The 56,274-nt window shown below is 64.5% G+C and carries 53 protein-coding genes and 2 pseudogenes (2 of these 55 only partly in view); 26 read left to right on the top strand and 29 right to left on the bottom strand.

Annotated elements, in window-relative coordinates; genetic code table 11:
* From rsmI to K289_RS0125040, 7 genes are all read left to right on the top strand, one after another.
* On the top strand, positions 1-571 hold the 3' portion of the coding sequence (gene rsmI, locus K289_RS0125070) for a 16S rRNA (cytidine(1402)-2'-O)-methyltransferase (RefSeq protein WP_027554070.1). It extends 383 nt beyond the left edge of the window; the window shows 571 of its 954 coding nt (coding positions 384-954); its start codon lies off the left edge, out of view; the stop codon is at positions 569-571.
* Positions 558-980: a YraN family protein gene (locus K289_RS0125065; protein WP_027554069.1), complete on the top strand. Its 423-nt coding sequence runs from the start codon at positions 558-560 to the stop codon at positions 978-980. Before rsmI ends, K289_RS0125065 begins: the two co-directional genes overlap by 14 nt.
* A gap of 10 nt (positions 981-990) precedes the next feature.
* A complete protein-coding gene (gene gshB / locus K289_RS0125060) occupies positions 991-1,935 on the top strand; it encodes a glutathione synthase (RefSeq protein WP_027554068.1) in 945 nt (314 codons plus the stop codon).
* Positions 1,936-2,335: 400 nt separating this feature from the next.
* On the top strand, positions 2,336-3,169 hold the full coding sequence (gene cpaB, locus K289_RS0125055; RefSeq protein ID WP_027554067.1) for a Flp pilus assembly protein CpaB: 834 nt from the start codon (positions 2,336-2,338) through the stop codon (positions 3,167-3,169).
* 14 nt (positions 3,170-3,183) lie between these two features.
* On the top strand, positions 3,184-4,701 hold the full coding sequence (locus K289_RS0125050; RefSeq protein ID WP_027554066.1) for a type II and III secretion system protein family protein: 1,518 nt from the start codon (positions 3,184-3,186) through the stop codon (positions 4,699-4,701).
* Between the two features lie 58 nt (positions 4,702-4,759).
* On the top strand, positions 4,760-5,494 hold the full coding sequence (locus K289_RS0125045) for a CpaD family pilus assembly protein (protein ID WP_027554065.1): 735 nt from the start codon (positions 4,760-4,762) through the stop codon (positions 5,492-5,494).
* Entirely contained in the window at positions 5,491-6,780 is a 1,290-nt protein-coding gene (locus K289_RS0125040) for an AAA family ATPase (RefSeq protein ID WP_027554064.1), read from the top strand. The genes K289_RS0125045 and K289_RS0125040 overlap by 4 nt, the downstream gene beginning before the upstream one ends.
* 18 nt (positions 6,781-6,798) lie before the next feature.
* Here K289_RS0125040 and K289_RS0125035 read toward each other — a convergent pair whose 3' ends face one another.
* Together K289_RS0125035 and K289_RS0125030 are read right to left on the bottom strand one after the other, a co-directional pair.
* Positions 6,799-7,575: a tetratricopeptide repeat protein gene (locus K289_RS0125035; RefSeq protein ID WP_027554063.1), complete on the bottom strand. Its 777-nt coding sequence runs from the start codon at positions 7,573-7,575 to the stop codon at positions 6,799-6,801.
* A gap of 171 nt (positions 7,576-7,746) precedes the next feature.
* Positions 7,747-7,992, bottom strand: a complete 246-nt coding sequence (locus K289_RS0125030) for a PilZ domain-containing protein (protein WP_011083489.1) — start codon at positions 7,990-7,992, stop codon at positions 7,747-7,749.
* Between the two features lie 225 nt (positions 7,993-8,217).
* On the opposite strand from K289_RS0125030, the gene K289_RS0125025 reads away from it, so the two are divergent.
* The 3 genes from K289_RS0125025 (at position 8,218) to K289_RS0125015 (ending at position 12,674) form a co-directional block, all read left to right on the top strand.
* Positions 8,218-9,756: a YifB family Mg chelatase-like AAA ATPase gene (locus K289_RS0125025; protein WP_027554062.1), complete on the top strand. Its 1,539-nt coding sequence runs from the start codon at positions 8,218-8,220 to the stop codon at positions 9,754-9,756.
* Positions 9,757-9,852: 96 nt separating this feature from the next.
* The gene (locus tag K289_RS0125020; protein ID WP_027554061.1) at positions 9,853-10,320 is read left to right on the top strand and encodes a hypothetical protein; all 468 of its coding nucleotides are present in this window, start codon (positions 9,853-9,855) and stop codon (positions 10,318-10,320) included.
* Between the two features lie 125 nt (positions 10,321-10,445).
* The gene (locus K289_RS0125015) at positions 10,446-12,674 is read left to right on the top strand and encodes an ATP-binding protein (protein ID WP_027554060.1); all 2,229 of its coding nucleotides are present in this window, start codon (positions 10,446-10,448) and stop codon (positions 12,672-12,674) included.
* A gap of 240 nt (positions 12,675-12,914) precedes the next feature.
* Here the strand turns inward: K289_RS0125015 and coaA are convergent, their stop codons facing one another.
* From coaA to hisB, 7 genes are all read right to left on the bottom strand, one after another.
* Positions 12,915-13,871, bottom strand: coding sequence for a type I pantothenate kinase (gene coaA, locus K289_RS0125010; RefSeq protein WP_027554059.1), 957 nt, complete (start codon positions 13,869-13,871; stop codon positions 12,915-12,917).
* Between the two features lie 17 nt (positions 13,872-13,888).
* Positions 13,889-14,212, bottom strand: a complete 324-nt coding sequence (locus tag K289_RS0125005; RefSeq protein ID WP_027554058.1) for a phosphoribosyl-ATP diphosphatase — start codon at positions 14,210-14,212, stop codon at positions 13,889-13,891.
* Between the two features lie 76 nt (positions 14,213-14,288).
* Entirely contained in the window at positions 14,289-15,065 is a 777-nt protein-coding gene (hisF, locus tag K289_RS0125000; protein ID WP_027554057.1) for an imidazole glycerol phosphate synthase subunit HisF, read from the bottom strand.
* A 10-nt stretch (positions 15,066-15,075) separates the two neighbouring features.
* Positions 15,076-15,813 carry a 1-(5-phosphoribosyl)-5-[(5-phosphoribosylamino)methylideneamino]imidazole-4-carboxamide isomerase gene (gene hisA / locus K289_RS0124995; protein WP_027554056.1) on the bottom strand — a complete coding sequence of 246 codons (738 nt, stop codon included), beginning with the start codon at positions 15,811-15,813 and terminating at the stop codon, positions 15,076-15,078.
* Positions 15,810-16,460 (bottom strand): imidazole glycerol phosphate synthase subunit HisH, encoded by a 651-nt coding sequence (gene hisH / locus K289_RS0124990; protein WP_027554055.1) that lies wholly within the window; start codon positions 16,458-16,460, stop codon positions 15,810-15,812. Before hisH ends, hisA begins: the two co-directional genes overlap by 4 nt.
* Positions 16,457-16,987, bottom strand: coding sequence for a DUF2628 domain-containing protein (locus K289_RS0124985; RefSeq protein WP_027554054.1), 531 nt, complete (start codon positions 16,985-16,987; stop codon positions 16,457-16,459). The genes hisH and K289_RS0124985 overlap by 4 nt, the downstream gene beginning before the upstream one ends.
* A gap of 70 nt (positions 16,988-17,057) precedes the next feature.
* The gene (hisB, locus tag K289_RS0124980) at positions 17,058-17,651 is read right to left on the bottom strand and encodes an imidazoleglycerol-phosphate dehydratase HisB (protein ID WP_027554053.1); all 594 of its coding nucleotides are present in this window, start codon (positions 17,649-17,651) and stop codon (positions 17,058-17,060) included.
* 177 nt (positions 17,652-17,828) lie between these two features.
* Here hisB and hslV point away from each other — a divergent pair, with 177 nt between their 5' ends.
* The 4 genes and pseudogenes from hslV (at position 17,829) to hslU (ending at position 21,027) form a co-directional block, all read left to right on the top strand.
* Positions 17,829-18,389: an ATP-dependent protease subunit HslV gene (gene hslV / locus K289_RS0124975; RefSeq protein ID WP_027554052.1), complete on the top strand. Its 561-nt coding sequence runs from the start codon at positions 17,829-17,831 to the stop codon at positions 18,387-18,389.
* Between the two features lie 185 nt (positions 18,390-18,574).
* Positions 18,575-19,059, top strand: a pseudogene (locus K289_RS44985) (GNAT family N-acetyltransferase).
* Positions 19,056-19,673, top strand: coding sequence for a DUF2585 domain-containing protein (locus K289_RS0124965; protein WP_027554051.1), 618 nt, complete (start codon positions 19,056-19,058; stop codon positions 19,671-19,673). Before K289_RS44985 ends, K289_RS0124965 begins: the two are co-directional and overlap by 4 nt.
* A gap of 49 nt (positions 19,674-19,722) precedes the next feature.
* A complete protein-coding gene (gene hslU / locus K289_RS0124960; RefSeq protein ID WP_027554050.1) occupies positions 19,723-21,027 on the top strand; it encodes an ATP-dependent protease ATPase subunit HslU in 1,305 nt (434 codons plus the stop codon).
* 75 nt (positions 21,028-21,102) lie between these two features.
* Here the strand turns inward: hslU and K289_RS0124955 are convergent, their stop codons facing one another.
* Genes K289_RS0124955 through K289_RS0124945 form a run of 3 tightly spaced genes read right to left on the bottom strand, consistent with a single transcriptional unit; the run spans position 21,103 to position 23,958 of the window.
* Complete coding sequence (locus K289_RS0124955; RefSeq protein WP_027554049.1) at positions 21,103-21,693, bottom strand: Smr/MutS family protein; 591 nt, start codon at positions 21,691-21,693, stop codon at positions 21,103-21,105.
* Complete coding sequence (locus K289_RS0124950) at positions 21,690-23,276, bottom strand: murein transglycosylase A (protein WP_027554048.1); 1,587 nt, start codon at positions 23,274-23,276, stop codon at positions 21,690-21,692. The genes K289_RS0124955 and K289_RS0124950 overlap by 4 nt, the downstream gene beginning before the upstream one ends.
* Entirely contained in the window at positions 23,254-23,958 is a 705-nt protein-coding gene (locus tag K289_RS0124945) for a Tim44/TimA family putative adaptor protein (protein ID WP_027554047.1), read from the bottom strand. The genes K289_RS0124950 and K289_RS0124945 overlap by 23 nt, the downstream gene beginning before the upstream one ends.
* Before the next feature lie 418 nt (positions 23,959-24,376).
* Between K289_RS0124945 and secB the strand changes: the two genes are divergently transcribed.
* Positions 24,377-24,856: a protein-export chaperone SecB gene (gene secB / locus K289_RS0124940; RefSeq protein WP_027554046.1), complete on the top strand. Its 480-nt coding sequence runs from the start codon at positions 24,377-24,379 to the stop codon at positions 24,854-24,856.
* Here secB and dnaQ read toward each other — a convergent pair.
* The 4 genes from dnaQ to K289_RS0124920 are packed head-to-tail and all read right to left on the bottom strand — an operon-like array spanning position 24,853 to position 27,688.
* Positions 24,853-25,569 (bottom strand): DNA polymerase III subunit epsilon, encoded by a 717-nt coding sequence (gene dnaQ, locus K289_RS0124935; protein WP_027554045.1) that lies wholly within the window; start codon positions 25,567-25,569, stop codon positions 24,853-24,855. The two genes, secB and dnaQ, sit on opposite strands and share 4 nt — an antisense overlap.
* A 37-nt stretch (positions 25,570-25,606) precedes the next feature.
* Positions 25,607-26,206, bottom strand: a complete 600-nt coding sequence (gene coaE, locus K289_RS0124930; protein ID WP_027554044.1) for a dephospho-CoA kinase — start codon at positions 26,204-26,206, stop codon at positions 25,607-25,609.
* Between the two features lie 23 nt (positions 26,207-26,229).
* A complete protein-coding gene (locus K289_RS0124925; protein WP_027554043.1) occupies positions 26,230-26,838 on the bottom strand; it encodes a Maf family nucleotide pyrophosphatase in 609 nt (202 codons plus the stop codon).
* A 10-nt stretch (positions 26,839-26,848) separates the two neighbouring features.
* Positions 26,849-27,688: a pyruvate, water dikinase regulatory protein gene (locus K289_RS0124920; protein ID WP_027554042.1), complete on the bottom strand. Its 840-nt coding sequence runs from the start codon at positions 27,686-27,688 to the stop codon at positions 26,849-26,851.
* A 460-nt stretch (positions 27,689-28,148) separates the two neighbouring features.
* Here K289_RS0124920 and hemJ point away from each other — a divergent pair, with 460 nt between their 5' ends.
* The 7 genes from hemJ to K289_RS0124880 all read left to right on the top strand — a co-directional run bounded on the left by hemJ (position 28,149) and on the right by K289_RS0124880 (position 36,575).
* A complete protein-coding gene (gene hemJ, locus K289_RS0124910; protein WP_027554041.1) occupies positions 28,149-28,583 on the top strand; it encodes a protoporphyrinogen oxidase HemJ in 435 nt (144 codons plus the stop codon).
* A 251-nt stretch (positions 28,584-28,834) separates the two neighbouring features.
* Positions 28,835-30,100 carry a transcription termination factor Rho gene (gene rho / locus K289_RS0124905; protein ID WP_027525104.1) on the top strand — a complete coding sequence of 422 codons (1,266 nt, stop codon included), beginning with the start codon at positions 28,835-28,837 and terminating at the stop codon, positions 30,098-30,100.
* A 318-nt stretch (positions 30,101-30,418) separates the two neighbouring features.
* Positions 30,419-31,750, top strand: coding sequence for a tRNA uridine-5-carboxymethylaminomethyl(34) synthesis GTPase MnmE (mnmE, locus tag K289_RS0124900; protein ID WP_027554040.1), 1,332 nt, complete (start codon positions 30,419-30,421; stop codon positions 31,748-31,750).
* Positions 31,751-31,989: 239 nt separating this feature from the next.
* A complete protein-coding gene (gene mnmG, locus K289_RS0124895) occupies positions 31,990-33,870 on the top strand; it encodes a tRNA uridine-5-carboxymethylaminomethyl(34) synthesis enzyme MnmG (RefSeq protein ID WP_027554039.1) in 1,881 nt (626 codons plus the stop codon).
* A 111-nt stretch (positions 33,871-33,981) separates the two neighbouring features.
* Positions 33,982-34,653: a 16S rRNA (guanine(527)-N(7))-methyltransferase RsmG gene (rsmG, locus tag K289_RS0124890; protein WP_371260849.1), complete on the top strand. Its 672-nt coding sequence runs from the start codon at positions 33,982-33,984 to the stop codon at positions 34,651-34,653.
* 29 nt (positions 34,654-34,682) lie between these two features.
* Entirely contained in the window at positions 34,683-35,537 is an 855-nt protein-coding gene (locus tag K289_RS0124885) for a ParA family protein (RefSeq protein ID WP_027554037.1), read from the top strand.
* Positions 35,538-35,690: 153 nt separating this feature from the next.
* Positions 35,691-36,575 carry a ParB/RepB/Spo0J family partition protein gene (locus K289_RS0124880; RefSeq protein ID WP_027554036.1) on the top strand — a complete coding sequence of 295 codons (885 nt, stop codon included), beginning with the start codon at positions 35,691-35,693 and terminating at the stop codon, positions 36,573-36,575.
* Positions 36,576-36,876: 301 nt separating this feature from the next.
* Here the strand turns inward: K289_RS0124880 and holA are convergent, their stop codons facing one another.
* The 3 genes from holA to leuS all read right to left on the bottom strand — a co-directional run bounded on the left by holA (position 36,877) and on the right by leuS (position 41,205).
* Complete coding sequence (holA, locus tag K289_RS0124875; protein ID WP_027554035.1) at positions 36,877-37,905, bottom strand: DNA polymerase III subunit delta; 1,029 nt, start codon at positions 37,903-37,905, stop codon at positions 36,877-36,879.
* 137 nt (positions 37,906-38,042) lie between these two features.
* Positions 38,043-38,594, bottom strand: coding sequence for an LPS assembly lipoprotein LptE (gene lptE / locus K289_RS0124870; RefSeq protein ID WP_027554034.1), 552 nt, complete (start codon positions 38,592-38,594; stop codon positions 38,043-38,045).
* On the bottom strand, positions 38,581-41,205 hold the full coding sequence (leuS, locus tag K289_RS0124865) for a leucine--tRNA ligase (RefSeq protein ID WP_027554033.1): 2,625 nt from the start codon (positions 41,203-41,205) through the stop codon (positions 38,581-38,583). Before leuS ends, lptE begins: the two co-directional genes overlap by 14 nt.
* 196 nt (positions 41,206-41,401) lie before the next feature.
* Between leuS and K289_RS0124860 the strand changes: the two genes are divergently transcribed.
* On the top strand, positions 41,402-42,448 hold the full coding sequence (locus K289_RS0124860; protein ID WP_198024757.1) for a GGDEF domain-containing protein: 1,047 nt from the start codon (positions 41,402-41,404) through the stop codon (positions 42,446-42,448).
* Between the two features lie 9 nt (positions 42,449-42,457).
* On the opposite strand, the gene K289_RS0124855 is transcribed toward K289_RS0124860, so the two are convergent.
* The gene (locus K289_RS0124855; protein ID WP_027554031.1) at positions 42,458-44,155 is read right to left on the bottom strand and encodes a diguanylate cyclase domain-containing protein; all 1,698 of its coding nucleotides are present in this window, start codon (positions 44,153-44,155) and stop codon (positions 42,458-42,460) included.
* A gap of 110 nt (positions 44,156-44,265) precedes the next feature.
* Between K289_RS0124855 and K289_RS48900 the strand changes: the two genes are divergently transcribed.
* Complete coding sequence (locus K289_RS48900) at positions 44,266-44,955, top strand: YggS family pyridoxal phosphate-dependent enzyme (protein ID WP_084788699.1); 690 nt, start codon at positions 44,266-44,268, stop codon at positions 44,953-44,955.
* A gap of 83 nt (positions 44,956-45,038) precedes the next feature.
* On the opposite strand, the pseudogene K289_RS44975 reads toward K289_RS48900, so the two are convergent.
* Both K289_RS44975 and K289_RS0124840 read right to left on the bottom strand, forming a co-directional pair.
* Positions 45,039-45,818 (bottom strand): annotated as a pseudogene (locus K289_RS44975) (2-keto-4-pentenoate hydratase); the annotation flags it as partial.
* 6 nt (positions 45,819-45,824) lie between these two features.
* On the bottom strand, positions 45,825-46,394 hold the full coding sequence (locus tag K289_RS0124840) for a L,D-transpeptidase (RefSeq protein ID WP_035685635.1): 570 nt from the start codon (positions 46,392-46,394) through the stop codon (positions 45,825-45,827).
* Between the two features lie 204 nt (positions 46,395-46,598).
* On the opposite strand from K289_RS0124840, the gene K289_RS0124835 reads away from it, so the two are divergent.
* Complete coding sequence (locus K289_RS0124835; protein ID WP_027554029.1) at positions 46,599-47,285, top strand: response regulator transcription factor; 687 nt, start codon at positions 46,599-46,601, stop codon at positions 47,283-47,285.
* A gap of 58 nt (positions 47,286-47,343) precedes the next feature.
* A complete protein-coding gene (locus K289_RS0124830; RefSeq protein ID WP_027554028.1) occupies positions 47,344-47,787 on the top strand; it encodes a cyclic nucleotide-binding domain-containing protein in 444 nt (147 codons plus the stop codon).
* Positions 47,788-47,843: 56 nt separating this feature from the next.
* On the opposite strand, the gene xth is transcribed toward K289_RS0124830, so the two are convergent.
* From xth to K289_RS0124790, 7 genes are all read right to left on the bottom strand, one after another.
* Positions 47,844-48,659, bottom strand: a complete 816-nt coding sequence (gene xth / locus K289_RS0124825; RefSeq protein WP_027554027.1) for an exodeoxyribonuclease III — start codon at positions 48,657-48,659, stop codon at positions 47,844-47,846.
* Positions 48,660-48,774: 115 nt separating this feature from the next.
* Positions 48,775-49,506, bottom strand: coding sequence for an outer membrane lipoprotein carrier protein LolA (locus K289_RS0124820; RefSeq protein ID WP_035685649.1), 732 nt, complete (start codon positions 49,504-49,506; stop codon positions 48,775-48,777).
* Between the two features lie 182 nt (positions 49,507-49,688).
* On the bottom strand, positions 49,689-52,166 hold the full coding sequence (locus K289_RS0124815; protein ID WP_027554025.1) for a DNA translocase FtsK: 2,478 nt from the start codon (positions 52,164-52,166) through the stop codon (positions 49,689-49,691).
* A gap of 9 nt (positions 52,167-52,175) precedes the next feature.
* Positions 52,176-53,390 carry an aminotransferase class I/II-fold pyridoxal phosphate-dependent enzyme gene (locus K289_RS0124810; protein WP_027554024.1) on the bottom strand — a complete coding sequence of 405 codons (1,215 nt, stop codon included), beginning with the start codon at positions 53,388-53,390 and terminating at the stop codon, positions 52,176-52,178.
* A gap of 315 nt (positions 53,391-53,705) precedes the next feature.
* Positions 53,706-54,110: a GFA family protein gene (locus K289_RS0124800; RefSeq protein WP_027554023.1), complete on the bottom strand. Its 405-nt coding sequence runs from the start codon at positions 54,108-54,110 to the stop codon at positions 53,706-53,708.
* 122 nt (positions 54,111-54,232) lie between these two features.
* The gene (locus K289_RS0124795; protein ID WP_035685647.1) at positions 54,233-55,831 is read right to left on the bottom strand and encodes a caspase family protein; all 1,599 of its coding nucleotides are present in this window, start codon (positions 55,829-55,831) and stop codon (positions 54,233-54,235) included.
* A 219-nt stretch (positions 55,832-56,050) separates the two neighbouring features.
* A protein-coding gene (locus K289_RS0124790; RefSeq protein WP_027554021.1) for an ammonium transporter crosses the window boundary here: on the bottom strand, positions 56,051-56,274 show its 3' portion. It continues 1,225 nt past the right edge of the window; the window shows 224 of its 1,449 coding nt (coding positions 1,226-1,449); the start codon falls outside the window, past its right edge; it ends in the stop codon at positions 56,051-56,053.

The raw sequence follows: 56,274 nt of genomic DNA, 5'->3' as shown, positions 1-56,274 counted from the left end.
GCTGGTGCGCGAGGTCTGCGCCGCCGGCCACGCGGTCTACGCCCTGCCCGGCCCATCCTCGGTGCTGGCAGCGCTGTCGCTGGCGGCCTTGCCGACAGACCGCTTCTTCTTCGAAGGCTTTCTGCCCCCGAAATCTGCAGCCCGGCGCAGCCGCCTCACCGAGCTTGCCCGCATCAATGCGACGCTGGTCATGTTCGACTCCGGCAACCGCGTGCAGGATACGCTCGCCGACCTCGCCGAGATCATGGGCGGTCGTGAAGCTGCGATCTGCCGCGAACTGACCAAGCTGCACGAGGAGATCACACGCGCCCCGCTTCATCAGCTTGCGCGCGAAGCGGACACGCTGGAGACCCGTGGCGAATTCGTGCTGGTGATCGGCCCGCCCGCCGCCGATGCCGAGGTGCTGACATCGGATGCGCTCGACGATCTCCTGCGTGAGCAGCTCGCCACGCACAGCGTCAAGGACACCGTGGCGCATGCGGTCGAGCTTTCCGGGCGACCGCGCCGCGAGGTCTATGCGCGCGCGCTCGAGCTCGCCAAGGATCTGCGGGGCGGCGATGCCGAAGACTGAGGGGGCGAAGACCAATGGTACCACGCCGACGGAACTAAAAGTCGCCTCGCCCGAGCGCCTGGCCGCGTTCCGCACCGGCATCTCAGCCGAGAGCCGCGCCGCCGCCTATCTGATGGCAAAGGGCTATCGCATCCTCGCAAAACGCTACCGCACGCCGCATGGCGAGATCGACATCGTGGCGCGCCGCCGCAACCTGATCGCCTTCGTCGAGGTCAAGGCGCGTGCGAGCCTGGATGAGGCCGCCTTTGCCGTGACGCCGCGCCAGCAGCAGCGCATCATCGACGCCGCGCAAGGTTGGCTCGCTACGCATCCCGAGCATGCCGAATTCGAATTGCGATTCGACGCCATGCTGATTGCGCCGAAGCGACTTCCACGCCATGTGTTGGCGGCATTCGACGCCTCGACCTGAAAGGCAGCCCATGAAACTGAACGTCGCCGTCCAGATGGACCCCATCGCCCGCATCAACATCCGCGGGGATTCCACCTTTGCGCTGTTGCTGGAGGCGCAGAAGCGCGGCCATGGCCTGTCCTATTACACGCCGGACAAGCTCTCGATGGTCGGCGACGAGCTGGTCGCTCCGGTCCAGCTCCTGACCGTGCGCGACGAGCCCGGCGATCACTTCAAGCTCGGCGAGCCCCGGCGTGAGGCGCTGAACGGCTTTGATGTCGTGCTGCTGCGGCAGGATCCGCCGTTCGACCTCGCCTACATCACCTCGACGCACTTTTTGGAGCGCATCCATCCCAAGACGCTGGTCGTCAACGATCCGGCGTCGGTGCGCAACGCGCCCGAAAAACTGTTCGTGATGAATTTTCCGCAACTGATGCCCCCGACTCTGATCTCGCGCGACCTCGATGAGATCAACGCTTTCCGCGAGCAGCACGGCGCCGTCGTGATGAAGCCGCTGCACGGCCATGGCGGCGCGGCGGTGTTCCGCGTGATGCCGCAGGACATGAATTTCGGCTCGCTGTTCGACATGTTCTCGGTGACGTTCAAGGAGCCCTGGGTGATCCAGCAGTTCATCCCCGAGGTGAAGCACGGCGACAAGCGCATCATCCTGGTCAACGGCGAATTCGCCGGTGCCGTGAACCGCGTGCCGGCCGCAGATGATCTGCGCTCCAACATGGTGCGCGGCGGCGCGGCAAAGGAGACCGAGCTCACCCCGCGCGAGCGCGAGATCTGCGAGACGGTCGGGCCCGCGCTGCGCCAGCGCGGCCTGTTGTTCGTCGGCCTCGACGTGATCAACGACCGCCTTACCGAGATCAACGTCACCTCGCCCACCGGCATCCGCGCCATCGCGCGGCTCGGCGGCCCCGATATTGCGGCGAGGATCTGGGACGTGATCGAGCAGAAGCGAAAGAAGTAGCGCGTCTAGTTTCGTAGCCCGGATGGAGCCCAGCGAAATCCGGATGTTGCACACCGCCTCTCCAATGTCGTCCTGGCGAACGCCAGGACGACACCGACAATGTGTCGGATTGTTTCCGCCTCGCTGCGGTGGCGAGCTCGCTGCGAGCTTCGCCAAGACCCTAACCACCCATTCACCATGACGGCTCGCACGGCATCTGCGAGCGCGTGTCGACGTGCGTGAATCTACGGGGATCGCGGCCTGCTTGAATAACGCGCCATTCACCATCCGCCCAAAACCCGCACCGTGACCGGCCATCACATTCGGGCTCGCAACACCCCTTATACCTTTACTGCCTACTCATCGACGTCGGGGAACCCGCCACGTGCGGTTCGAGTGTCCCGCGTAAGAGTAGCAGCGTATGAATACCGCACGCATTGTCGTTCTCGTCATTGCGCTGGGCGCCGGCGGCGTCGCCGCGTATCTGGCGAACGGCTATGAGAACAAGCCCGCGCCGGTCCTCCCGGTGGCCGAGAAGCTGCCGACGGTCGAGGTTCTCGTCGCCAAATCCGACATCCAGCTCGGCCAGGCTTTGAAGCCCGAGGACCTGCAATGGCAGATCTGGCCCGCTGCGACAGCGAGCGGTGCTTTCATCCGCCGCGACAACAGACCCGAGGCGCAAAACCAGATTGCAGGCTCGATCGCGCGCGTACCCTTGATGCAGGGCGAGCCGATCCGAGAGCAGAAGCTGGTGAAGGCCGATGGCTCCGGCTTCATGGCCGCGATCCTGCCATCCGGCATGCGCGCGATCTCCACCGAGATTTCAGCCGAGACCGGCGCCGGCGGCTTCATCCTGCCGAACGACCGCGTCGACATCATCCTGACGCGGCGCCTGAAGAATCCCGACGCCGGCCATGGCGCCAACGGCAACAACGGCCAGACCAACGGCAATGACATCATCCTTTCCGAGATCATCCTGACCAACATCCGCGTGCTCGCGATCGATCAGGCGCCGAAGGAAAAGGACGGCCAGAACGCCGTGGTCGGCAAGACCGTCACGCTCGAGCTCAGGCCCGACCAGGCCGCCACACTCTCGGCCGCGCGCCAGGGCGGCACGCTGCAGCTTGCACTGCGCAGCATCGCCGATGCCAACGCATCGGAAGTCTCGCTCGAAGATCAGGCGATCAAGCGGCCCGGCGGCGTCAGCGTGATCCGCTACGGCGTGCCGGCGCGGCAACTTACGTCACAGAAGTGATGGGGACACCCAAGATGAACTACGGGGACAATCGGACGTGCATGCGCATTCGGGGGAATGGCGCACGCGCGTTCTGGACGGGGGCAATGCTGCTGCTGGGGCTGGTCACGGCGCCGAACTGGGCGAGCGGTGCCGACGCGCCGGTCGGCGACCAGGCGCCGATGCAGGCGCCGGATCTCGGCGTGGCGCCGGTTGCGACGATCGCGCCGGCCAGGACACGCTTCCTCTCGCTCGGGGTCGGCAAGTCGGTCGTCATCGACCTGCCGCGTGAGGTCAAGGACGTGCTGGTGGCCGATCCCAAGATCGCCAATGCGGTGATCCGCTCGGCGCAGCGCGCCTATATCATCGGCGGCCAGGTCGGTCAGACCAACGTCGTGTTCTTCTCGGCCGACGGCCAGCAGGTCGCCTCCTACGACATCGCGGTGAAGCGCGACCTCAACGGCATGCGCGCAGCACTGCGCCAGTCGCTGCCGGGCGTGCAGATCGAAGGCGTCGGTGACAGCGTGATGCTGACCGGTTCGGTGTCGAGCCCGGTCGAGGCGCAGCAGGCGGGCGACGTCGCCGCCAAGCTGGTCGGCGGCTCGGAGAAGGTCGTCAACAACATCGTCGTGCGCGGTCGCGACCAGGTGATGCTCAAGGTCGTCGTCGGCGAAGTGCGCCGCGACATCGTCAAGCAGATGGGCGTCGACCTCAGCGCCAGCCTGAACGCCGGCACTGCGGTCGTGAATTTCAACAACTCCAACCCCTTCTCGGTCAGCGGCGGACCGCTGGTCAGCGGCAACGGGCTCGGCGTCGCCGGCCTCGCCAAGGGCGTGGCCACCGTCAGCGCCACCATGCGCGCGATGGAAAGCGCCGGCGTGATGCGGACGCTGGCCGAGCCGAGCCTGACGGCGATCTCGGGTGAATCGGCGACCTTCATCGCCGGCGGCGAATTCCCGATACCCGCAGGCTACTCCTGCGATCCGACCACGCATGTCTGTACCACTCAGATCACCTACAAGAAATTCGGTATCTCCCTGAACTTTACGCCGGTCGTGCTCAGCGAAGGGCGCATCAGCCTGCGGGTGATGACCGAGGTGTCGGAGCTGTCGAACCAGAACGCAATCTCGGTGACACAGGCGCTGTCCTCGACCTCATCGAGCTCCATCACCATCCCATCGATCCAGACCCGCCGCGCCGAGACCACGCTCGAGATTCCCTCGGGCGGCTCGATGGCGATGGCTGGCCTGATCCAGCAGCAGACCAAGCAGGCGATCAACGGCCTGCCCGGCGTCGACCAGGTGCCGATCCTCGGCCAGCTGTTCCGCAGCCAGGACTACGTCAACAACGAAACCGAACTGATGGTGATCGTAACGCCCTACGTGGTGCGCGCGGTCGCGCAGAAGGAATTGTCGCGGCCTGACGACGGCTTCGCGCCAAGCTCGGATGCGCAGTCGGCGCTGCTCGGCCGCATGAACCGTCTCTATGGCATCGCGCGCCGCGCCGATCCCATCAGCGGCTACCAGGGTGATTTCGGCTTCATCATCGACTGAGACGGGCAGGCGGCTCGACGACGACACTTTGGGGACGAGGGGCAAGAGGGGGACAAGGATGGCGAATACAGCGGCCGATCACCGTGGCAGGCTGCGCCTCGCAATCGCACTGACGGGGCTATCCGTCATGCTGGGCGCGTGCAACACCACAGGCGAGATCGTCACCCAGACGGTGCCGACCGACTATCGCCAGCGTCATCCGATCGCGGTGCAGGAAGCCAAGCGCTCGATCGTGATCTTCGTCGGCAAGTCCCGCGGCGGCCTCTCGGCCGAACAGCACGCCGACGTCGTGGGCATCGCCCGGGACTGGGTGCGCGAAGGCACCGGCTCCGTCATCGTGGATGTGCCCATCAGCACCGCGAATGCCAGGCCCGCAGCGGCGACCTATCAGGAGATTCGTTCGGTGCTGACGGCGGGCGGCGTGCCGTCGCGCGCGATCGTCCAGCATCCATACCGTCCCGAGGATCCGGGTCTGCTGCCGACCATCCGGCTGAGCTATTCCAGGATCGCAGCCGTCGCCGGCCCCTGCGGCCTGTGGCCGGAAGACATAGGTCCTTCCATCCTCAACCCCGGCTACAACGAGAACCAGCCCTACTTCAATCTGGGCTGCGCCAGCCAGCGCAATCTCGCGGCAATGATCGACAACCCTGCCGACCTCGAGCAACCGCGGGCGGAAACGCCGGTCTATACCGCACGGCGCGACATCGCCTTCGACCGCTATCGCAAGGGCTCGCCGACTTCGACCACCTATCCCGAGGCTGACAAGGCCAAACTCAGCGACACAGGCAAATGACAGACGGCCACGAAGACCAAGCGGACGATCCGCGGCACCCCGAGGAACACATTGCGCCGGTCCCGCGCATTTCGGTGCAGGCGTTTTGCGAGACCGAGCAGACGCTCGCCGCGGTGACCGCGGCGGGTCAGGACCGTCGTCTCGCCAAGGCGCATCTCACCGCCAAGGAGGGCGGCCTTGCCGCGGCGATCGAAGTCTATGATTCGATGCCGACGCCGAACGTGATCGTGATCGAATCCGACGGCACGCGCGACATCCTCGAAGGGCTCGATGACCTCGCCGGCGTCTGCGATCCCGGCACGCGCGTGGTCGTGATCGGCAATCCCAACGATGAGGCGCCCTATCGCGAGCTCGTACGTCGCGGCGTCAACGACTACGTGGTGGGCCCGGTCGAGACCATCGACGTGGTGCGCTCGATCTGCAGCTTGTTCTCGGCCTCGGAAGCCATCATCACCGGCCGCGTCATCGCGGTGGTCGGCGCCAAGGGCGGCGTTGGCGCATCCACCGTGGCGCACAACGTGGCCTGGACCATCGCGCGCGATCTGGCGCTCGATTCGGTCGTGATCGATCTCGACCTCGCCTTCGGCACCGCAGGCCTCGACTACAATCAGGATCCGATCCAGGGCATCGCCAACGCGGTGCTGTCGCAGGATCGTCCCGATACTGCGCTGATGGAGCGCCTGCTCGCCAAATGCACCGAGCATCTCAGCCTGCTCGCCGCGCCGGCGACGCTTGATCGCGTCTATGATTTCGGCGCTGAGGCGTTCGACGCGGTGTTCGACACGCTGCGGATGACTACGCCCTGCATCGTGCTCGACGTTCCCCATCAATGGTCGGGCTGGACCCGGCGTGCGCTCGTCAGCGCCGACGACATCCTGATCGTGGCCGAGCCCGATCTCGCCAACTTGCGCAACACCAAGAACATGCTGAGCGTGCTGAAGGGCGCGCGGCCCAACGATCGGCCACCGCTCTACTGCATCAACCAGGTCGGCATGCCCAAGCGCGCGGAGATCGAGGTCAAGGCGTTCGCCAAGACGATGGAAAGCCAGCCGATCGCGGTGATCCCGTTCGATTCGAAGCTGTTCTCGACCGCCGCCAACAACGGCCAGATGATCGCGGAAGTCTCCAGGAGCCACCGCACCACCGAGCTGTTCCAGAACATGGCGAACCGTCTCGCCGGGCGCGGCGACATGAAAAAGCCGAAGCGCTCGCTGCTCGGGCCGTTGCTGAAGAAGCTGAAGGGCAGGGGCGGGCGCAGCTCCGCGCCGCATCGCAAGGCGTCGTAAGCCTAAACCTGTGGCGGGCTATTTGTTGTCGGCCCGCTGCTGCCTTTTCGCCAGGAGCTGGCGCAGCGCCGCGACCTTGGCCTCGGCTTCGGTCGGCGGCAGATCGGCCTTCACGATGGTCTCGGCCTCGGACTGCTTTCCTTCCAACCCCAGCACGAAGGCGAAATTGGTCCGGACGCGGGAATTGGCGGGATTGCGCTCGTAGGCACGCCGCAACGTCTCCTCCGCCCTGGGCAGATTGTTCTGGAGCACATAGGACAGGCCGAGATTGGACAGCACCAACGGCTCGTCGGGTACGATCTTCAGCGCAGTCGCGTAATATTGCTGCGCTTCCTCGTTGCGGCCGAGCTGATCCAGCACCGCGCCCTGCGCCGACAGGATGCGCCAGTCGGGATCCTCCGGCGTGTGCGCGCGGCTCAGCACGTCGAAGGCCTGCTGGAAATTGCCATTATCGGCGAGCGCGCGGCCGTAGCCGGCGAGCAGCGCCTTGTTGCTGGGATGGCCGAGCACGGCCTGCTCCAGCACCGCAACCGCCTGGGCGCGCTGGCCGGTCTCGCGCAGCGCCTTGCCGTATTCGAGCGCGACGTTGGGATCGCTCGGCTTGGCGCGATAGCGCTCGCGCAAAGCGTCCACGTCCGGCTTGGCGTCTTGCTTGCCCGCGGTTTCCGTCTTGCCGCCGAGCGCACCGGTGATGTCCTCGAGGCCCGTGGTCTGGCAGCCACCGAGGGCGAGCACCAGGAGCGCGGGAAGGAGGAATCTCGCCGGAGGAGAGGCAAGGGGCGAACGCTTGGACATGCTCTGATCTACCGTCGGCGAGTGATCAGAGATGCTTTGCCGATTAACGCTAAATTCCCGTTAAGGGAGCACGCCCGGCGAATCTATTGTTTGAGCATGATCTCCGCGCAAACGCGTTTCGCGTTTGTCGCGAGGGAAAACCGCCGCACACTTTTCCGGATCATGCTCGCCCTAGTCGGTGAATTCGGCGCCAAATTCGCAGCCGATGCGCCAACGCAGGCGGCATTGGCGGGAATAGTCGGGCGCGAAGATGATGGTGAATTGCGGCGGCACTTCCAAGAACTCCGCCACCACTTTCACGCCACCGTCGGAAATATCCGTGATCGTGCAGTCCCTCGGCAGCGAGCCCGCGCCAAAATGAATCTTGGCGAGCCGACTGCACACCCGACGTTCGCTTCTGCGGCGATTTGCAAGCATTTCGATTGTTCACTGGTTAGATCACGGCCCATCCCGCGAGCCTAGGAGTAGCGAACATTCGTTGGAATGTGCTGAGCATAGAAGCTCGCATTCGAGGCGTATTGTCCCGATCCCGTTTACGATCCGTTAGGGCTTCTCTCGCCGCGAAATTGTTCCCGTATTGTTCTTGTCAGGTGCGCTGCGCCCTGCTACCCTTGATTGTGCGAGGGGCAGCCTGGGTCGAAGATGGTTCAGCGGGTTTCTACAGTCGCCTTTGAGGGGATCGAGGCCCGCACGGTCGACGTGCAGGTGCAGGTCGCGCCGGGTCTGCCGGCCTTTGCCATCGTCGGCCTGCCGGACAAGGCGGTATCCGAGGCCCGCGAACGGGTCCGCTCGGCGCTGATCGCCTCCGGCCTGGCTCTGCCGGCGCGGCGGATCACCGTCAATCTTGCGCCCGCCGATCTGCCCAAGGAAGGCAGCCATTACGACCTGCCGATCGCGCTCGGCCTGATGGCGGCGATCGGGGCGATTCCGCCGGATGCGCTGACGGGTTTCACCGTACTTGGCGAGCTCGGCCTCGACGGCTCGATCGCGCCGGTGGCCGGCGTTCTGCCTGCCGCGATCGGCGCCAATACGCGCGAGGAGGGGCTGATCTGTCCGGCCGCCTGCGGCTCGGAGGCGGCCTGGGCGAGCCCGGACATCCAGATCATCGCCGCGAGTTCGCTGATTCAGATCGCCAACCATTTCAAGGGCACGCAGGTGCTGTCGCGGCCCTCACCGAAGGTGCATGAGGCCGCCGCCTCAACGCTCGACCTGCGTGACATCAAGGGCCAGGAGAGCGCCAAGCGGGCGCTGGAGATCGCGGCGGCCGGCGGACATCACCTCCTGATGATCGGCGCACCCGGCGCCGGCAAATCGATGCTGGCCGCGCGCCTGCCGTCGATCCTGCCGCCGCTGTCGCCGAGCGAGCTGTTGGAGGTCTCGATGATCGCCTCCGTTGCCGGCGAGATCCAGGGCGGCGCGCTGACGTCGCGGCGGCCGTTCCGCTCGCCGCATCATTCCGCCAGCATGGCCGCACTCACCGGCGGCGGCATGCGGGCAAAGCCCGGCGAGATCTCGCTGGCGCATCAAGGCGTGCTGTTCCTCGACGAGCTGCCCGAATTCGATCCGCGCGTCTTGGATTCGCTGCGCCAGCCGCTGGAGAACGGCGAGGTCTCGGTGTCCCGCGCCAATCACCGCGTGACTTATCCGGCGCGTTTCATGCTGGTCGCGGCGATGAATCCCTGCCGCTGCGGCAATGCGTTCGAGCCGGGCTATGCCTGCAAGCGCGGTCGCATCGATCGCTGCACGGCCGACTACCAGGCGCGCATCTCGGGCCCACTGATGGACCGCATCGACCTGCGCATCGAGGTGCCGGCGGTCACTGCTGCCGATCTGATCCTGCCGCCGCCGGCGGAGGGCTCGGCGGAAGTCGCCGCGCGCGTGGCCGCGGCGCGCGACATCCAACTCGCGCGCTATGCCGATGCGGGGCTGCCGCATGTCCGCACCAATGCCGAGGCGCCGGCCTCGGTGCTGGAGGAGATCGCCAAGCCTGACGCGCAGGGCCAGAAACTGCTGCGCGATGCCGCCGAGAGCATGCGGCTGTCGGCGCGCGGCTATCACCGCGTGCTGCGGGTGGCGCGCACGCTCGCCGACCTCGACGCCGCGGACAAGATCGGCCGGCTGCATCTCGCCGAGGCGCTGTCCTACCGCGCACTCGCAGAGGATGTGCGCCAGATGGCGTAACGACCTTGGGCATCAACCCGGCGGTAACGAGTTTCCTTTACGCTCTGCAAACCATAAGGCCCGCAAGTGTCCGCGCGGCCCGGCGAGTAGAGTGTGATGTTGCGTTTCAAGATCCTGGCCTCGGTTGTTCCCCTCCTGGCGGCTGCGGTGTTCGCTCGCAGCGAGATCGGATCGGTCTCGCATCCCTGCATCGCGATTGGCGAAACCTCGGTCGAGCTGACATCCCTGTTCTGGACGGCCGGCGTCCAGGTCGCCTTCACCGAAGATCCCGCGCAGGCCACGGTACGGGTCCAGATCACCGAGAACGCGGATGCCGCGGATTTCGCGGTGGTCGACGACGGCATCAGCGACGAGCCGGGCGCCTGCGAGGCCAATGCCGCGACGCGCCTGGTCGCGATTTCCGCGAATCCGGGCCATGACCGTGCGGTGATCTATCTTTCCACCGACGGGCCAGCCGACTACCGCATCTATGTGCGCTCGAAGACGTTCTCGCAGCGCGAGGCGGCGGCGCTGATCGTCGGCGCCCGCGGCGTCCACCATCATCTCCAGGCCGCCGCGCTCTGAGGCATTAACCCCTCATCAACCCTGTTTGGAGGCGGCTTCCAAACCTCAAACTGTTCGCAAGGTCGGCCGGGACATCGTCGCTGCGCGCGATCACAGGGTTTCGGAAAGAGTCGGGGTCGGTAGGGATGGGTCGGACGTTCCGGATCAAGGTGCGCATGCGCCGCTTCAGGCGCAGCCATCCCAGGATCGCCTTCGCGATCCGCTCGTTCATGATCTTCTCGGCGACGTTCGGCGCCGCCTATGGCTTCATCACCGGCAGCCGGGCCGAGAATTCCGGCTACGACCCCAATGCGTTTGCAATCGGCGCAAGCTTTCTGTTCGCGCTTGCCTGCCTCGGCCTTGCGACGCTGAGCATGCGGCTGCGCTTCGTCAACAAGAGGATGCGCAAGCTCGCGGTCCACAACGAGGCGCTGATCGACCGCAATTGGGAGCTGAAGGAGGCCGAGGAACGCGCGCGCAGCCTCTTTGAGTCGCAAGGTGATCTCATCGTGCTGCGCGACCATCAGGGCCGCATCACCTTCGCCAACGACGCCTATTGCGCTCTGGCCGGTGAGGTCCGCACCGCGCTGGTCGGCACCCGCTTCGATTTCGACGTGCTGGAGCAGGGCGACAGCGCGCGCGAAAGCAACGGCACGCGCATCCACGACCAGAAGATCGCAACGCATCTCGGCGCGCGCTGGATCGCCTGGCGCGAAGGTTATGTCCGTCTCGATGCCGGCCAGCCCGCCGAATTGCAGAGCGTCGGACGCGACGTCACCGACCGCACCGAGACCGAACGCGCGCTGTCGGATGCACGCGACCAGGCCGATGCCGCGAGCCGCGCCAAGTCGCGCTTCCTCGCGATGGCCTCGCACGAGATCCGCACGCCGCTGAACGGCATCATGGGCATGAGCGGGCTCCTGCTCGACACCACGTTGACGCCGGAGCAGACGACCTATGCCAGGGCCGTGAAAACCTCGGGCGAAGCGCTGATGGCGCTGATCGAGGAGCTGCTCGACTATTCCAAGATCGAGGCCGGCAAGCTCGACCTCGAGCTGCGTCCCTTCGCGCTGTCGACCCTGATCGAGGAGATCACGGAGCTGCTGGCGCCGCGGGCGCAGGCCAAGACTCTCGAGATCGCCGCCTATGTCGACGAGCGTCTGCCGCTCGAAGTCATGGGCGATGCCGCACGGCTACGCCAGGTGCTGCTCAATCTCGCCGGCAACGCCATCAAGTTCACCGCGAGCGGCGGGGTCGCGCTGATCGTTGAGCCCGGCATCTGGCCCAATGAGATCAGCTTTCTGGTCCGCGACACCGGCATCGGCATCGCGCCGGAAGCGCAGTCACGCATCTTCCGCGAATTCGAGCAGGCCGACGAGCGCGTCGCGCGCACCTATGGCGGCACCGGGCTCGGCCTTGCGATCAGCGAACGCATCGTCAAGCGCATGGGCGGCCGCATCACGCTGGAGAGCGAACCGGGCAGGGGCTCGACCTTCGAGGTTGCGATCCCACTGGCGCCTTCGCAAGGCGGCGCCGGACAGACGACGTTCCCGAGCCCGGAGCTCGCGGGCAAGTCGATTCTCCTGATCGCCGACGGCATCGAGGCCTCGCTGATCGCACGGCGGCTGGAGCGCTGGGGCGGCCAGACCTGCATGACCTCGGACGCGGCGGTCGCCGAAGCGTTGCTGCCGGAACGTTCGTGGCATGCCGTGCTGATCGATCGCGCCCTCGGCGCGGCCGCCGCCGATCGCCTCGGCGAGGTGGCCCGCGCGCATGCGACGCAGCGCCTGGTGCTGCTGACGCCGAGCTCACGCCATGAAAAGCTGTGTCCGGCCTTCACCGGCTATCTGGTGAAGCCATTGCGCGCGGCCTCGCTTGCCGCCCGGCTGGCGCTGACGCCGGAGGTGATCTCGCCCGATCTCGCACCGGAACCGGTTGAACCAGCGGAGGCGGGCGCTGCGCCGGCAAAGGGTCTTTCGATCCTGGTCGCCGAAGACAACGAGATCAACGCACTCTTGATGCGGTCGCTGCTGACCAAGCTCGGCCACCGCGTCGTCATCGCGGTCCATGGCGAGGCGGCGCTGGAATCCTGGCTCGCCGCTTCATCGGCCGGCGCGCCCTATGATCTCGTGCTGATGGACATCCAGATGCCGCAGCTCGACGGCATCGAGGCGAGCAAGCGCATCCGCGCACATGAAGCCCGCACCGGCGGCCGCCGCACACCGATCCTGGCGCTCACCGCGAACACGCTGGTGGAAGATCGCTACGCCTGCTTCGAGGCAGGCATGGACGGATTCCTGATCAAGCCGCTCGATCGCGACAAGCTCGACGAGGCGCTGGCCGGGCTCGCGGCGGCGCGGCATCTGGTGCTCTAAAGAGGTCTCTCCGTCGTCATTGCGAGGAGCGCAAGCGACGAAGCAATCCAGAATCCTTCCACCGAAAGATTCTGGATTGCTTCGCTTCGTTCGCAATGACGACGTGGAAGTCGTGCACTCAGAGCAAAGCAGCCGAAGGGTGGCAAAGCGTAGCGTGCCCACCATTCACGTTTGACAATGCGGATAGATGGTGGGCACGGCGCGAAGGGCGCGCCTTTGCCCACCCTACGATAGCGATGGCTACAGCCTTCGCAGCGCCACACTCTCCACCACGTGGTCGGCGCCCTTCTTCAGGATCAGCGTCGCGCGGGGGCGGGTGGGCAGGATGTTGTCCTCGAGATTGGCGAGGTTGGTGCGCTCCCAGATCGCGATCGCGGTGGCGGTGGCCTCCTCGTCGGACAACGGCGCGTAGCGGTTGAAGTAGGACTTTGGATTGGTGAACGCGGTGTCGCGCAGCGCCAGGAAGCGCTTGATGTACCACTGCCGCAGCGCCGCTTCATCGGCGTCGATATAGACCGAGAAATCGAAGAAGTCGGAGACGACCGGCACCGCCTTGCCGTCACGCGGCAGCTTGCCGGTCTGCAGCACGTTGACGCCCTCGACGATCAGGATGTCCGGCTGGTCAATCTCGACCCACTGGTTCGGCACGATGTCGTAGGTCAAATGCGAATAGACCGGCGCACGCACGTGGCGGCGGCCGGCCTTGATATCGGAGAGGAAGCCGAGCAGCAGTGGCAGATCGTAGCTCTCGGGAAATCCCTTCTTCTGCATGTTGCCCTGCCGCTCGAGCACGGCGTTGGGATACAGAAAACCGTCGGTCGTGATCAGGTCGACCTTGGGGCGCGGCGACCAGCGCGCGAGCAGGGCCTGGAGTACGCGGGCCGTGGTCGACTTTCCGACCGCAACCGAACCTGCGACGCCGATGATGTAGGGCATCTTGCGGTCGCGGATGTTGAGGAACTGGCGCTGCGAATAATAAAGGCGCTGCATGGCATCGACATAGATCGACAGCAGGCGCGACAGCGGCAGGTAGATGTCCTCCACCTCCTGAAGGTCGAGGCGATCGTGCATCGAGCGCAGCCGGTCGAACTCACCGGGCTCCAGCGTCATCGGCGTATCGTCGCGCAATCGCGCCCACTGCTCGCGCGTATAGATGCGGTACGGATTATACTGCTGCTCGGGCGCGCGGATATCCATGACCGTTTCCACCTTGGCTAGTCGCTCTTGCGCGATGCTTTCTCGTCCAACCCTGACATCGAGGTCCGCTTGCCCAGCGCCGCCTCGACTTCTTCCAGCTTTACGCCGCGTGCCTTGAGCAACACAAGGAAGTGGTAGAGCAGGTCGGCACTTTCAGCGATCAGATGCGCGCGGTCGTTTTCGACTGCTGCGATTACGGTTTCGACTGCTTCCTCGCCGAACTTCTTGGCGCAATGCTCCGCACCCTTGTCCAGGAGCTTGCGGGTATAGGACCCCTCTCCGCCGGATGCCGCGCGGACATCGATGGTCTGGGCCAGATCGTGGATCGTGAAACGCGGCATACAGAATACTCGGAACGCGCCCCGGCTGGTTCAGCCGGCATCCCGGCTGATGTAGCATTTTTATGAACGGGAGTCGTCAGGCATCGAGGCGCATGGCTAGCCCGCGCCTGGCCATGTGCTCCTTGGCTTCGCGGATGGTGAATTCCCCGAAGTGGAAGATCGAGGCGGCCAGGACCGCGGTGGCATGCCCGTCGCGGATACCGTCGACGAGATGATCGAGATTTCCGACGCCGCCCGAAGCGATCACGGGGACGGCAATGCTGTCGGCGATCGCCCGGGTCAGCGGGATGTCAAACCCCTGCCTAGTGCCGTCCCGATCCATCGAGGTGAGCAAAATTTCACCAGCGCCGAGCGACACCACCTCCTGGGCATATTCGATGGCATCGATGCCAGTCGAATTGCGCCCGCCATGGGTGAATATCTCCCAGCGATCGGAGCCCCCCGGACGCTTGACGCGCTTGGCGTCGATCGCGACCACCACGCACTGCTCGCCAAACTTTTCGGCCGCTTCCTTGACGAACTCGCGCCGCGACACCGCGGCGCTGTTGATCGAGACCTTGTCAGCGCCGGAGCGCAGCAGCGTCCTGATGTCGTCGATGGTCCGCACGCCGCCGCCGACGGTGACCGGCATGAAGCAGGCTTCCGCCGTGCGCCGGACCACGTCGAGCATGATGCCGCGGTTCTCATGGGTCGCGGTGATGTCGAGGAAAGTGAGCTCGTCGGCGCCGGCCGCGTCATAGGCGATCGCCGCCTCGACGGGATCGCCGGCATCGCGGAGGTCGACGAAATTGACGCCCTTGACGACCCGGCCGTCCTTGACGTCGAGGCAGGGGATTACGCGCACCTTGAACATCTGATGTCTCCTAAGCAGGGCGCGCGTTGCGGATCAAGGTGAGGGCCGCAGCGGGATCGAGCCTGCCGTCGTAAAGCGCACGGCCGGCGATCGCACCGGCGAGCCTCGATGCCCGTGGCGTCAGCATCGCCTTGACGTCCTCGATCGAGGCGAGGCCGCCGGAGGCGATCACGGGGATGGAGATGGCCTCGGCGAGCGCAATGGTCGCGTCCAGGTTCAGCCCTTTGAGCAGGCCGTCGCGCGCGATGTCGGTGAAGATGATGGCGGCAACGCCGGCATCTTCGAAACGCTGCGCGATCTCCAGCACGGTCACCTGCGAGGTCTCAGCCCAGCCTTCGACCGCGACCTTGCCGTCGCGGGCATCGAGCCCGACCGCGACGCGGCCGGGGAATTTCTTCGCGGCAGCCTTCACCAGCTCCGGATCGCGCACGGCGGCGGTGCCGATGATGACGCGGGTGATGCCCTTGTCGAGCCAGGCTTCGACGGTCGAGAGATCGCGAATGCCGCCGCCGAGCTGGACCGGAATCTTGATCGTCTTCAGCATCGCCTCGACGGCCTGCGCGTTCACCGGCTTGCCGGCAAAGGCGCCGTCGAGATCGACGACGTGGAGATATTCAAAACCCTGCGCGACAAAGCTCTGTGCCTGCGCCGCGGGATCGAGGTTGAACACGGTCGCGCGCGCCATGTCGCCTTGCTCGAGGCGCACGCATTGGCCGTTCTTGAGGTCGATGGCAGGAAAGAGAATCACGGCTTCCATCGCAAAAAGTTCGAGATCAGGGCGAGGCCAAAACGCTGGCTCTTCTCGGGGTGAAATTGCGTGCCGACCGCGGTGTCCTTGGCGACGATCGCGGTCACCGGCCCGCCGTAGTCGGCGCGCGCGAGCACGTCCGCCTCATTGGCCGGATTGAGGTGGTAGGAGTGCACGAAATAGGCATGCTGGCCCTTGGGACCGAGCGGCAGCTTGTTCAGCACCGGATGCTCACGCAGCACATCGAGCGTGTTCCAGCCCATGTGCGGGATCTTCAGGCTCTCGTCGCGCGGCGTGATCTTCTCGACATCACCGGCGATCCAGTTCAGCCCCTCGGTGATGACGTGCTCCTTGCCGCGGGTGGCGAAGAGCTGCATGCCGACGCAGATGCCGAACATCGGCCGCGCCTTGACCCTGACCGCTTCGGTGATCGCCTCGACCATGCCGTTGACGGCATCGAGCCCGCGCCGGCAATCGGCGAAGGCACCGACACCCGGCAGCACCAGGCGATCGGCGCCATAAGCCTGATCCGGATCGCTGGTGACGAAGACCTTTTGCGGATTCTCCAGGCTCCGCGCGGCGCGCTCGAACGCCTTGGCGGCTGAATGCAGATTGCCGGAACCGTAATCGATGATGGCTACGCTCATCTTGACCCTCCCGGTTCTGGAAACAATCCGATGATGCCGCCGGCCGGCAGCGGCGGCGGGTTGGAGAATTGCTGACCCGGCACGTTGCGGGTCGGCGGCGGGCCACCGCGATCGACGGCCCATTGATCGTTGACGATGCCGCGCTGCTTCTGGCTCCAGCGCTCGAAGAAGCGCCGCTCGGCGGTGTCCCTGTCGTCGGCGACGACGACGTCGAGCTGACGCCAATTGCCGCGCGACAGCGTCCAGCGGCGCAGGCTCGAGGCCTCGAGGCCCATCAGAAGAGCAACGACGATTTCGGCAAAGAAGATCGAGGTGCGTCCGAGCCCAAGGCTGGACAGCCCGGCATAGAACGCGGCAGCAAAGATCAGCCAGCCGATCAGCGCCAGCCAGAGCCTGTGCCAGAGCAGCCAGAGCGGGCCGAACACCATCGCCCAGAAATGGAAGCCGTCACGCACGAACGCGAACTTGTCGGTCGCGCGCAGGTCGGCCCCGCCGGGGGTGGGAGCATGAACTGTGTACACAGGCATTTGGGATGCCCCGTTCTCGAGGATTGAATAGAAGCCGCCAGCACCGCCTTGGCGCCGCCGGACGAAGAGGTCAGCCGCCGAGCGTGCCCTTGGTCGAGGGCACCTCGCCCGCCGCCCGCGGATCGATCGCGACCGCCGCCCGTAGCGCCCGCGCCAGACCCTTGAAGCAGGATTCGGCGATATGGTGGCTGTTCTCGCCATATAGGGTCTCGACGTGGAGAGTCACGCCGGCGTTCATGGCGAAGGCATGAAACCATTCGCGCACGAGCTCGGTGTCGAACTCGCCGATCTTGTCGCGGGAGAAGTCGACCCTGAACACCAGGACCGGCCGTCCCGAAATGTCGATGACGACGCGCGACAGCGTCTCGTCCATGGGCAGGTGGACGTCGGCATAGCGGGTGATGCCGGCCATGTTGCCGAGCGCCTGCTTGACCGCCTGGCCCAGCGCGATGCCGGTGTCCTCGGTGGTATGATGATGATCAATGTGCAGGTCGCCCACCGCCTTGACCGTCAGGTCGATGCGGGAATGGCGGGCGAGGAGATCGAGCATATGGTCGAAAAAGCCGATACCGGTCGCAATGTTGGACGCGCCGGAGCCATCGAGGTTCACGGTCACCTCGATGTCGGTCTCTTTGGTCTTGCGCTTGATCGTCGCGGTGCGCATTGGTCCACCTAAGCCGGAAAACGGCGGTCTTTTAACAGCCAAATGACGCCTTCGCTACTGCGGGATCGCCCTGGCAGGGCGGCACTTGCGTCTATGGTGAGCGAAATTTGGGACCGGAGCGGCCCGTTGTACACCCGCCTCCGACCCCCTAAATCAGGCCGGACAACGAGGTATTTCATGCAGGATTCCCGGAACAGCCTGCCGGTCTGGCACGGCACCACGATTTTGACGGTCCGCAAGGGCGGCAAGGTGGTGGTCGGCGGCGACGGCCAGGTCTCGATCGGCCAGACCGTCATCAAGTCCAACGCCAAAAAGGTCCGCAAGCTCGGCAAGGGCGACGTCATCGGTGGCTTCGCCGGCGCCACGGCCGACGCCTTCACCCTGTTCGAGCGGCTGGAGAGCAAGCTCGAGCAATATCCGGGGCAATTGACCCGGGCCGCGGTCGAGCTCGCCAAGGACTGGCGCACCGACCGTTACCTAAGGCGGCTGGAGGCCATGATGATCGTGGCCGACAAGGATGTCTCCCTCGTCCTGACCGGCACCGGCGATGTGCTGGAGCCGGAGGCTGGCGTGATGGCGATCGGCTCGGGCGGCAATTACGCGCTGGCCGCGGCGCGTGCGCTGCTCGACACCGACAAGGATGCCGAGACCATCGTTCGCCGCTCGCTGGATATCGCCGCCGAGATCTGCGTCTACACCAACCGCAACCTGACCATCGAAAGCCTGCCGGCCGGCTAGGCAAAGTGTCATTTGCTGGGAACGCCCGATCCGCGCGCTGCAACCTCTCCCGCTTGCGGGGGAGGTCGGCGCGAAGCGCCGGGTGGGGGCTAGCTCCACATTGGGAGTGTCGATTGCGGAGGCATCCCCACCCCAACCCTCCCCCGCAAGCGGGAGAGGGAGCGCAGCACCGATCGGGTAGCTAGATGGGCCATTCCTACGCCTTCCGCCCGATGACCGCGGCCGACCTGCCGCTGGTCCGGCGATGGCTCGGCGCGGCGCATGTGCGGGAATGGTGGGGCGATCCGGACCAGCAGTTTTCGCTCGTGAGCAGCGACCTCGATGAGCCCGCGATGGACCAGTTCATCTGTTGGCCGGCAACCGGCCCTTCGGCTATCTTCAGTGCTACGGCTTGACCGCCTGGAATACAGGCTTCGGGTCGCAACCGGAGGGCACGCGTGGCATCGACCAGTTCATCGGCGAGAGCGACATGATCGCGCGCGGCCATGGCTCGGCCTTTATCCGCCAGTTCGTCGATGCCGAGCTGCGGCACGGCCTGCCGCGCGTCGTGACCGATCCCGACCCGCTCAATCTGCGTGCCGTGCGCGCTTATGAGAAGGCGGGGTTCATCGGCGACCGCGTGGTCGAGACGCCCGACGGAGCAGCCCTCTTGATGGTGCGCGAGCCGTGACGCTGACATACACCGGCAGGAGCAAGGCTGCGTTTCCACCGATTGCATGGGTCGGCATCGCGCTGTTGCTGCTGGCGCTGCAGGCCTCGATCCTGTTCGCGATGGGGCGGGTGCCGATCTGCACCTGCGGCTACGTCAAGCTCTGGCATGGCGTGGTGAACAGTTCGGAGAATTCCCAGCACATCGCCGACTGGTACAGTTTCTCGCACATCCTTCACGGCTTCCTGTTCTATGGACTGACCTGGCTCCTGTTCTCGCGCCTGCCGTTCCTGCGACTGTCCTGGCCGGCGCGGCTGATCATCGCCATGCTGATCGAAGGCGCCTGGGAGATCGTCGAGAATTCGCCGTTCATCATCGAGCGCTATCGCGCCGGCACGATCTCGCTGGATTATTACGGCGACAGCATCGTCAATTCGATCTCGGACACGCTGTTCATGGTACTGGGTTTCCTCGCGGCACGTACTCTGCCGGTCTCGGCCACTATCGTGATCGGGCTCGCCTTCGAGGTCATGATGGCGCTGCATATTCGCGACAATCTGACGCTGAACATCCTGATGCTGATCCATCCGATCGACGCCGTGAAACAATGGCAGTCGGGCCCGCCGATCATCTGACACAAAAAAGCGGCTTGTCCCGGCCTGCTTCTAACCCTAGCTAAGACCCATGACAGACTTCTCCCCCCGCGAAATCGTTTCCGAACTCGACCGTTTCATCGTCGGCCAATCCGACGCCAAGCGCGCCGTCTCCATCGCGCTCCGGAACCGCTGGCGCCGCCAGCAGCTCCAGGGCTCCTTGCGCGAAGAGGTGCTGCCGAAGAACATTTTGATGATCGGCCCGACCGGCGTCGGCAAGACCGAGATCGCGCGCCGCCTCGCCAAACTTGCGAACGCGCCGTTCCTTAAAGTTGAGGCGACGAAGTTCACCGAGGTCGGCTATGTCGGCCGCGACGTCGAGCAGATCGTGCGCGATCTCGTCGAGGTCGCGATCTCCCAGGTGCGCGAGCGCAAGCGCAAGGACGTGCAGGCGCGCGCACAGCTCGCTGCCGAGGAGCGCGTGCTCGACGCCCTGGTCGGCGCCAATTCCAGCGCCGCGACGCGGGAGTCTTTTCGCAAGAAGCTGCGCGCCGGCGAGCTCAACGACAAGGAAATCGAGATCGAGACGCAGTCTTCCGGCAGCGGCTTTCCGATGTTCGAGATCCCGGGCATGCCGGGCGCGCAGATGGGCGCGATCTCGATCGGCGATATCTTCGGCAAGCTGGGCGGCCGCAGCAAGACGCGGCGCCTGACGGTAGAGGGCTCGCACGAGATTCTCGTCAACGAGGAATCCGACAAGCTACTGGACAACGATCAGTTGACGCTGGAGGCGATCAGCGCGGTCGAGAACAACGGCATCGTGTTCCTGGACGAGATCGACAAGATCTGCGCGCGCGAGGGCCGCGTCGGCGGCGATGTCTCGCGCGAGGGTGTGCAACGCGATCTGCTGCCGCTGATCGAAGGAACCACGGTCTCGACCAAGCACGGCGCGGTGAAGACCGACCACATCCTGTTCATCGCCTCGGGCGCCTTCCACGTCGCAAAGCCCTCCGACCTCTTGCCGGAATTGCAGGGCCGCTTGCCGATCCGCGTCGAATTGCAGGCGCTCAGCCGTGACGACATGCGGCGCATTCTCACCGAGCCCGAGGCCTCGCTGATCAAGCAATATGTCGCGCTGCTGCAGACGGAGGGCGTCGCGCTCGACATCACCGATGACGCCATCGATGCGCTCGCCGACATCGCAGTGGCCGTCAATTCGACGGTCGAGAACATCGGCGCGCGACGGCTCCAGACCGTTATGGAGCGGGTGCTGGACGAGATCTCCTTCACCGCGCCCGACCGCAATGGCGACACCATCCGACTCGATGCGGACTACGTGCAGAAGCACATCGGCGATCTCGCCAAGAACGCCGATCTGAGCCGGTTCATTTTGTAATTCTGGGCGAGACGACATTCACCGCCGTCTCGTGATCGCGGCGCTCGTCACGCGCGTGGGGATCGTGCGGCAGATCTAGAATCTGGCGCGACGTATTCGAACGTAGAGCGCGCCCTCACCGCCATGGCCGACATGCGCCTCCTCGAAGCCGACGACGAAGGCGCGGAATTCCGGCAGGCTGAGCCATTCCGGCACCTGGCGGCGCAGCACGCCGCTTTCGCCGCCGCTCCGGCCCTTGCCGGTGATGACGAGCACGAAAGTCAGGCCATCATGATGGGCCCGCTGCAGGAAGCCCGACAGGGCGCGATGGGCGCGCGTCTGGGTCATGCCATGCAGGTCGAGCCGGGCCTCGATCTCGCTGCGCCCGCGCGACAATTTTGTCCGCTCGCGCTTGCTGAGCGGCGCCAGCGGCGGCATGGCCGGTTTTGCAACACGTGGCGACGGCGCAGCGGCAACGGGCCTGGCCGAGGACGCGGGTCTGGGAGCGGATGCTGAGGGCGATGGCTCGGGGCGCGGTGTTGGATGCGCCTTCACCGGGCGATGCTTCCTCAGCGGTTTGATCTGTTTTGCGACCTGGTCCCACAACTCGCGCTCCTCCTCGCTGAGCGCGCGGCGGCGCGGCGAGGGACGAGGCTCCAGCACGGGCGGACGGGACGATCGCTTCATTGCCGGTTGGAACGACGGTTCACCTGACGGCGCGGCTCGCGGGCGGGCTTGATGTTGGGGCGCGGCTCCGGCAACGGCACCGGGCTCGCCACCGCGACGGTGGCGTCCTTGGCTTGTGGCACGGCAGGTGAGGCGGCGCCAGCTTTCCCTGAGTCAGCAGGTTTCGCCGCGATCGGCGCGCTCTTCGGGTCCTTCGCGGGATCGGTTTGCGGAAACAGCTTTGCGATCTTGGCCGACGGCCGCGGATCCGGCACCGGCAGCCTCGCCCCGCGCGCGATCGGATCGAGGCTCTTCGGCACCAGCATCACGAAATGCATGCTGTGGCGCAGCCGTCCCGAGACGCGGCCGGCCTCCTGCCCTGCGCCGAAATAGAGATCGGCGCGCGCCGGTCCAATGATGGCCGAGCCGGTGTCCTGCGCGATCATCAGACGATGGAACGGGGTCTTGGACCGTTCGGAATCGATCGGCAGTTCGCCTTCGATGAAGAACGGCGTGCCGTAGACGTGGAGCGATTTGTCGACCGCGATCGAGCGGCCGGCCGTGAGCGGAATGCCTTGCGCGCCGACCGCCTCGTCCTTGTCGGAGAGGTTGACCTCGCGGAAAAAGATGTAGGCGCGATTTTGGCGGCGCAGCTCCTTCGCGCCATCGGGGTTTTGCGTCATCCACTCCCGGATCCTCTGCATCGACATCTCCTCCTTCGGGATGATGCCGCGCTCGATCAGGATGCGACCGACGGCCGTGTAGGGATAGCCGTTATAGGCGTCGTAGTTGAGGCGGACGGTTCCGCCGTCGTCGAACTTGATCCGCGCCGAGCCCTGAATTTGCGCGAACAGGAGATCGGTCGGATCCTTCAGCCAGGCGATCTCGAGCCCGCGGCCGGCGATCTTGCCGTCCTCGATCTCGCCGCGGTCGTAATAGGGCACCAGCTTGCGGCGCCCGATCTTGCGGTAGACCGGTCCCTTGTTGGGCAAGCTGACTGAATCCTGCTTGTAGCCGCGCACGAACAGGTTGGAGGGGCGGCGATAGACCGGGACGTTGTAGACGTCTGTCTGTGTGCGGGAGCCCTCCAGCACCGGCTCGTAATAGCCGGTGACAAAACCGTCGGGCTCGCCGAGGCGCGAGATGCGCAGCGGCGAGAAATTGCTCTCGAAGAAGGCCCTCGCTTTGGCGTCGTCGGTGAGCTCGAGCGATTTGGCGGCCCGGCAGGGTTCGCTCAGCGAGGCACCGAGCGCCTTGAATTCGCCTTTGGATTCGACCGTGCCATTTTGCGCATTGATCGAGCGGCAGCTGGCGCGGAAGGTCTTGTAGGCTGCGAGATGATCGTCCTCGTTCCAACCCTTCACATCAGCCCAGGCCAGCGGCAGATATTGTGCGCCGGGGATTTCGAACGGCAGGGGAAGCTGCGGGTAGGGCAAGGCCCGCACCGGTAATGCGGCCGCTTCAGGAAGATGGTGGTGATGACTGCGGTAGTGACGCCGCGCCGCTTCGGCGCCCAGCGAAAACGACGATAGCGCGACGACACCTGCGCAAAGCGCCGTCGCGCTATTCTTCAGGAAAGCCTTAATTCGCGCTTCCGGTGCCAACCAGCTTCCAGTTCGGATCGCGAGAGGTGGTATCGCGGGCAAACGTCCAGATATCGGTGATGTCGGCGACCTTGTCGGCGTTGCCATCGACGATGTTGCCGGCCTTGTCGCGGGTGACCGAAATCATCTGCGAGACGAAGCGTACGGTAAGCTGCGCGGTGCGGTCGCGAAGCTCCGCGCCGACGAGCTCGGCCTTGTCGATCGAGACGAAGCGCGTCTCGGTCTTCTGCTCGTTCTTCTCGCGCTCCTTGATCGCGGCATCGAAGCTCTCATAGACCTCCGACGACAACAGGTCGCGCAGCGCGCGGCGGTCGCCATTGGCAAAGGCCAGCACGATCATCTCGTAGGCGCCGCGCGCGCCGGACAGGAAATGCCGGGGATCGAACGCGGAGTCCTTCTCGACGATGGCATCGAGACCTTGCGCCAGCGCAGTGCCGGGTTCGGTCAGACCTTTCCAGCGGTCGGACGGCGGGGCCGGTTCGGCGGTCGGCGCCAGCGGGGCCTGGTCGATCACCTTGCCCGGCATGGTCACGACGTTCTTGTCCTGGGCACCCTGGAGCGCATTGCGCGCGGTGCGGTCGAACGGCGGCCGCTCGTTGCCTGTCCGCTGCCCCAGCACACTGCGGAGCCGCAGGAAGATAAAGACCGCCAGCGCTAGGAAGATGATGGTGTAGATATCCACGTCGTATTCGCTTTCTGGTCTGGTCTTCGAGAGAGGTGTTCGCCGGGAAAATCGCTCCGGCCAGTAGACCGTTCCATGCTGGAACGGCAAGACTTCATCGCCATTTTAGGTCCGGCTCTCAGCGGCCGACGTCGGGCTCATTGGATGTAGGCACGAAATCTTGCCCGGCCAATGGCGCCTTTTGGCACAGCGCCGATTGTAGCGCGTTTTATGCTTAAGGGGAAACCCGATCCTGCCCGGAAATCGCGCATCTTCAATTGTTTAAGGCGCGATTTCGCAGGTGGGGCGGGCCGGACGTCACACTTATGGACGGCGTCCCGGATACCCCATCCGGGGCCGTTCGTCCTTGTGGAACGAGGCGGGCCTATGTTAGCCAACCGCCGCGAAATTCAGCCCATTCGGGTAAGGAGAGATTTTCATGACGAACGGCAACGGCACCCCTCCCGAGGCGGCCCAGGCTCCCCAGCTCAACGTGCTGGCGCAGTACACCAAGGACCTCTCGTTCGAAAATCCGAACGCCCCGGGCTCGCTCCAGCAGCAGAGCCAGCCCCCGCAGATCAACATCCAGATCAACGTCACCGCCAATAACCTCAGCGAACAGGAATTCGAGGTGACGCTGTCGGTCGAGGGCAAGGCCGAGACCGCGGGCAAGGTGATGTTCTCCTTCGAGCTCGCCTATGCCGGCGTGTTCCGGATCGTCAACGTGCCGCAGGAAAACCTGCATCCGCTGGTGATGATCGAGTGCCCGCGCCTGCTGTTCCCGTTCGCCCGCGAGATCATCGCCACGGCGGTACGCGACGGTGGGTTCCCGCCCCTGATGCTGGATCCGGTCGACTTCGTCGGCCTCTACCGCCAGAACATGGAGCGGCAGATGGCCGCTCAGAGTGGTCAGGCCTAACCAGCCGGACCGGCAGCTGGAGCAGGCAGGAACTCGTTCCAGATCGCCATGTCGCCGAGCGTGGCAATGAAGGTCCGGTGGGCCTCGCGCTCGGCGTCGGAAATCCGTGCTGCAAGCGGCGTCGGCCGCTGCCGCCGTGGCGCTTCGCCGGCCGCACTGACGCGAATCTCCTCGTTCTCCGAGGCCAGGATAAGCTGCGACTGCCGCGCCCCGATCAGATCGACATAGACTTCGGCGAGCAGCTCGGCGTCTAGCAACGCGCCGTGCTTGGTGCGGTGGGAATTGTCGATCGCATAGCGCGAGCAGAGATCGTCGAGCCGGTTGGACACGCCGGGATGCTTGCGCCGCGCCAGCAGAAGCGTATCCACCAGCCGGTCGCGTGGAATCGCCACGCGCTTGATCCGGTCGAGTTCGGCATTGATGAAGCTGATGTCGAACGAGGCGTTGTGGATCACCAGCGGCGCATCGCCGATGAATTCCAGAAACTCGTCGACGACCTCGTGAAACAGCGGCTTGGTCGCGAGAAATTCGCCCGACAGTCCGTGCACCGCGAAGGCCTCCGCCGGCATATCCCTTTCGGGATTGATATAGCGGTGGAATGTCTGGCCCGTCGGCATGCGGTTGAAGATCTCGACGCAGCCGACTTCGACCAGGCGATCGCCACGGAGGGGATCGAGGCCGGTGGTTTCAGTGTCGAGGACGATTTCGCGCATAATTCAAGAGATCTGAGAGGCCGATTGAAACGGCGAATCAGCTTCGCCGCTGGGGCATCTTAACGACCTCGGCCAGAATGTCCCTGATCTGGGCGCGCACCGGCTCAAGTCCGTGGGACGTATCCACGATGAAATCAGCACGCTTGCGCTTCTCGGCGTCGGGCGTCTGCTTGGCGATGATGGCGTCGAGCTTGGCCTCGTCCATCGTGCCGCGGGCGAGCACGCGCTCGCGCTGAAGTTCCGGCGAGGTCGACACCACGACCACGGCATCGACCCTTTTCTCGCCGCCGGTTTCGAACAGCAGCGGAATGTCCAACACCACGACCGGCGCCTTGGCGGCCTCCGCATCGGCAAAGAATTTCTGCCGGGAGACACCGAGCATTGGGTGAACGATCTGCTCGAGCTGCTTGATGGCGGCGGGATCGTGCACCACACGCGCGGACAGTTTGGTCCGGTCGACCTTGCCGCCCGCCGTGGTGCCGGGGAAGGCCGCCTCGATCGCCGGCGCCGCCTCGCCCTCATATAATTGATGGACGGCGGCATCGGCGTCGTAGACGGGAACGCCAGCCTCCGCGAACAATTTCGCGGTGGTGGATTTTCCCATCCCGATCGAGCCGGTCAGTCCGAGGATCCGCATCAGCCCAAAACCATCTCTGCCATTCACACCGCAACTAGCCGTTCGCGCCGCAGGAACGCAAGCAGAGGCAGGAGCGGCAGGCCGAGAATGGTGAAATGGTCGCCCTCGATCCGCTCGAACAGATGGATCCCCAGGCCTTCGAGCTGATAGGCGCCGACGCTGGAGGTGACGGCCTCGCCGGCCGCGTCCAGATAGGCCGTGAGCTCGGCCTCGCTCATCTGCCGCATGGTCATGTGCGCGACCGACACATGTTCGAAGACAATCTGCCCATCATGAGCCACGGCCAAGGCGGAATTCAGCTCATGGCTAAGGCCGGCGAGATCGCGCAGTTGCGCCCTGGCCTGGGCACGGCCTACGGGCTTGTTGAAGAGACGCTCGCCCAGCGCCAGCGTCTGATCGGCCCCGATCACATAGGCGCCCGGATGATTCACCGAGACCGTCTTGGCCTTTTCGCGCGCGAGCAGCAACGCGATCTCGCGCGGATTTGCAAGGCTCGACGCCGCCTGCACGCCGCGCTCGTCGATGTCGGCCACAATCGCCTGAAAATCCAGCCCGGCATTGGCCAGCAGCATTTTGCGCGCGCTGCTTTGCGACGCCAGGATCAAGGGAGATTCGCCGCGCCAGAGAGCCATGGCCGAAAACCTATTCCGAAGGCCGGTTGCGTTGCCGGTCGGAGTAGAGCTTCATGATCGCCGCGGCGGTTTCCTCGATCGACCGCCGCGTGACATCGAGCAGCGGCCAATCGTGTTTCGCGCTGAGCTTGCGGGCGAACGCGACTTCGTCGGCGACCGCCTGCCGGTCGGTGTAGGTGTCACTGCCGGAATTGGCGCCCATGGACAGCAGGCGGTTCTGGCGCACCTGGATCAATCGTTCCGGTGTCGCATGCAGGCTGACGACGAGCGGCCGTGTCAGCGTTCCCAACTGATCCGGCACCGGGATGCCCGGCACCAGCGGCACGTTGGCGGTGCGAATGCCGCGATTGGCGAGATAGATCGACGTCGGCGTCTTCGAGGTGCGGGACACGCCGACCAGGACGACGTCGGCCTCCTCAAGACCTTCGACGTGCTGACCGTCGTCATGCATCATGGTGTAGTTCAGCGCGTCGATGCGCTTGAAATATTCGGCGTTGAGCACGTGCTGGGCGCCGACGCGGCCGGTGGTCGCAGCACCGAGGTAAGCTTCGAACAGCTGCATCACCGGGCCGATGATCGACAGGCTCGGAACGTTGATCTCTTTGCACTTGTTCTCGAGCCGCGAGACCAGATCTTTCTCGAGCAGCGTGAACAGCACGATTCCGGGCGCTTCCTCGATCTCGTCGAGCACGCGGTCGAGCTGCTTCTGGCTGCGCACCAGCGGATAGACATGCTCGACCGGCGTCACATTGGCGTATTGGGCCGCGACCGCGCGTGCCACGGTGATCAGCGTTTCACCGGTGGAGTCGGAGACGAGGTGCAGATGGAAATAATTGTTCGAGGTCGGCACAGAAACTCTTTGAATTTCGATGGGGCGATTTGTGGATTTCTGTGGAGCTTAACCCCTCGGAAAGGGATGTGCGACACCAGGGGCGGGACAACGGCCAAGTTTCTTCACACCAGTGCCCGAAAGAACAAGTTGGACGCCTGCATGACCGTGAAGCGGGATTGCGCGGACAAGCCCCTTGATAAGCTGCCGACACGCTAGCGCAAGTCCTTGATCGTGGACGGCTTATCCGGATCGGCCGGTCCCGCGCAGGATATGTTGATGGATGTGAACAAGCGCCCGTGAAGCGGCGGATGGTGTTGCGTGAGTCCAATCCACGGTCACTAAGACTCAAACCTTTAAGAATCTAAGATTCTAGATTTGAGGGGAGCGCTACGGACGGATATGTGTGCGCTGGAAGAACTTAACGAGTTCTTACTATCCCCAGCGATCGGAACGCTGGGCGCAAATTCGGACGCTGGAAATGTTTGAAGATCTCTATCTCTGGATCAAGGCGCTGCACGTGATCGCCGTCATCTCCTGGATGGCGGGCATGCTCTACCTGCCGCGACTGTTCGTCTATCACTGTGAGGCCGAGATCGGCTCGAAGCAGTCGGAAACCTTCAAGGTGATGGAGCGCCGGCTGCTCAAGGCGATCATCAACCCCGCCATGATCGTCACCTGGCTCGCCGGGCTCTATCTGGCGTGGTCCGGCCATTGGTTCACCTTCGGCTGGTTGCACGTAAAACTGGCACTGGTGTTGGTGCTGTCCGCGGTTCACGGCTTTTTTTCACGCTGGCTGAAGGACTTCGCCGCCGACCGGCGCCCGCGTTCCCAGAAATTCTATCGGATTATCAACGAGGTACCGACCGTTCTGATGATTTTCATCGTGATCATGGTGATCGTGAAGCCGTTCTAGGCAGCGATCGTTGTTGAGCGCTCAGCGCTTCAGCTTGCGGAGTGGGAAGTGATTTTCTATATTATTGAAATCCCACCCAACGCAGGCGGATGTGGTTGTGTCCGAGCTTTTGAAGGCCGGACACCGCATCAGGTTTGAAGCCCCCCGGCACTCACCTTGCTAGACCTGCGGACCTTACCTGCTCCTGCTCGTCCGCATTTCTGAGCCTCCTCGCACCCCCCTTCCAAGGTTTACCCTACAGGACCACCCCAATGCGGGAAATTAAACTCCAAGACCTCAAGTCCAAGACCCCGGCCGAGCTCGTCTCGTTCGCGGAAGAGAACGGGGTCGAGAACGCCAGCACCATGCGCAAGCAGGAGCTGCTGTTCGCCATCCTCAAGCAGCTCTCGCTGGCCGAAACCGACATCGTCGGCGAGGGCGTCGTCGAGGTGCTCTCCGACGGCTTCGGCTTCCTGCGCTCGCCGGACGCCAACTATCTACCCGGCCCTGACGACATCTACGTTTCGCCCTCGCAGATCCGCCGTTTCGGCCTGCGCACCGGCGACACCATCGAGGGCCACATCCGCAGCCCGAAGGAAGGCGAACGCTACTTCGCGCTGCTCAAGGTCAACACGCTGAACTTCGAGGATCCGGAAAAGGCCAAGCACAAGGTCAATTTCGACAACCTCACGCCGCTGTTCCCGAATCAGCGCTTCCGCATGGAGATCGACGATCCCACGCGAAAAGACCTGTCCGCGCGCGTGATCGACATCGTCGCGCCGATCGGCAAGGGCCAGCGCGCGCTGATCGTCGCGCCGCCACGCACCGGTAAAACCGTGCTGATGCAGAACATCGCGCACTCGATCACCGCGAATCACCCGGATTGCTATCTGATCGTGCTGCTGATCGACGAGCGTCCGGAAGAAGTCACGGACATGCAGCGCTCGGTGAAGGGCGAGGTCGTGTCATCGACCTTCGACGAGCCGGCCGTGCGTCACGTCCAGGTCGCCGAGATGGTGATTGAAAAAGCAAAACGCCTGGTCGAGCACGGCCGCGACGTCGTGATCCTGCTGGACTCGATCACGCGTTTGGGCCGCGCCTACAACACCGTGGTGCCGTCATCCGGCAAGGTGCTCACCGGCGGTGTTGACGCCAACGCGCTGCAGCGGCCGAAGCGCTTCTTCGGTGCCGCCCGTAACATCGAGGAGGGCGGCTCGCTGACCATCATCGCGACCGCGCTGGTCGATACCGGCAGCCGCATGGACGAAGTCATCTTCGAAGAGTTCAAGGGCACCGGTAACTCCGAACTGATCCTCGACCGCAAGGTCTCGGACAAGCGCACATTCCCGGCGATCGACATTTCGCGCTCCGGCACCCGCAAGGAGGAGCTCATCACCGATCCGCAGGTGCTGAAGAAGATGTACGTGCTCCGCCGCATCCTGAACCCGATGGGCACGATGGATGCGATCGACTTCCTGCTCGACAAGCTGCGCTCGACCAAGAGCAACGCCGAGTTCTTCGATTCGATGAACACCTGAGCCACTGCAGGCGGTCAGAAATCGAAAGGGGCGCCTTTGGGCGCCCTTTTCTTTTGTGCGGCTTTGCTGCGGTCAAGTGCAGCATGGCGGGTTCCGCAAATCTTGGGAATCGTCCATATAAGATATTGAAATAATTAGATATTATTTGCGTTTCGGTTTGTCGGAAGATCGAGCAGGTGGAACTTTTGCAGCAAAATCACCGCGGTTTATATTGCGTCGCAGCATAAAGTATTTGCTTTTGGGAAACGCGGCAGCGAACAGAGCCAAGTTGCGATCAAAGCGGGTTTGCCTTTTCGTCGTCAGCCGGACAAATAGGCCATGCATCCGCGAGATCAGACCATCTTTGCATTGTCGTCGGGCCGGCCGCCGGGTGCCATCGCCGTAGTGCGCGTCTCGGGATCGCAGGCTGGCCAGGTGTTGACGGCGCTCGCGGGCAAGCTGCCGTTACCTAGGCTGGCGAGTCGCAGGCTGCTGCGTAACGCGGAAGGCCAGCCGATCGACGATGCGGTCGTGCTCTGGTTTCCGGGTCCGGCGAGTGCGACCGGCGAGGACGTCGCCGAATTTCACGTCCATGGCGGACGCGCGGTGCTGTCGGCCGTCTTCACGGCTATTTCCGCGATTCCGAATACACGGGCGGCCGAGCCCGGCGAGTTCACCCGGCGCTCCTTCGAGAACGGCAAGCTCGATCTCACCGAGGCCGAGGGCCTGGACGATCTCATCCATGCCGATACCGACCGGCAGCGACGACAGGCATTGCGGCAGTTGCAGGGTCTGCTCGGTGACCGGGCACGCGACTGGCGCGAGCGCATCATCGAGGCTTCCGCGCTGATCGAGGCCGCGATCGACTTCTCTGATGAAGGTGATGTGCCAGCGGAATTGATGGCGCCAGCGCTCAAGGCGATCGGTGCGCTGCATGGCGAAATCACAAAAGTGCTTGCGGCACAGGGACATGCTGAACGTCTGCGCGAGGGCCTCGTGGTCGCCATCGCCGGTCCGCCGAATGTCGGCAAGTCGACGCTGATCAATCAGCTCGCGCGGCGAGAGGTCGCGATCGTCTCGCCGCACGCCGGCACCACGCGCGACATCATCGAGGTGCAGCTCGACCTCGACGGCTATCCGGTCACGGTGATCGACACTGCTGGCATTCGCGAGACCGAAGATCCGGTCGAGCAGGAGGGTGTGCGTCGGGCGAGGGCCCGCGCGGCCGATGCGGATCTTGTGCTGTGGCTGACCGGCCCTGGCGCGGATGTGGATGCGCGGCCGGCCGGAAGCACGCCGGTCTGGATAGTGCGCAACAAGATCGATCTTGGCCAGGAGGCTTCGGCCGCGGAGGCCACGGCGGACAGGGTGTTTGCGATATCGGCGCGACACGGCGACGGTCTGGCCGAGCTGATCGAAGTGCTCGTCGGATTCGCCGCCGAGTTTTTCGGAACCGGCGAGGGCGCGCTGGTCACTCGGGCGCGTCAACGCGACTTGTTGCGGCAGGCGGCGGACTGCTTGCAACGCAGTCTGGATTTTGCCAAACATGGTGAAGAATTGGTAGCCGAAGAACTCCGCGCCGCGGCTTACGCGCTGGGTCGCCTGTTGGGCCGGGTCGACGTTGAGGACGTCCTCGGGGCCATCTTCCAGAAATTCTGTATCGGAAAGTAGCGCTAGTTCTTCATTGTAGAACTATCGCTTGTTCCACTGCTTCGTGTTTCACGTGAAACAGTCGAAGCGCAGGCCCATGGTGTTTCACGTGAAACACGTTCGTCAGGACGACGCCCTACTGTGCATGGGGTTGTTTTGTGAAAAATGCGAGGCGCCGGTGTGCCCCTGTTTCACGTGAAACAACCGGCGCACCGAGTTTCCACTTCCGGCTTTTTGCTCCCTGAGTTAGAAGTCCGCCCATGCGAACAGAGCGAGAGAGCTTCGACGTCATCGTGATTGGCGGCGGCCATGCCGGCTGTGAAGCCGCGGCTGCGGCAGCTCGTATGGGTGCGGCGACCGCTCTGGTCACGCATCGGTTTTCGACCGTCGGCGCGATGTCCTGTAATCCCGCCATCGGCGGTCTCGGCAAGGGCCATTTGGTCCGCGAGGTCGATGCCCTTGACGGTCTGATGGGGCGAGTGGCCGATGCTGGCGGGATCCAGTTCCGGGTCCTCAATCGCCGGAAGGGTCCCGCTGTCCGTGGTCCGCGCGCCCAGGCTGACCGGAAGCTCTATGCCGCGGCCATGCAGTCCGCGATCCAGGAGACTGAAGGTCTTTCGGTTATTGAGGGCGAGGCCGACGAGCTGATCATGGGCGATGGCCGAGTGACCGGGCTTCGGCTCGCCGATGGCCGGACCTTCCGGGCAGGGGCCATCGTCATCACAACCGGCACCTTCCTGCGCGGTCTGATCCATCTCGGTGAGAAGAACTGGCCGGCCGGGCGGGTCGGAGAGGCCCCAGCGATGGGTCTGTCGAACTCTTTTGAGCGCGCCGGCTTCACCCTCGGACGATTGAAGACCGGGACGCCGCCACGCCTGGACGGCACGACAATCGACTGGTCCGCGGTCGAAATGCAGCCGGGGGACGAGCCGCCTGAGCCGTTCTCGGTGCTGACGGAGCGGATCACGACCCCGCAGATCCAGTGCGGGATCACCCGGACCACGTTTGCGACCCATGAGGTGATCCGGGCCAATGTCCATCGCTCGCCGATGTACTCCGGTCAGATCAAGAGCACCGGACCGCGCTATTGTCCCTCGATCGAGGACAAGATCGTCAGGTTCGGCGACCGCGATGGTCACCAGATCTTCCTGGAGCCGGAGGGGCTCGACGACAGCACGGTCTATCCCAACGGCATCTCGACCTCGCTGCCGGAGGAGGTTCAGCTCGCGATCCTGGCCAGTATTCCCGGCCTGGAGCGGGTGAAGATGGTCCGGCCCGGCTATGCCATCGAATACGACCACATTGATCCGCGCGAGCTGGATCCGACCCTCCAGACCAAGCGGGTCCGTGGCTTATTCCTGGCCGGCCAGATCAACGGCACCACGGGATATGAGGAAGCTGCCGGCCAGGGTATCGTGGCTGGGGTGAACGCTGCGCTGGCCGCCAGCAGCGCCGCGCTGACAGTGTTCGACCGGGCGGACGGCTATCTCGGCGTGATGATCGACGACCTCGTCACCCGCGGGATCAATGAACCCTATCGGATGTTCACCTCGCGCGCCGAGTACCGGCTGACGCTGCGGGCGGACAATGCCGACCAGCGCCTGACCGAGAAGGGGATCGCCCTGGGATGTGTCGGGAATGCCCGGACCCAGCATCATCGCGCCAAGATGGACGCCTTGAATGCCGCACGGACGCTGTCGAAGTCCCTGACAATCACCCCGAACGAAGCGATCAAGCACGGGCTGTCCTTGAACAGGGACGGCCAGCGCCGTTCGGCCTTCGAGCTGATGGCGTATCCGGAAGTCGGCTGGAGCCAAGTCCGCGCAATCTGGCCGGAGCTGGCGGCCGTCGATCCCGTCATCGCCACCCATCTCGAGATCGACGCCAAGTACGACGTCTATCTGGAACGCCAGAGCGCCGACGTCGAAGCCTTCCGGCGAGACGAAGGGCTGGTGCTGTCCGAGGTCGACTACCAACTCGTGCCGGGTCTTTCCAATGAGGTACGCGCCAAGCTTGAGAAGGCCCGGCCATTCACCGTCGGTCAGGCTGGCCGCATCGACGGGATGACGCCAGCGGCGCTGGGCATTCTCGCGGCCTATCTCCGGCGCGAGGCGCGCAAGTCCTCGAAAGCAATCGCATAGGCGTTTCACGTGAAACAGCGCGGGCCGGCGGGCGGCAGATCTTCACCACGGCGACCAGAAGCAGGCGAGGGCGCCGGTCAGCGATCCGGACCAGCTCCGACCGGCCATAAAATCGATAGGGCGAACGCGAGCGACAAGTCGCTGGACTCGGCCCTCGCCGCCGACAAAGCCGCGGCGCTGAAGCTCGCACCCGTTTCACGTGAAACGGAAGACCGGCTCGATCGCTACATCACGCTGCTCCGAGAGTGGCAGGCCAAGACCAATCTGGTCGCGCCCTCGACCCTGCCGCATCTCTGGACCCGGCACATCGCCGATTCGCTTCAGTTGGTGAGCCTTGCACCGTCGGCCAAACGCTGGGCAGACCTCGGCAGCGGTGGCGGCTTTCCCGGTGTCGTCCTGGCCTGCGCCCTGGCCGGGACGGCGGGGGCGAGCGTCCACCTCGTCGAGCGAATCGCCAAGAAAGCGGCGTTCCTGCGCGAAGCAATTCGAATCACGGCCTCGCCGGGAGTCGTACATCTCGCTGAGATCGGGGATAATGTGGATAGAATCACTGGCCCCGTCGATTGCGTCACCGCCCGCGCGCTGGCTCCGCTACATCAACTCATCGGCTTTGCGGAGCCGCTGATGCGCAACGGCGCAAAGGCGCTATTTCTCAAGGGTCAAGATGTAGAGGCTGAATTGACCGAAGCCGCTAAATATTGGAATATTCAGCCTCAGCTCCATCAAAGCCGTACAGGTGACGGTTGGATCGTGGAGCTGACGTCCGTCGAACGGCGCGGCTGAGGCGTCCAGGGGTTGAGTGGGGAATTTCGATGACCATCATTGACGAACCGCAGCAAGAACAGACCGACATGGTCCCGCAGGGCCACCCGCGCATCCTGGCGCTCGCGAATCAGAAGGGCGGCGTGGGAAAAACAACCACAGCGATCAATCTCGGCACGGCGCTCGCGGCGATTGGCGAACGCGTCCTGATCGTCGATCTCGATCCGCAGGGCAACGCCTCGACCGGCCTCGGCATCGATCGCCGCAACCGCTCCTGCTCGACCTACGACGTGCTCGTCGGCGAAGCCAATTTGCGCGAAGCGGTGGTTGCAACGGCCGTGCCCCGGCTGTACATCGCGCCCTCGACCATGGACCTCTCCGGCCTCGAGCTCGAGCTCGGCCACACGCCCGGCCGCGCCTTCAAGCTGCGTGATGCAATCGGCTCGCTCAACAACAACGTCTCGCCGGACGCCGACTACACCTACGTGCTGATCGACTGCCCGCCCTCGCTCAACTTGCTCACGGTGAATGCGATGGCCGCGTCGGACGCGATCCTGGTGCCGTTGCAGTGCGAGTTCTTCGCGCTCGAAGGTCTGTCGCAATTGCTGCAGACGGTCGAGCAGGTGCGCTCGACGCTCAATCCGAACCTGTCGATTCACGGCATCGTGCTGACCATGTTCGACTCGCGCAACAACCTGTCGAACCAGGTCGTCGCCGACGTCCGCCAGTTCATGGGCGAGAAGGTCTACAAGACCATGATCCCACGCAACGTGCGCATCTCGGAAGCGCCGTCCTACGGCAAGCCGGTGCTGGTCTACGATCTCAAATGCGTCGGTAGCGAAGCCTACTTGCGGCTTGCCACCGAAGTGATCCAGCGCGAGCGCGAGCTGCGCACCACGCATTGACGATGCCGTAGGGTGGGCAAAGCGAAGCGTGCCCACCGCAATCATCCGAGCGACAGATGGTGGGCACGGCGCTTCGCGCCTTTGCTCACCCCACGATCGGGAATCTGAAATTCAGTTCTGGAGTGCTGCCAAGTGAATCCAAGGGAGCTGGCGATGGCCGACGAAGCGCGTTCGCGACTGGGCCGGGGTCTTGCAAGTCTGATCGGTGACGTCGGCGGCGAGGCGGCGCATGTCGAGCGTCCGCGCACGCAGCGCAAGGTGCCGATCGAATTCCTCAAGCCCAATCCGCGCAATCCGCGTCGCACCTTTTCGGAAGCCGAGCTCAAGGAGCTCAGCGACTCCATCAAGCAGCACGGCGTGATCCAGCCGATCGTGGTGCGCCCCGTGAAGGGCACGCAGGACCGCTTCGAGATCATCGCCGGCGAACGACGCTGGCGCGCTTCGCAACTTGCCGGCCTGCACGAAGTGCCGATCGTGCCGGTCGACATCAGCGACAGCGATGCGCTGGAATTCGCGATCATCGAGAACGTGCAGCGCGAAGACCTCAACCCGATGGAAGAGGCGCAGGGCTATCACGCGCTCGCCAACGAGTTCAAACGCAACCAGGACGACATCGCCAAAGCTGTCGGCAAGAGCCGCAGCCATGTCGCCAACATGATGCGGCTCACAAAGCTACCGGCCGAGGTGCAGGCCTTCATCGCGAACGGTGAGCTGACGGCGGGTCACGCTCGCGCGCTGATTGGCGTGCCCGATCCGCTCGCCGCTGCCAAGCGCATCGTCGAGGAGGGCCTCAACGTCCGCCAGGCCGAAGCGCTCGCGCATGAGGAGGGCGTTCCGGAGCGCAAGCCGCAAAAGGCGCGCGCCGGGTCCAAGGAGAAGGACCCCGATACGATCGATCTGGAAAGGCGCGTCAGCGATGCGCTCGGGCTCAAGGTCACCGTGACTCACCGCGACCCCGGCGGCGCGGTGCAGATCAACTACCGCAACCTCGAGCAGCTCGATGAGGTGATGCGGCGGCTGGCGAAGGGCAATCTCTAACTCCGCATCCTCATTCCGGGTTCTCGCCTGACGGCGAGCCCCGAAATGACAGCGTTTTGTCGAGCATTCATGTGCCCTCTATCACCCTCACCCTGAGGAGCCGCGAAGCGGCGCCTCGAAGGGCGAGGGCCACCGGCCGGGCCTTCATCCTTCGAGACGCGCGTGCCGCGCTTCTCAGGATGAGGAACTGACATCCCCACACATCGTCGTTGCGAGCGCAGCGAAGCAATCCAGAATCTTTCCGCGGAGGGACTCTGGATTGCGGCGCTTCGCTCGGAATGACGCGCGGATGAAGTGGGTCCTAACCCCGCCGCTTTGCGTTCGCGGCAATCGCCATCAGCGTGCGCTGCGCGATCGCGGCGGCGAGGGCCGATTGCTTCCGGGTGTCGAGCGCGGCGGTCGCGAGCTGCTCGATGATGGTGGCAAGACGGGCCACGCTGAAATTGCGTAGCGCCGCTTCAACCGCGGGCTTTCGCGAAAAATGCAGGCGCGGGAATCCGCCGTCGAGCACGGCCGAGGCGGGCGTGCCGTCGGCGATCGTCAGCGCGGATTTGTGCAGCCATGCGGCCTGGCGCTGCGCCGCGGAGATGATCACGCCGGGATAGGTGCCGGCGATCATGGCCTTGGCGAACTCGCTCTCAACGATGTCCGGCCGGCCGGCGAAGGCGCCGTCGACGATCGGATCGAGCTTCAGCTCGGAGGCGTCGGCGACCACGGCCATGACATCATCCAGCGTGATCTCGCCTCTGCCGTGCGCATAGAGCGTCAGCTTGCGCAGCTCGTTGCGCGAGGCCTGGCGGTCGCCGCCGAGGAAGGACATCAGCGCGGCGCGGGCGTCCTGCGCGATGCGCAGGTTCGCGATGCGAAGCTCGTCCTCCATCAGTTTTGCGAGGTCGCGTTCGGTGTCGGGGTAGCAGCCGATCGCCACCGCCGTCTTGGCGCGCTCGCACGCTTTCCGCAGCGGCGATTCCGGGCGCAACTCGCCGGCCTCGATCACGATGCGGCAATCCCTGACCTGCATCTCGGCCAGCGTGTCGATACCGCTGGCAAAGCTGCGCGAGCCCGCGCGCACGCGGATGGCGCGGCGGCCGCCGAACAGCGGGACGGTCATGGCTTCATCGACCAGACGCGACGGCTCGGCGGAAAGCTCGTCACCATCGAGCTTCACCATCGAGAAGGGGTCGTTGGGGTCGTCGACGGCCGAGGCAATCAGTGCGTCGGCGCGCTCACGCACGAGGCCGGCGTCAGGACCATAGAGCAGGATGATCGGCCGGCCCGCATCGGGGCGGGCGAGAAAGGCGTCGATCTCTTTTCCGCGTAGCGCGACCATCTTGCCTAGGACTCGTCATTCCGGGGCGCGTATCGGCGAACCCGGAATCCGGAGGTAATGGATCGAGATGCCGGGTTCGCCCTTCCGCCTTCGCCCTTCGGCGGACAAGTCGGGCGCCCCGGAATGACAGGGGTGGCTTAAGTGCCCGCCGTAAAGAACGAGGCGAGCCGGGTCGAGATGTTGTCGGCGATCTCCTGGGCCGCGCGATCCTCGGCGTCACGGTACGCCCGGGTGCGGGAGAAGCGCTGGTAGGAGCCGGGCATGTCATAGGACACGCGCGAGAACGTCGTGCCGGTCATCACCGACTTGTTGGTTACGATCTCGATCAGATTGTACTGGGCGTCGATGCCGTAATTCTCGCTGCTCGGCAGGCCCGTATTGGGATCGATGATCAGGGACGAGCGGCTGGACGTGAAGCGGATCATCAGGCGGTGGGTCGGCGGCATGCCCGTGGCCGTACCGTAGAGCTTGAACGCCAGCGCGTTGCGAACCTCGACCCCGACGCGCGCCTCACGGGAGGCATTCGGCTTGTCGATCGGCGGGAGCTCGACCCCCATCAGCTTTTCGCGCAGGTCGGGGGTGCCGTCGGTATGCTCGGCATACATCGGCCGGAAGCAGCCGGCCGTGAGCGCCGCGAGAGCGGCGACCGCCAGCAAGCGTGCTGCGATGCGGATCCTAGCCGACAACATTCACGATCCTCTTGGGGACGATGATCACCTTGCGGACGGGCTTGCCGTCCAGCGCCAGCTTTACCGCATCGAGGGCCAAAACGGCAGCCTCGATTTCCGGATTCTGGGCCGCTGTTGCAACTGTGACCTCACCTCGCTTCTTGCCGTTGACCTGGACCACCAGGGTCACGGCGTCTTCAACCAGCAAATCGCGTTCGATTTGCGGCCAATTGGCCTCGGAAACCAGCCCCGTCAGGCCCAGCACCTGCCAGCACTCCTCGGCCAGATGCGGCATCATCGGGGAGAACAGCTGGACAAGGATCTGGCCGGCCTCCCGAATCGCCCAGGCGAGGTCGGGGGCGGGCCCGCCGGGGCGCTGCAGCACCTCCGACAGCGCATTGGCGAATTCGCGGATATGGGCGAGGCAGACGTTGAAGTGCAGCCGCTCAATTCCGGTGGTGACCTTGTCCAGCGCGCCATGGGCCGCCTTCCGTAAGCCGGTCGCGTCGGGGCCGAAGCTCGCCGGCCGCGCCGCCGGCGCCGCCTTCCCGGCCTCGGCCGATTCACTCACCAGCCGCCACAATCGCTGCAGGAAGCGCGAGGCGCCCTGGACGCGCTCGTCGCTCCAGATCACGTCGCGGTCCGGCGGGGAGTCCGACAGCATGAACCAGCGTGCAACGTCGGCGCCGTAGGTGTCGATGATGTCGTCGGGGTCGACCGTGTTCTTCTTCGACTTCGACATCTTCTCGATGGCGCCGATCTGGATGGCTTCGCCGCTCGCGAGCAGCGTGGCATGGCGGCCATTGCCTACGCCCTCGATCTTCACCTCGGCCGGCTGCACGTAGGTGCCGTCGGCCTTCTGGTAGGTCTCGTGCACCACCATGCCCTGCGTGAACATGCCGGCGAACGGCTCGTCCATCGCGATGTGGCCAGTTGCCTTCATCGCGCGCACGAAGAAGCGGCTGTAGAGCAGATGCAGGATCGCGTGCTCGACGCCGCCGATATACTGGTCGACCGGCATCATCCGGTTGGCGACCGCCGGCGTCGTCGGCGCGTTCTCGTTCCAGGGATCGGTGAAGCGCGCGAAGTACCAGGACGAATCCACGAACGTGTCCATGGTATCGGTTTCGCGGCTAGCCTTGCCGCCGCATTGCGGGCAGGTGACGTGCTTCCAGGTCGGATGATGGTCGAGCGCGTTGCCCGGACGGTCGAAAGTCGCATCGTCCGGCAGCTTTACGGGCAGGTCGGCATCAGGCACCGGCACCACGTCGCATTTCGGACAATGGATGACGGGAATCGGGCAGCCCCAATAGCGCTGGCGCGAGATGCCCCAGTCGCGCAGGCGGAAGTTGACCTGCCGCTCGCCGACCGCCGCGTTGCCGCGCATCTCGTTTTCCAGGCGCTTTGCGATCTCTTCCTTGGCTTCTGCGATGGTCATGCCGTCGAGGAAGCGGGAATTGATCATGCGGCCGTCACCGTCATAGGCGGTGTCGGTGATGACGAACGTCTTGGGATCCTGGCCCTCGGGGCACACCACCGGCGTGTTGCCGAGATTGTACTTGTTGACGAAATCGAGGTCGCGCTGGTCGTGCGCCGGGCAGCCGAAGATCGCGCCGGTGCCGTATTCCATCAGCACGAAATTGGCGACGTAGACCGGCAGCTTCCAGGAGGGATCGAACGGGTGTACGGCGCGGATGCCGGTGTCAAAACCCTGCTTCTCCGCGGTGTCGATGATCTCCTGCGCGGTGCCGATCTTCTTGATCTCAGCGATGAACTCCGCAAGGTTCGGATTCTTCGCAGCCGCGGCGATCGCCAGTGGATGATCGGCCGAGATCGCCATGAATTTTGCGCCGAACAGCGTGTCCGGGCGCGTCGTGAAAATCTTCAGCTCGGTCTCGCCGGCCGGCGTCGTCGCCTGGTCCAGCGCGAAACGGACCAGCAGACCCTCCGAGCGGCCGATCCAGTTGCGCTGCATCAGCCGCACCTTGTCCGGCCAGCGGTCCAGCCCGTCCAGTGCTTCCAGCAGCTCCTGCGAATATTTCGTGATCTTGAAGACCCACTGGTTCATCTCACGCTGCTCGACGACAGCGCCCGAACGCCAGCCACGGCCGTCGATCACCTGCTCGTTGGCGAGCACGGTCATGTCGACGGGGTCCCAATTCACCTTGCGCTTCTCGCGCTCGGCGAGCCCTGCACGCAGGAAGTCCAGGAACATCTTCTGCTGGTGCTTGTAGTAGGAGGGATCGCAGGTCGCGATCTCGCGGCTCCAGTCCAGCGACAGCCCGATCGAACGGAGCTGCTTCTTCATCGCGGCGATATTGTCGTAGGTCCAGGCTTTCGGTGCGACCTTGCGCTCGATCGCCGCATTCTCGGCCGGCAGGCCGAAGGCGTCCCAGCCCATCGGGTGCAGCACGTTGAACCCCTTGGCCCTCATGAAGCGAGCCAGCACGTCGCCGAGCGTGTAATTCCGGACATGGCCGATATGGATCCGCCCGGACGGGTAGGGGAACATCTCGAGCACATAGTATTTCGGCCGCGGATCGTCGTTCTTGGAGACAAAGATCGCTTGCTCGTCCCATTGGCGCTGCCAGCGCGGTTCGGCGTCGCGGGCGTTGTAGCGTTCGGAGGTCATGGAATCGTTGGGTTTTCTTGGGTTCGGCCGTCTAAAGACGGCGGACTAGGCCATAGAAGTCCTCAAGGGGTCAATGGGTTGCGACGGGGCGGATGCGCAGGGCGGACCCCCGCATAACTACTGAGACCGCCGTTGGGGCGCGATTAAGGGGTCGGTGCGAGGTTGCGGCCGCACAGGACCCCCAATAGCCGCCGCTATGGACACCAGCTTCGACGATCTCGATTTCGACTATGCCGCGTCGATCGCCGAGCGGGCAATGCGGAGCATGGTCGAACAGCGGATTCCGCCGACACCGAACAATTTCGCCGTCTGGTTCCATTATTTCGCCGGCGACCATGACGATCTGCGCAATGCCGTCGACCTCCTGATCGACCACAACCGTCCGTTCGACGCCCGGACCAATCAGGATTTGTTCGAGACCTATATCGAGCCCAATGCGGGCGGCGTCGCCATCGAGACCTCCGAACGGCTGCATGCCCTGATGGGCGCGGCCAAGGAATTTCTGGCGACCGCGATCGCCGACAATAGGTCCCAGATGCAGGTGATCAGTGACGTGGCCGATCAAAGCCAGACGGGCGTCGACCCGAGGACATTGGTCGCACAGCTCATGAACGAGCTGGCGCGTGCCGCGACCCGGGCGACGCGGCTCGAGGCGGGCTTTGCCGAAAAGACCCGCGAGCTCGACGTGATCCGCGATTCCCTCTCCAAATCGGAGGAGCGCGCCCGCACCGACACGCTGACGGGCCTGGCAAACCGGCGTGCGCTCGACGAATTTTTGCGCAAGGCGCAGGCAACTGCGGAATGGGGCGAGCCGCTCAGCGTGCTGATGCTGGACATCGACCACTTCAAGACCTTCAACGACAATTTCGGCCATGGCGTCGGCGACCAGGTGCTGCGCCTGATGGCAAAGGTCTTGCAGGAAAAGGTTCGCGAGCAGGATCTGCCGGCCCGCTATGGCGGCGAGGAGCTGATCGCGGTGTTGCCGGATGCCGACCTTGCCGCCTGTGCCGAGATCGCTGAGCGCATCAGGCGCGCGATCGGGGAGTGCAAGATTACCCGCCGCTCGACCGGCGAGGTCCTTCCGAACATTACTGTCTCGATTGGCGTGGCGCAGTATCGGACCGGCGAGGCGACCGCCGATCTCATCGAGCGCTGTGACCGCGCCCTGTATCTCGCCAAGGGTGGCGGCCGCAATCGTGTGGTGACGGAAAACGAGCTCGATCGCGCCTGGGCCGCGGGCTAGCGCGCGGGATCAACCCGCCATCATTATTTTCGCTGTACCGTCCTCGATCGGCAGGATGCCGTGCTCGGCGACGGTGTTGCGGCCGCGATGCTTGGCGGCGTAAAGCGCGGCGTCGGCTGCTTCGATCAGATCGCCGGGACGCAGGGTCTCGTTGGGCTTTGTTGCGGCCACGCCGATCGAGACGGTGACGATCATGTGGTTGGAGGTGATGTGCGGCAGGCACAGCTTGAGCACTGCCGCGCGCACATGTTCGCCGATCTCGACGGCGCGCATCACGTCGGTGTTTGGCAGCAGCAGGCAGAATTCCTCACCGCCATAGCGTGCCGCAAAGCCCATCGTGTCGGCGGCGATGCCGGACAGTGTCTCGCCGAGACGGGTCAGGCACGAATCGCCTTCGAGATGGCCGTACGTGTCGTTGAAGAGCTTGAAATGGTCGACGTCGATCATCAGGAGCGCGAGATCGCTGCCATATTGCTGCGCGCGCATCCATTCGAAGTCGAGCCGGCTCTGGAAGCCGCGGCGGTTGGCGAGCCCCGACAGCATGTCGATCGAGGCCATCACCGTCAGCCGGTCATTGCTCGCGATCAGCTCGCGCTCGCGCTGGCTCAGTTGCGCGGCCATGGCGTTGAAGGCACGGGCCAGCGGCACGAATTCGGACGGCAAGCTCTTGCGTGCGGCGCGCGCCGATAGATCGCCCTCGCCCAGACGCTTGGCCATGTCGGCGAGCATCTCGACCGGCTTGATCACGAGCTTCTCGGCGGCGATTAGCGCGCCGAGCAGGACGAACACGACGACGAACGCGAGCTGGAGATAGGCGGTGCGGATGTCGCGGTTGACGGCCGCGGACACCTTGTCTTCATCGATGCTGGCGATCAGGCGTGCATTGGTGCCGGCGATGCGGATGAAGCTGACCGCGCGGCGCGAGCCGTCAGCGGCGAGGAAAGACAGCGAGCCTTCGTCCTGGTCCGAACGAAGGGCCCGATCGGCAATCGCGGACATCAAAGGCATATTATCGAGTGGACGGCCGACCGCGCTATGCTGGTCCGCCGGCGCCGCCAGCACGGTACCGGTGCTGTCGACCAGCACGGCGGTAATGCCGGCGCGGCCGCCGAGATTGCTCATCACCTTCGACATCCAGTCGAGGTTCACGGTCGCGAGCACCACGGCATCGGGGACGCCGCTCAGCGCCGACACCGGATACACCGCCATCACGGTCGGCGACTGCACCGGGCGAGACAGCAGGAAATCAGAGAGCACGAAGCGGCCTGTTTCCTGCGCCTGCTGGAAGTAGGGCCGGTCGCTGAGGTCGAGGCCGACATACATGTTGTTGGTGGCGCACTGGATGCGCCCGTCCTCGCCCGCGATGAGAAGCGTGCGGATCCAGGGAAGGTTGGACGGCAGGCTCGCGCGCAGCACGTCGCAGCTCTTGCTGATGCCGCCGGCCGAAGCGCGGATGAAGGCCTCCGATTTCAGGATGGTCTCGACCGATGAAATCACTTCGCGCTGTGCATCGGCGCTGTGGCGCGCGACCGTGGTGAAGTCTGCAGTGGCCTGCGCAATCTGCCGGACGCGCGTCTCCTCGAGCGAACGGATACGCTCGAGCATCAAGGGCGCGACCAGAATCACCGCAAGCAACGCAAGCCGGGCCCGGATTCCGAGAACCTGCTTGAGTTTCGCTCGTTTGCGGTTGAGACTGACGTTGACCATCTTCGCTACCCACCCCATCGGGCAAGGTAAAGCGAAGGGTTCAAAAACCCTTTCTTGAACTCGGTAAAATTGGAATTACCTCCGTCACCATCAGCGACGGGTCAAATCTCATGATGAACGAAAACACCGCCCCGCTAACCGGGCATTCACCAAATGCACTCGCCGTCGTCGAGGCGGAAATCGCTCGCGCCTGCAAGGAAGCGCGGCGCGATCGCGCCTCGGTCACGCTGATCGCGGTGTCCAAGACCTTCGCCGCGGATGCAATTACGCCGGTTATCGCCGCCGGACAGCGCGTATTCGGCGAGAATCGCGTGCAGGAGGCGAAGGGCAAGTGGCCGGCGTTAACATCCGGTTACCCGGATATCGCGCTGCACCTGATCGGTCCGCTGCAATCCAACAAGGCGAAGGAAGCGGTCGCGCTGTTCGATGCCATCCATTCGGTCGACCGTCCGAGCATTTGCCAAGCGTTAGCCAAAGAAATCGAATCCCAGAACAAGCATCCGCAGCTCTTCGTTCAGATCAACACCGGCGAGGAGCCGCAGAAGGCCGGCGTCCCGCCCGGCGAGGCCGATGCCTTCATCGCGAGCTGTCGCGACACCTATGGGCTGACGATTTCCGGTCTGATGTGCATTCCGCCGGTGGACGAGCCGCCGGCGGCGCATTTCGCGCTGACCGCCAAGATCGCCGCGCGCAACGGATTGGAGAATCTGTCGATGGGCATGAGCGCCGATTTCGCCACCGCCATCATGCTCGGCGCCACGCATGTCCGCGTGGGGAGCGCGATCTTCGGGCATAGGTAGTCATTGTGTAACTCGTTTTCGTCGTCCTGGCGAATGCCAAGGGCTGCGCTCGCAATGACGGCGGAGTATGTGGCGGGCGAACCGAATCTCACCGACACCCTTCCCAACACACCAAAGTCCGCCGCGAATTCGTCGCCCGCCTGGATCGGCAGCGGCGGATGGCACGTGCCTGTCGTCACCACCTCCCCTGCCCTCAAGGTGATGCCTAGTTCGCGCAGCTCGTTGGCAAGCCAGGCCAGCGCGACACGGGGATCGCCCAGCACGTTCCTGCCGTGGCCGATGTAATGCTGGCCGCGCAGCGTGATCTGCGGCCGCTCCTCGACGAGATCCATCGCCCGCCAATTGGCGGAGGTCGATGCGCCCAGCACGAACAGGTGCGCGCAGGCATTGTCGGCGATGAGCTGGGCCTCGCCGGCGCCGACGAAATCGGCGAAGCGCGAATCCGGAATCTCGATCGCGGGATGCAGGGTCTCGACCGCGGCAAGCACTTCGTCGACGCTGTAAGGTGTCGCGCGCGGCGGCAGGTCGCGTCCCATGCGGAAGGCGAATTCGGGTTCGCCGACGCGCATCTCGTTGCCCTTCATCGATGCGGTGCCGCCATCGGCGATGACGGTGTCGCTCAGGATGCGTCCGGCCATGGGGCCCGCGACATTGATGTGCTTCTGTCCGGCCTCGCTCGTTGCCGCGATCTTCCAGCCGAACAATTTCCCGGGCGAGTTTGCTTCGAGCGCGGCCTGCACGGCGTAGCCTTCGGCGCGGCTCCGTGGCCGCAAGGAGGCCTCGAGCGCGTCGAGCTTGGTGCCGTCGCGCCAATGTCTGACGAGGACGCGCGATGCAGCGGCGATCTGGTCCTTCCCGAGCATGGTCCCTCACCCGATGATGATTTTCGTCCGCGGCCCCAGCCGCCGCAGCAATTGCAGCATCGCGGACTTGGTCATCGAGACGCAACCCGCGGTCGGACCGAAATTGTCGCGGGCCAGATGCAGGAACACTGCGCTGCCCCGGCCGGCGATGCGAGGCTTCGTGTTGTGATCGATCTCGATGATGAAATCGTAGAGGTGGTCAGCCCGCTTGAGCCGGTCGCCGCCCTGCTCCCGCCCGAGCCGGACCGCCTGATTGTAGTGCCGGTCGCTTGGGTTCTCGCACCAGGCATCCTCATCGCCGATGCTTCGCGCCGGCAGGAATGTTTGCGGGCGGCTGTGGCGATCGCCCCGCCACCATAATTGCCGCGGCCGGAAGCTGCCCCTGGGGGTGCCGCCATCGCCCTCACGCTTGTTGGCCAGAATGCCGCCGCGCCCCAGCGCCACCGGAATCGTCAGCTCTCCGGCCGTCAGCCAACCCCGGCGCGGATTACCGGCGGCAGGCTTAACGCGGATCGCCGATAGCGGTCCCGCGCGACGATTCTTGATGTAACCAATTGAAATCGCTTTATTTTTCATACGAACGTGCGATGTCGAATTCATTACGGGACATTCATCAAGACGGCCTGCTATTCTGAGTTAGAGTAATTCTGGCTTGTGAATCGGTAACAGCCCACTACTTCAAGACGAACAACAATAAAAACAGCGACCCCTAAACTTTACCATCGCGGCTGGGCGCGGCATCCGCGCGCGTCGAGCCGGACTCCAAAAGGATGATCCCCAATGCCCAATGCCCGCAAGATCCTGATCGTGGATGACGATTCCGATCTGCGCGATACGTTGGTGGAGCAATTATCGCTGCACGAAGAATTTGAAGCTTCCGCCGTCGATACCGGCGCCAAGGGAGCCAGCGCCGCGAAGGCCAACTCCCCCGATCTCGTTCTGATGGATGTCGGCCTGCCCGATACCGACGGCCGCGAGGTGGTCCGCTCCTTGCGCAAGGGCGGATTCAAGGCCCCGATCATCATGCTGACGGGCCATGACACCGACTCCGACACCATTCTGGGCCTGGAATCCGGTGCCAACGATTATGTCGCAAAGCCCTTCCGTTTTGCCGTGCTGCTTGCGCGCATCCGCGCGCAGCTTCGCCAGCACGAGGCCAGCGAGGACGCGGTGTTCTCGGTCGGCCCCTACAGCTTCCGCCCCGGCTCCAAGATGCTGACCGCCGCCAACGCCCGCAAGGTGCGGCTGACGGAGAAGGAAACGGCGATCCTGCGCTTCCTCTACCGGGCCGGCCAGATGCCGGTCTCGCGCGAGACCCTGCTCCAGGAGGTCTGGGGCTACAATTCCGGCGTCACCACCCACACACTGGAAACCCACATCTACCGCCTCCGCCAGAAGATCGAGAAGGACGCGGCCAACCCGGAAATCCTGGTCACGGAAGCCGGTGGCTACAAGCTGGTGCCGTGATACGCTTCAGAGGCGCACGAATCGTTTCAAATCGCGCGCCTTTGAGCCTCGGACCTGAATGTCAATCGACGACGACGTAGCGCTGCTCGAGCGTGTCCCGACCCTGCGCCTGTTGGGAGACGCCTCGTTGCGGATGCTCGCGATCGGCTCCGAGCAGCGTGACTTCGTCCGCGGCGACGTCCTGTTCAATCTCGGCGACGACGCCGATGCCGGCTTCGTGGTCCAGCGCGGTGCCTTTCGGGTCGATGACGGCGCCGGCGCCGAGATGATCGCAGGTCCCGGCGCGTTGATCGGCGAGCTCGCGCTGGTGGTGCCGATGAAGCGGCCGTCGAGCGCGATCGCGCTTGAGCATTCCTCCGTCATCCGCGTCTCGCGCAGCCTGTTTCAGCGCGTGCTGGAGAGCGACCCTGCCGCCGCGGTCCGCCTCCGCGATGAATTTGCAGTTCGCTCCAGCCAGATCGCCAGCGACATTCTGATGGCCGGCGCGAAGCTGACGTCGTAGCTCTCTCCCCTCGTCATTCCGGGCTCGCGCTAGGCGCGCCCCGGGATGACGAGAGGTCACACCTCCAGCGTCACCGTCACCGGGACGTGGTCCGACGGCCGCTCCCAGCTCCGCGCGTCGCGCAAGATACTGAAATCGCTGACCGCATCCTTCAGTGCCCGCGAGACCCAGATGTGGTCGAGCCTGCGGCCGCGGTCGCCGACGGTCCAGTCGGCGGAACGGTAGCTCCACCACGTATAGACCTTCTCCGACATCGGGATGCGCTCGCGCGCGACGTCGATCCATTCGCCGGCATTCAGTGCCGCCAGCAGTTTCTCGGTTTCGACCGGTGTGTGCGACACCACCTTCAAAAGCTGCTTGTGCGACCACACGTCGTTCTCGTGCGGGGCGACGTTGAGATCGCCGACCAGGATGTGGCGGTCCTCACCGCGCGGATGCAGCGGCTCGCAGGCCTTCATCTCGTCGAGAAAGCGGAGCTTGTGATCGAACTTTTCATTCAGCGCGGGATCGGGAATGTCGCCGCCGGCGGGGACGTAGAAATTGTGCAGCACCAGCGGCTTTGCGATGTTGGCTTTTTCGCCGAACGACACCGAGATATGGCGCGAATCCACCTTGTCGCAGAAGGTGCGGACATCCTTCGACTCGAACGGAATCTTCGAGACGATGGCGACGCCGTGATAGCCCTTCTGCCCGTTCAGCGCGACATGCTCATAGCCGAGCCGCTTGAATCGCTTCATCGGAAAGGCGTCGTCGATGCACTTGGTCTCCTGCAGGCACAGCACGTCCGGCCGCGCGCTCTTGAGGAATTTCGCGACGAGATCGATGCGCAGCCGCACCGAATTGATGTTCCAGGTTGTCAGGGAAAGACGCATGGGAACTGCGTCTTAGCAAGCTCCCGTAGGGTGGGCAAAGGCGCAAAGCGCCGTGCCCACCGTCTTTTCGAGCTTGGGAATGGTGGGCACGCGTCGCTTTGCCCACCCTACGCACCTAACCCGGCGCGGGGCCGTAATTGGTGAAGTCGATCTTGAACATGCTGGGATCGAGCCTCTTGCTCGTATCCAGATTATAGACCGCGAAGGTGGTGTCGTAGCCCTGCGGGTCGGTCACGGTCCACTGCTTCAACTGGCCGTCCTTGGCGCCGATCATCAGCAGCAAGCGGCTGGTGCCGACCAGCGCCTGCTTCTCCTCGATGGTGACGCTGATGAAGAGATCGTCCGCGGTCACGCTGACGACGTTGGTGTCCTTCATCAGATCGATGCGGTCCGACAGCAGGAAGCGCAGCGGCGTCTGTGACAGCGGATAGACGTCTTGGGTCGCGAGCTTGCGGTCGCGCACGACCACCGACGAGCCATCGGCGATGATGTCGATCGGGCTCGGCGGATCGTACTCGACGCGCATCTTGCCGGGCTTCTGGATGTAGAAATCGCCTTGCGTCTTGCTGCCGTCGGGGCCGACCTGGACGAAATTCCCGACCAGCGTCGACAGCGAGGACAGATAGGCGCTGACCTTGGCGGCCTGGGCCTTCTGGTTCGCATCGAAAGTCTGGAAGATGCTGCTCGGCACGTTGCGGCGGGGATCCGGGATGATCGGATTCGGTGGCGCCTGCGTCGCGCCCGTCGTCGCAGGCCCGCGCTGTGCGTCGGAAGCCGACCCGTCCCGGCCCTTCGGCGCGGGCTTCGGCACAGGCACGTTCTGGGCAAACGATGTCGCGGTCACCATCCCGGCGGTGACGAGAAGCACGCCGACAACGCGCGCGCTTCGCGCGGCGAAGGAGGCAGCGAATCGAATGTCCGGATGTCTGGTCAACGCATCGTCCTGTTATGCCAAGGCGCCCTTTTACCGTGATTTCGGGCAAAAGCAGATCGTTTTTGCGTGAAAATATCATTCTGAGGCGGCTTGCCTCACATATGGCTGTCTTCTTCCTCGACCAGAATCTCGCGTTTGCCGGCGTGATTGGCGGGGCCGACAATGCCTTCCAGTTCCATGCGCTCCATCAGCGATGCGGCACGGTTATAGCCGATTTGCAGACGGCGCTGGATGTAGCTGGTCGAGGCCTTGCGGTCGCGTTTGACGATCGCGACGGCCTGCGCGAACAGGTCGCCGCCGCCATCCGCGCCCATGCCAGTGGCGTCGAACACCGCGCCGTCCTCGTCCTCGGTCGGCTCCTCGGCCGTGACCGCCTCGAGGTATTCCGGCTGTCCCTGCGTCTTGAGGTGACGCACCACCTTCTCGACTTCCTCGTCGGACGCGAACGGGCCATGCACGCGGCTGATACGGCCGCCGCCCGCCATGTAGAGCATGTCGCCCTGGCCCAGCAGCTGCTCGGCGCCCATCTCGCCGAGGATGGTTCGGCTGTCGATCTTGGAGGTGACCTGGAAGGCGATGCGTGTCGGGAAGTTCGCCTTGATGGTGCCGGTGATGACGTCGACCGACGGACGCTGCGTCGCGAGGATCACATGCAAGCCGGCGGCACGCGCCATCTGCGCGAGGCGCTGCACCGCGCCTTCGATGTCCTTGCCGGCGACCATCATCAGGTCGGCCATTTCGTCGACGATGATGACGATGTAGGGCAGCGGCTCGAGCGAGAGCTTCTCTTCCTCGTAGATCGCCTTGCCGGTCTCCTTGTCGAAGCCGGTGTGCACCGTGCGCGTCGGCTCTTCGCCCTTGGCCTTCAATTCGACCAGGCGCGTGTTGTAGCCGTCGATGTTGCGTACACCGAGCTTGGCCATGTTCTTGTAGCGCTCTTCCATCTCGCGCACGGCCCATTTCAGCGCGACCACCGCCTTCTTCGGATCGGTCACGACGGGCGTGAGCAGATGGGGAATACCGTCATAGACGGACAATTCGAGCATCTTCGGATCGACCATGATCAGCCGGCACTGATCGGGCCGCAGCCTATAGACCAGGCTGAGGATCATGGTGTTGATGGCGACCGATTTGCCGGAGCCGGTGGTACCGGCGATCAGCATGTGCGGCGTGCGCGCGAGATCGATGATGACGGGATCGCCGCCGATGGTCTTGCCGAGGCAGAGCGGCAGTTTCGCCACCGTCTCGGTCGCCTCCTTCGCGACGAGCAATTCGCGCAGGTAAACCTTTTCGCGATGCGCGTTCGGCAGTTCGATGCCGATGGCGTTGCGGCCGGGAACGACGGCGACGCGCGCCGACAGCGCGCTCATCGAGCGGGCAATGTCGTCGGACAGGCCGATCACGCGGGACGATTTGATACCGGGCGCGGGCTCCAGCTCGTACAACGTGACGACGGGACCCGGATTGGCCTTCACGATCTCGCCGCGCACGCCGAAGTCCTGCAGCACACCTTCGAGCGCGCGCGAATTGGCCTCGAGCTCGGCCTTGCTGAGCGGCTGGCGATCGGCGGCCTTCGGCGCCGCCAGCATCGAGACGGAGGGAAGATCGAACTTGTCGGAGGACTTCTTCGCAGCCGCCTTCGGCGCAGCCTTCTTGCGCGGCGCGCGCGCGGCGGGCTCCTCTTCCTCTTCTTCCTCCTCCTCCTCTTCCTCGTGCTCTTCCTCGTAGTCCTCGTCCTCGGACTGCGGCGAGATCGAGGGTGCGGCGCGGCCGCCGCCGAGATTCGGCTCCTGACGATCGAAGCTAACGGCGCGGGCCTTGGACCCGCTCGAGACCAGCGTGCGATAGGCGGTGCCGAGCAGCCAGGTGAGCCGTGCCTTCGTGCTCATCAGCGCATGGAACAGCCAGCCCAGCGACACCGAGCCGCGATCCTGGTCTTCGTCCTCCTCAATCGGCGCATCTTCGTCCTCGATCGATGCGAGCTCCTCGTCGTGCTCGCGGGCGCCGAGGCCGCAGGCGATCAGGAAGGTCGCGGCCATCGCCACGAACAGGATGACGCCGAGCACCATGCGATAGATCATGCCGGGCGGTCCGAAGATCACAGCGGGCGCGCGCACCAGCGCGTCGCCGACCACCCCGCCGATGCCAGTCGGCAGCGGCCAGGCGCCGCCATGCGGCCAGCAGCTGGCAAAGCCCGCCGCGATCACCGTGCAGAGAATCCAGGAACCGAGCCGCAACGCCTCGCGGTCGAAAGGACGGTGGGTCAGCATGCGCCAGCCCCAGACCGCGACGGTCAGGACCAGCATGATCGCGCCCAGCCCTAGGATCTGCATGGCGAGGTCGGCGCCGATCGCGCCGGCATAGCCCAAAATGTTTCGGATCGGCCGCGATGTCGCGTGGCTGAGGCTGGGGTCTTGTACCGACCAGGTCATCAGCGCGGTCGCGGCGACGCCCGACAATCCGATCAGGCCGAGGCCGGTGAGCTCGCGCATGCGCCGCGTCAGCGCCTCCCGGATCGAGGGTGGCAGATGGCCGACCAGTGGAATGACACGTTCGATTGCCGACATGCTCATGGGCCCCGCCTAACCCAGAGTCTCGACCAGGCGATGCAGCGCCTGGGCTGTGGTCTCACCGTCCTGCACCAGCGCGAGGCGAATGAAGCCCGCGCCCGGATTGAAGCCGTCAGGCTGCAGCCGCGCCAGGTAGCTGCCTGGCACCACACGCACGCCGGCGTCCTTGAAGAGCTTAACGGTCACGGCCACGTCGTCGCCGAGTTCGGAGGTGTTGAGCCAGACGCAGAAGCCGCCGTCGGGCCGGCGATAGCCATAACGATTGCCGATGATCTGGTCGGCGAGATCGAACTTGATCCGGTAGAGCCTGCGGTTCTCCTCGACATGCGCCTCGTCGCCGTAGGCAAAGGTCGCGACGTGCTGGAGCGGCACCGGCACCTGCGGCGCCGCGATGTTGCGCAGCTCCAGGAACATGCCGATGAACTTCTTGTCGCCAGCGGCGAAGCCGACGCGCAGGCCCGGAAGGTTCGAGCGCTTCGACAACGACTGGAACGCAGCCACGCGGGTGAAATCGGGGCCGGCGCATTCGAGTGCACTGCCCGGTGCTTCGCGGGTATAGATTTCCGAGTAGCACTCGTCGCTGAGGATCATGAAGCCGTAGCGATCGGCGAGCTGTTTCAAGCGCCTGAAATAGTCGGGCTTGGCGACTGAGCCTTGCGGATTGGCGGGCGAGGCCAGATAGAACGCCACGGTGCGCGCCAGCGTCGCCTCGTCGATGGCGTCGAGATCAGGCAGGAAGCCGTTTTCGACGGTGGTCGGCAGATAGACCGCCTCACAGGCTGCGGCACCGGCGCCGGCGCCATAGACCGGATAGAACGGGTTCGGCATCAGGATGGCCGGCTTGCCGGGACGCGGACCGACATAGCGCGCTGCTGCGATCGCGGCGAGGAACAGCCCCTCGCGGCTGCCATTGAGGACGAGAATCTCGCTCTTGGGGTCGAGCGGTCGCGGCAGCTTGAAGCGCGACGATAGCCAGGCGCTCGCTGCTTGGCGGAACGGCTCGGTGCCCTGGTTCATCGGGTAACGGCCGAAATCGGCGGTGTGCTTGGCCAGCACCGGGCCGACGAAGTCCGGCACCGGATGCTGCGGCTCCCCAACGGCAAGCGAAATCAAGGGCTTGCCGGGTTGATGCGGCGCCAGCAGCTCGTTCAGCCGGACGAAGGGCGAGCGTTGGGAATCGGAGCTTCCACCGCCCAGCGGCGCACGGGATGAAGCGGTCATGGCCATTCGTTGGGCGCCAGCACTCTTGGAACTGCCGGTCACGGAAAGCGCCGGCGGGAAGCGGTTCAGTTCACCATAGATAGGGCGAGGTTAAGACGCGATTAACCATCGGCGGGCGGGTCCGTCCAGACCGGAATAATTAGACGGGAACAATGGGATGCGCCCTTCAGCGAGGACCGCCGGTTCCCGATGGCTCGATGTTGGACGAGCCCGTCGTGCAGCGTACGGTCTGCGCCGATACGGATCGTCATCCCGATCTTTCGCGCGTCGTCATGGCCGACGCGCGCTGACGCTTGATCGGGCGTGATCAGTGCAGCTTCCCTAGTGACCCGGCAGCTTCTCGAATGTCGGCATGCCCGAGGGGATCTGATGGAACTCCTGCTTGTCGCAGGTGTAGATCGCCATTTGTGGGTGGAACTGCGCGGGCTCATCCAGAGTGCCGACCTTCAGGATCGCGGCGGGGAGGCCCGGAACCTTGGTCACCAGATGGGTGCCGCACTCGGCGCAGAATTCGCGGGTGACGGCGCGTTCGAGGTCCTTGCGGGTGAACTGCTTGGGCTGTCCGGTGATGTAGGTGAAGCCGGCCGCCGGCATTGCGATGAAGGTGTTGGGCGCGCCGCCCGAGATGTACTGGCACTCGCGGCAATGACACTGCGCCTGCATCATCGGATCGCCCTCGGCGACGTACCGCACCTCGCCGCAATAGCATCCACCTTCCAGTCGCATGGCGACCTCCCTTTTGTTGTTCGTTGAGGCCGATATTTCTGCGCCGGCGGCCTCGAATGGCAATCTTTTTCTTTTGCGCGCGCGGATGAAAAAGACATCGCCCCGCAACAGGCCTGCGGCAGCTATCTTTTGGCCAGTCCGCAGCCGCTGAACCCGCGACCGCGCCAGCATCCGCTGCTCATGCACTCCGCTTCCAGCCGCGGACAAGCGGTTGAAGCGCAATTCGGATTGCCGCTGATATCGACGCAGTTTACGGCGCACTTGCTCCGCATCATCGAACAGCTCAACCCGCCCCCGGTCTGACGGGCCTTTCCACCCTCCCGCTGTTCGGGCGGGATCACCGCCGTCTTGTCGTCGCGCTTGGTGGCCCGTTTTGAATCGGCATGAGGTGGGTTTGCATCCGGGCTCTGCGGCGCGAGCTTCGACAATTCCATCCGGCACGGCCGCGGCGTCTCGGTGCGAACGCCGGCTCCGCTCGCCTCCTTCAGCGCGAGGACGACCTTGTACTGGTAGGGACTGCCGGCGGGTCGGCGCAGCGGGTCATTCTCGGCAAAGAGACCTTTGACTGTGATGCTGGCGCTGCCATCGGCCTCGATCCTTCCATCAAAGACGGACGAACCGCGCTTGCCCTCCTCGCCGAAAACGGAGTGAAGGACCCCATCCTTGATGCGCAAGGCGTACTGGTAATAGCCCTCCGGAAAGGGCGGTTTGCTTTCGCAGGTTTCCTTGCCGATCCAGGTGCCGTCGAAGGCGGTCGTGCGCTTGTCGTCATCTGCGGATTTTGCCAGCGCTGCGATGCGCGTTTTCGCGAGGTCCGCGAACGCGCAGGCCGGGAAGCGGACGAGGTGGTCCTTGAATGCCGCAAGCCTTCCGAGCGCTTCCGCGCTACGCCAATGATCGGCGGCATCCGCGCAGGGATCGGCCTGGGGCGCCGATGGCGCCAACGCGGCCGTCTCGGGCTTGCCGTTCAAATAATACTCGCCAAAGAACGACAGTGAGAGTTCAGGCACCTGCGTGCCTTTGGTCCGCTGGTAGACGCCGGCGCTGATGGTCTGAAACACGGTATTGATGTTGTCCCTGTCGCGGATGTGTTCGAGGAACGCGCTGGTATAGGGACTATTGCGGCCGTCGCCGTCATCGGCGGTCCGGCCGGCCTGGGTAGCGTAGGAGATGATCGTGCCGTCCGGGCTCTCCATCTTGGCCAGCCCGCGCGCCACCGCTACCCCGCGGCCCTGCCCTACGTTGCGGCGCAGCTCGTCGGCAAATGGATTGTCGCGGCAGGCATCGAGCACGAGGATGCGCAGGTTCTTCGCCTGCTGCAGGTCTGCAAGGATCTCGTCGGCGCGCACCAGGCGTCGCAGGTCGACCTCGTCGCGGACGACCGCATCGACGGGCACGAGATAATTGACGCCGGCAAACTGGAGCGCGTGCCCGCTGTAATAGAACAAGGCAACGTCCGCGCCGCGGGCGTCGCGCGCAAAGCGAAGGACGGCCTCCTGCATTGCGGCCTGGTCGAGATCGGTTGCGACCAGAGGATCGAATCCGGCCCGCTTTAGCGCCGCCCCGACGTCGGCGGCGTCGTTGGTCGGATTGGGCAGCGTAGGAACGTTCCTGTAGGCGCCGTTGCCGATCACCAGCGCGACGCGCTTATCGGCATGGGCGTCAAGCGCCGACAGAGCAAACGACAGGAAGCACAAAGCCAGGCATTGAAACAAACGCATGAAACTCTGCTCCAAATGGGGAGCATGATATTCGCCGACTTTGACATTTTGCAATTTGACTTACGGCGATTTCGTCGCTGGACGCGCTGCGGCGCGGCACAAAAAGAAAGGGGCTCCAACTTGCGCTGGAGCCCCTCAACGGTCAGGGCATTGCCGGGTATGTGCCCGAACCGTAGTTCTGGGCGCGACCCCCGAGGAGATCGCGCCCCGGGAGAAGAGTTACATGTTGTAGGCGCGCTCGGTGTGCTCGGTGATGTCGAGGCCTTCACGCTCGCTCTCGACATTGGTGCGCAGACCAACGATCACGTCGACGACCTTGTAGAGGATCGCCGAGCCGACGCCCGACCACACCAGCGTGGTGCAGACGCCCCAGGTCTGGGACAGCATCTGCGCCGCGAAGTCGTAATCGGCAACCTTCGGCGGGATCGCGGTGTAGTCCATGA

The sequence above is a fragment of the Bradyrhizobium sp. Cp5.3 genome (genome assembly GCF_000426265.1).
GTDB lineage: Bacteria > Pseudomonadota > Alphaproteobacteria > Rhizobiales > Xanthobacteraceae > Bradyrhizobium > Bradyrhizobium neotropicale.
The sequence above is the reverse complement of the archived record's forward strand: the minus strand, read 5'-3'. Positions and strand labels throughout refer to the sequence as shown.

Bases quoted from the DNA above. Each gene is read 5' to 3' on its own strand.
- lptE (WP_027554034.1), bottom strand. From the start codon at position 38,594: ATGTTGTCGGCTAGGATCCGCATCGCAGCACGCTTGCTGGCGGTCGCC.
- coaE (WP_027554044.1), bottom strand. From the start codon at position 26,206: ATGCGGATCCTCGGACTGACCGGCTCGATCGGGATGGGAAAATCCACC.
- K289_RS0125025 (WP_027554062.1), top strand. From the start codon at position 8,218: ATGGTTCAGCGGGTTTCTACAGTCGCCTTTGAGGGGATCGAGGCCCGC.
- K289_RS0124855 (WP_027554031.1), bottom strand. From the start codon at position 44,155: ATGGTCAACGTCAGTCTCAACCGCAAACGAGCGAAACTCAAGCAGGTT.
- K289_RS0125030 (WP_011083489.1), bottom strand. From the start codon at position 7,992: ATGCTTGCAAATCGCCGCAGAAGCGAACGTCGGGTGTGCAGTCGGCTC.
- K289_RS48900 (WP_084788699.1), top strand. From the start codon at position 44,266: ATGATGAACGAAAACACCGCCCCGCTAACCGGGCATTCACCAAATGCA.
- K289_RS0124840 (WP_035685635.1), bottom strand. From the start codon at position 46,394: ATGAAAAATAAAGCGATTTCAATTGGTTACATCAAGAATCGTCGCGCG.
- mnmE (WP_027554040.1), top strand. From the start codon at position 30,419: ATGCATCCGCGAGATCAGACCATCTTTGCATTGTCGTCGGGCCGGCCG.
- K289_RS0125045 (WP_027554065.1), top strand. From the start codon at position 4,760: ATGGCGAATACAGCGGCCGATCACCGTGGCAGGCTGCGCCTCGCAATC.
- K289_RS0125050 (WP_027554066.1), top strand. From the start codon at position 3,184: ATGAACTACGGGGACAATCGGACGTGCATGCGCATTCGGGGGAATGGC.
- K289_RS0124955 (WP_027554049.1), bottom strand. From the start codon at position 21,693: ATGAAGCGATCGTCCCGTCCGCCCGTGCTGGAGCCTCGTCCCTCGCCG.
- xth (WP_027554027.1), bottom strand. From the start codon at position 48,659: ATGCGTCTTTCCCTGACAACCTGGAACATCAATTCGGTGCGGCTGCGC.
- holA (WP_027554035.1), bottom strand. From the start codon at position 37,905: ATGGTCGCGCTACGCGGAAAAGAGATCGACGCCTTTCTCGCCCGCCCC.
- leuS (WP_027554033.1), bottom strand. From the start codon at position 41,205: ATGACCTCCGAACGCTACAACGCCCGCGACGCCGAACCGCGCTGGCAG.
- K289_RS0124820 (WP_035685649.1), bottom strand. From the start codon at position 49,506: ATGGTGACCGCGACATCGTTTGCCCAGAACGTGCCTGTGCCGAAGCCC.
- rho (WP_027525104.1), top strand. From the start codon at position 28,835: ATGCGGGAAATTAAACTCCAAGACCTCAAGTCCAAGACCCCGGCCGAG.
- K289_RS0124925 (WP_027554043.1), bottom strand. From the start codon at position 26,838: ATGGCTCTCTGGCGCGGCGAATCTCCCTTGATCCTGGCGTCGCAAAGC.
- K289_RS0124800 (WP_027554023.1), bottom strand. From the start codon at position 54,110: ATGCGACTGGAAGGTGGATGCTATTGCGGCGAGGTGCGGTACGTCGCC.
- K289_RS0125065 (WP_027554069.1), top strand. From the start codon at position 558: ATGCCGAAGACTGAGGGGGCGAAGACCAATGGTACCACGCCGACGGAA.
- hisB (WP_027554053.1), bottom strand. From the start codon at position 17,651: ATGCGCACCGCGACGATCAAGCGCAAGACCAAAGAGACCGACATCGAG.
- K289_RS0124795 (WP_035685647.1), bottom strand. From the start codon at position 55,831: ATGCGTTTGTTTCAATGCCTGGCTTTGTGCTTCCTGTCGTTTGCTCTG.
- K289_RS0124815 (WP_027554025.1), bottom strand. From the start codon at position 52,166: ATGAGCATGTCGGCAATCGAACGTGTCATTCCACTGGTCGGCCATCTG.
- dnaQ (WP_027554045.1), bottom strand. From the start codon at position 25,569: ATGCGCGAAATCGTCCTCGACACTGAAACCACCGGCCTCGATCCCCTC.
- mnmG (WP_027554039.1), top strand. From the start codon at position 31,990: ATGCGAACAGAGCGAGAGAGCTTCGACGTCATCGTGATTGGCGGCGGC.
- K289_RS0124835 (WP_027554029.1), top strand. From the start codon at position 46,599: ATGCCCAATGCCCGCAAGATCCTGATCGTGGATGACGATTCCGATCTG.
- K289_RS0125040 (WP_027554064.1), top strand. From the start codon at position 5,491: ATGACAGACGGCCACGAAGACCAAGCGGACGATCCGCGGCACCCCGAG.
- cpaB (WP_027554067.1), top strand. From the start codon at position 2,336: ATGAATACCGCACGCATTGTCGTTCTCGTCATTGCGCTGGGCGCCGGC.
- K289_RS0124860 (WP_198024757.1), top strand. From the start codon at position 41,402: ATGGACACCAGCTTCGACGATCTCGATTTCGACTATGCCGCGTCGATC.
- hemJ (WP_027554041.1), top strand. From the start codon at position 28,149: ATGTTTGAAGATCTCTATCTCTGGATCAAGGCGCTGCACGTGATCGCC.
- K289_RS0124880 (WP_027554036.1), top strand. From the start codon at position 35,691: ATGGCCGACGAAGCGCGTTCGCGACTGGGCCGGGGTCTTGCAAGTCTG.
- hslV (WP_027554052.1), top strand. From the start codon at position 17,829: ATGCAGGATTCCCGGAACAGCCTGCCGGTCTGGCACGGCACCACGATT.
- K289_RS0125005 (WP_027554058.1), bottom strand. From the start codon at position 14,212: ATGCCGCGTTTCACGATCCACGATCTGGCCCAGACCATCGATGTCCGC.
- hisF (WP_027554057.1), bottom strand. From the start codon at position 15,065: ATGTTCAAGGTGCGCGTAATCCCCTGCCTCGACGTCAAGGACGGCCGG.
- K289_RS0125015 (WP_027554060.1), top strand. From the start codon at position 10,446: ATGGGTCGGACGTTCCGGATCAAGGTGCGCATGCGCCGCTTCAGGCGC.
- hslU (WP_027554050.1), top strand. From the start codon at position 19,723: ATGACAGACTTCTCCCCCCGCGAAATCGTTTCCGAACTCGACCGTTTC.
- K289_RS0124810 (WP_027554024.1), bottom strand. From the start codon at position 53,390: ATGGCCATGACCGCTTCATCCCGTGCGCCGCTGGGCGGTGGAAGCTCC.
- coaA (WP_027554059.1), bottom strand. From the start codon at position 13,871: ATGGATATCCGCGCGCCCGAGCAGCAGTATAATCCGTACCGCATCTAT.
- K289_RS0124885 (WP_027554037.1), top strand. From the start codon at position 34,683: ATGACCATCATTGACGAACCGCAGCAAGAACAGACCGACATGGTCCCG.
- K289_RS0124985 (WP_027554054.1), bottom strand. From the start codon at position 16,987: ATGCCTGTGTACACAGTTCATGCTCCCACCCCCGGCGGGGCCGACCTG.
- K289_RS0125035 (WP_027554063.1), bottom strand. From the start codon at position 7,575: ATGTCCAAGCGTTCGCCCCTTGCCTCTCCTCCGGCGAGATTCCTCCTT.
- K289_RS0124830 (WP_027554028.1), top strand. From the start codon at position 47,344: ATGTCAATCGACGACGACGTAGCGCTGCTCGAGCGTGTCCCGACCCTG.
- secB (WP_027554046.1), top strand. From the start codon at position 24,377: ATGACGAACGGCAACGGCACCCCTCCCGAGGCGGCCCAGGCTCCCCAG.
- hisH (WP_027554055.1), bottom strand. From the start codon at position 16,460: ATGAGCGTAGCCATCATCGATTACGGTTCCGGCAATCTGCATTCAGCC.
- K289_RS0125020 (WP_027554061.1), top strand. From the start codon at position 9,853: ATGTTGCGTTTCAAGATCCTGGCCTCGGTTGTTCCCCTCCTGGCGGCT.
- gshB (WP_027554068.1), top strand. From the start codon at position 991: ATGAAACTGAACGTCGCCGTCCAGATGGACCCCATCGCCCGCATCAAC.